The 57,671-nt window shown below is 34.8% G+C and carries 41 protein-coding genes, 5 tRNA genes and 3 rRNA genes (2 of these 49 only partly in view); 27 read left to right on the top strand and 22 right to left on the bottom strand.

Annotated elements, in window-relative coordinates; genetic code table 11:
* From LPC23_RS08835 to LPC23_RS08825, 3 genes are all read left to right on the top strand, one after another.
* Window positions 1–293, top strand: the 3' portion of a protein-coding gene (locus tag LPC23_RS08835) for a Cof-type HAD-IIB family hydrolase (RefSeq protein WP_229329634.1). The gene continues 520 nt to the left of window position 1, outside the view; 293 of the gene's 813 nt are visible here — the last part of the coding sequence; its start codon lies beyond the left edge, outside the window; its stop codon occupies window positions 291–293.
* 19 nt (window positions 294–312) lie between these two features.
* Complete coding sequence (locus LPC23_RS08830) at window positions 313–2,658, top strand: S9 family peptidase (protein ID WP_229329632.1); 2,346 nt, start codon at window positions 313–315, stop codon at window positions 2,656–2,658.
* A 69-nt stretch (window positions 2,659–2,727) separates the two neighbouring features.
* The gene (locus LPC23_RS08825) at window positions 2,728–3,681 is read left to right on the top strand and encodes a phosphoribosylaminoimidazolesuccinocarboxamide synthase (RefSeq protein ID WP_229329630.1); all 954 of its coding nucleotides are present in this window, start codon (window positions 2,728–2,730) and stop codon (window positions 3,679–3,681) included.
* A gap of 67 nt (window positions 3,682–3,748) precedes the next feature.
* Here LPC23_RS08825 and LPC23_RS08820 read toward each other — a convergent pair whose 3' ends face one another.
* The 5 genes from LPC23_RS08820 to LPC23_RS08800 form a co-directional block, all read right to left on the bottom strand.
* Window positions 3,749–4,471, bottom strand: a complete 723-nt coding sequence (locus tag LPC23_RS08820) for a head GIN domain-containing protein (RefSeq protein ID WP_229329628.1) — start codon at window positions 4,469–4,471, stop codon at window positions 3,749–3,751.
* A gap of 49 nt (window positions 4,472–4,520) precedes the next feature.
* Complete coding sequence (locus tag LPC23_RS08815) at window positions 4,521–5,573, bottom strand: hypothetical protein (protein ID WP_229329626.1); 1,053 nt, start codon at window positions 5,571–5,573, stop codon at window positions 4,521–4,523.
* Window positions 5,557–6,087, bottom strand: a complete 531-nt coding sequence (locus LPC23_RS08810; RefSeq protein ID WP_229329624.1) for an anti-sigma factor — start codon at window positions 6,085–6,087, stop codon at window positions 5,557–5,559. The genes LPC23_RS08815 and LPC23_RS08810 overlap by 17 nt, the downstream gene beginning before the upstream one ends.
* Window positions 6,084–6,626: an RNA polymerase sigma factor gene (locus LPC23_RS08805; RefSeq protein WP_229329622.1), complete on the bottom strand. Its 543-nt coding sequence runs from the start codon at window positions 6,624–6,626 to the stop codon at window positions 6,084–6,086. Before LPC23_RS08805 ends, LPC23_RS08810 begins: the two co-directional genes overlap by 4 nt.
* Before the next feature lie 131 nt (window positions 6,627–6,757).
* On the bottom strand, window positions 6,758–7,846 hold the full coding sequence (locus LPC23_RS08800) for a M42 family metallopeptidase (protein WP_229329620.1): 1,089 nt from the start codon (window positions 7,844–7,846) through the stop codon (window positions 6,758–6,760).
* A gap of 81 nt (window positions 7,847–7,927) precedes the next feature.
* Between LPC23_RS08800 and LPC23_RS08795 the strand changes: the two genes are divergently transcribed.
* The 7 genes from LPC23_RS08795 to LPC23_RS08765 all read left to right on the top strand — a co-directional run bounded on the left by LPC23_RS08795 (window position 7,928) and on the right by LPC23_RS08765 (window position 16,153).
* Window positions 7,928–8,593 carry a DUF4294 domain-containing protein gene (locus tag LPC23_RS08795; protein WP_229329618.1) on the top strand — a complete coding sequence of 222 codons (666 nt, stop codon included), beginning with the start codon at window positions 7,928–7,930 and terminating at the stop codon, window positions 8,591–8,593.
* 992 nt (window positions 8,594–9,585) lie between these two features.
* Window positions 9,586–11,101 (top strand): 16S ribosomal RNA (locus LPC23_RS08790).
* Between the two features lie 129 nt (window positions 11,102–11,230).
* Window positions 11,231–11,304, top strand: a tRNA-Ile gene (locus LPC23_RS08785).
* 103 nt (window positions 11,305–11,407) lie between these two features.
* Window positions 11,408–11,481: transfer RNA gene (locus LPC23_RS08780), tRNA-Ala, on the top strand.
* Between the two features lie 187 nt (window positions 11,482–11,668).
* A 23S ribosomal RNA gene (locus LPC23_RS08775) occupies window positions 11,669–14,549 on the top strand.
* Window positions 14,550–14,723: 174 nt separating this feature from the next.
* Window positions 14,724–14,833, top strand: a 5S ribosomal RNA gene (rrf, locus tag LPC23_RS08770).
* Together the 16S, 23S and 5S rRNA genes with 2 tRNA genes alongside form the textbook arrangement of a ribosomal RNA operon.
* Window positions 14,834–15,304: 471 nt before the next feature.
* Window positions 15,305–16,153 carry an NAD(P)H-hydrate dehydratase gene (locus tag LPC23_RS08765; RefSeq protein WP_229329616.1) on the top strand — a complete coding sequence of 283 codons (849 nt, stop codon included), beginning with the start codon at window positions 15,305–15,307 and terminating at the stop codon, window positions 16,151–16,153.
* Here the strand turns inward: LPC23_RS08765 and LPC23_RS08760 are convergent, their stop codons facing one another.
* From LPC23_RS08760 to thrA, 4 genes are all read right to left on the bottom strand, one after another.
* Window positions 16,154–16,663 carry a GNAT family N-acetyltransferase gene (locus tag LPC23_RS08760; RefSeq protein WP_229329614.1) on the bottom strand — a complete coding sequence of 170 codons (510 nt, stop codon included), beginning with the start codon at window positions 16,661–16,663 and terminating at the stop codon, window positions 16,154–16,156. It abuts the gene before it with no gap.
* Window positions 16,664–16,708: 45 nt separating this feature from the next.
* The gene (thrC, locus tag LPC23_RS08755; RefSeq protein WP_229329612.1) at window positions 16,709–17,998 is read right to left on the bottom strand and encodes a threonine synthase; all 1,290 of its coding nucleotides are present in this window, start codon (window positions 17,996–17,998) and stop codon (window positions 16,709–16,711) included.
* A gap of 102 nt (window positions 17,999–18,100) precedes the next feature.
* A complete protein-coding gene (locus LPC23_RS08750; protein ID WP_229329610.1) occupies window positions 18,101–19,021 on the bottom strand; it encodes a homoserine kinase in 921 nt (306 codons plus the stop codon).
* Window positions 19,022–19,099: 78 nt separating this feature from the next.
* The gene (gene thrA / locus LPC23_RS08745) at window positions 19,100–21,547 is read right to left on the bottom strand and encodes a bifunctional aspartate kinase/homoserine dehydrogenase I (protein WP_229329608.1); all 2,448 of its coding nucleotides are present in this window, start codon (window positions 21,545–21,547) and stop codon (window positions 19,100–19,102) included.
* Between the two features lie 541 nt (window positions 21,548–22,088).
* Between thrA and LPC23_RS08740 the strand changes: the two genes are divergently transcribed.
* On the top strand, window positions 22,089–22,733 hold the full coding sequence (locus LPC23_RS08740; RefSeq protein ID WP_229329606.1) for a DUF47 domain-containing protein: 645 nt from the start codon (window positions 22,089–22,091) through the stop codon (window positions 22,731–22,733).
* Window positions 22,734–22,757: 24 nt separating this feature from the next.
* A complete protein-coding gene (locus LPC23_RS08735; protein WP_229329605.1) occupies window positions 22,758–24,074 on the top strand; it encodes an inorganic phosphate transporter in 1,317 nt (438 codons plus the stop codon).
* A 66-nt stretch (window positions 24,075–24,140) separates the two neighbouring features.
* On the opposite strand, the gene LPC23_RS08730 is transcribed toward LPC23_RS08735, so the two are convergent.
* The gene (locus LPC23_RS08730) at window positions 24,141–26,684 is read right to left on the bottom strand and encodes an ATP-dependent Clp protease ATP-binding subunit (protein WP_229329604.1); all 2,544 of its coding nucleotides are present in this window, start codon (window positions 26,682–26,684) and stop codon (window positions 24,141–24,143) included.
* A 256-nt stretch (window positions 26,685–26,940) separates the two neighbouring features.
* Here LPC23_RS08730 and gyrA point away from each other — a divergent pair, with 256 nt between their 5' ends.
* A complete protein-coding gene (gyrA, locus tag LPC23_RS08725) occupies window positions 26,941–29,562 on the top strand; it encodes a DNA gyrase subunit A (protein ID WP_229329603.1) in 2,622 nt (873 codons plus the stop codon).
* A gap of 38 nt (window positions 29,563–29,600) precedes the next feature.
* Window positions 29,601–30,875 (top strand): tetratricopeptide repeat protein, encoded by a 1,275-nt coding sequence (locus tag LPC23_RS08720; protein ID WP_229329602.1) that lies wholly within the window; start codon window positions 29,601–29,603, stop codon window positions 30,873–30,875.
* A 52-nt stretch (window positions 30,876–30,927) separates the two neighbouring features.
* Here LPC23_RS08720 and LPC23_RS08715 read toward each other — a convergent pair whose 3' ends face one another.
* Both LPC23_RS08715 and LPC23_RS08710 read right to left on the bottom strand, forming a co-directional pair.
* Window positions 30,928–31,689, bottom strand: coding sequence for a C40 family peptidase (locus tag LPC23_RS08715; RefSeq protein WP_229329601.1), 762 nt, complete (start codon window positions 31,687–31,689; stop codon window positions 30,928–30,930).
* A gap of 41 nt (window positions 31,690–31,730) precedes the next feature.
* Window positions 31,731–32,909 (bottom strand): acetyl-CoA C-acyltransferase, encoded by a 1,179-nt coding sequence (locus LPC23_RS08710; RefSeq protein WP_229329600.1) that lies wholly within the window; start codon window positions 32,907–32,909, stop codon window positions 31,731–31,733.
* 226 nt (window positions 32,910–33,135) lie between these two features.
* Here LPC23_RS08710 and LPC23_RS08705 point away from each other — a divergent pair.
* From LPC23_RS08705 to LPC23_RS08695, 3 genes are all read left to right on the top strand, one after another.
* Window positions 33,136–33,219: transfer RNA gene (locus tag LPC23_RS08705), tRNA-Ser, on the top strand.
* A gap of 19 nt (window positions 33,220–33,238) precedes the next feature.
* Window positions 33,239–33,313, top strand: a tRNA-Pro gene (locus tag LPC23_RS08700).
* Window positions 33,314–33,326: 13 nt separating this feature from the next.
* Window positions 33,327–33,400: transfer RNA gene (locus tag LPC23_RS08695), tRNA-Arg, on the top strand.
* A 107-nt stretch (window positions 33,401–33,507) separates the two neighbouring features.
* Here LPC23_RS08695 and LPC23_RS08690 read toward each other — a convergent pair.
* On the bottom strand, window positions 33,508–34,959 hold the full coding sequence (locus LPC23_RS08690) for a redoxin domain-containing protein (RefSeq protein ID WP_229329598.1): 1,452 nt from the start codon (window positions 34,957–34,959) through the stop codon (window positions 33,508–33,510).
* A gap of 133 nt (window positions 34,960–35,092) precedes the next feature.
* Here LPC23_RS08690 and ddpX point away from each other — a divergent pair, with 133 nt between their 5' ends.
* Window positions 35,093–35,722 carry a D-alanyl-D-alanine dipeptidase gene (ddpX, locus tag LPC23_RS08685; RefSeq protein ID WP_229329596.1) on the top strand — a complete coding sequence of 210 codons (630 nt, stop codon included), beginning with the start codon at window positions 35,093–35,095 and terminating at the stop codon, window positions 35,720–35,722.
* A gap of 223 nt (window positions 35,723–35,945) precedes the next feature.
* On the opposite strand, the gene LPC23_RS08680 is transcribed toward ddpX, so the two are convergent.
* The 7 genes from LPC23_RS08680 to tsaD form a co-directional block, all read right to left on the bottom strand.
* Window positions 35,946–36,512: a hypothetical protein gene (locus tag LPC23_RS08680; RefSeq protein WP_229329594.1), complete on the bottom strand. Its 567-nt coding sequence runs from the start codon at window positions 36,510–36,512 to the stop codon at window positions 35,946–35,948.
* Window positions 36,513–36,514: 2 nt separating this feature from the next.
* Complete coding sequence (locus tag LPC23_RS08675; protein ID WP_229329592.1) at window positions 36,515–37,696, bottom strand: class I SAM-dependent methyltransferase; 1,182 nt, start codon at window positions 37,694–37,696, stop codon at window positions 36,515–36,517.
* A gap of 2 nt (window positions 37,697–37,698) precedes the next feature.
* On the bottom strand, window positions 37,699–38,790 hold the full coding sequence (locus LPC23_RS08670; RefSeq protein ID WP_229329590.1) for an AI-2E family transporter: 1,092 nt from the start codon (window positions 38,788–38,790) through the stop codon (window positions 37,699–37,701).
* Between the two features lie 72 nt (window positions 38,791–38,862).
* Window positions 38,863–39,372, bottom strand: coding sequence for a TrmH family RNA methyltransferase (locus LPC23_RS08665; protein ID WP_229329588.1), 510 nt, complete (start codon window positions 39,370–39,372; stop codon window positions 38,863–38,865).
* A complete protein-coding gene (locus tag LPC23_RS08660; RefSeq protein WP_229329586.1) occupies window positions 39,372–40,013 on the bottom strand; it encodes a DUF4159 domain-containing protein in 642 nt (213 codons plus the stop codon). Before LPC23_RS08660 ends, LPC23_RS08665 begins: the two co-directional genes overlap by 1 nt.
* A 4-nt stretch (window positions 40,014–40,017) precedes the next feature.
* Window positions 40,018–40,728, bottom strand: coding sequence for a 16S rRNA (uracil(1498)-N(3))-methyltransferase (locus LPC23_RS08655; protein ID WP_229329584.1), 711 nt, complete (start codon window positions 40,726–40,728; stop codon window positions 40,018–40,020).
* 4 nt (window positions 40,729–40,732) lie between these two features.
* A complete protein-coding gene (gene tsaD / locus LPC23_RS08650; protein WP_229329582.1) occupies window positions 40,733–41,755 on the bottom strand; it encodes a tRNA (adenosine(37)-N6)-threonylcarbamoyltransferase complex transferase subunit TsaD in 1,023 nt (340 codons plus the stop codon).
* 189 nt (window positions 41,756–41,944) lie between these two features.
* Here tsaD and LPC23_RS08645 point away from each other — a divergent pair, with 189 nt between their 5' ends.
* The 4 genes from LPC23_RS08645 (at window position 41,945) to LPC23_RS08630 (ending at window position 49,608) form a co-directional block, all read left to right on the top strand.
* On the top strand, window positions 41,945–46,381 hold the full coding sequence (locus tag LPC23_RS08645) for a translocation/assembly module TamB domain-containing protein (RefSeq protein WP_229329581.1): 4,437 nt from the start codon (window positions 41,945–41,947) through the stop codon (window positions 46,379–46,381).
* A gap of 191 nt (window positions 46,382–46,572) precedes the next feature.
* Window positions 46,573–47,559, top strand: coding sequence for a 6-phosphofructokinase (gene pfkA, locus LPC23_RS08640; RefSeq protein WP_229329580.1), 987 nt, complete (start codon window positions 46,573–46,575; stop codon window positions 47,557–47,559).
* A gap of 51 nt (window positions 47,560–47,610) precedes the next feature.
* On the top strand, window positions 47,611–48,615 hold the full coding sequence (gene gap, locus LPC23_RS08635) for a type I glyceraldehyde-3-phosphate dehydrogenase (RefSeq protein WP_229329579.1): 1,005 nt from the start codon (window positions 47,611–47,613) through the stop codon (window positions 48,613–48,615).
* A gap of 141 nt (window positions 48,616–48,756) precedes the next feature.
* Window positions 48,757–49,608, top strand: coding sequence for an N-acetylglucosamine kinase (locus LPC23_RS08630; RefSeq protein ID WP_229329578.1), 852 nt, complete (start codon window positions 48,757–48,759; stop codon window positions 49,606–49,608).
* 51 nt (window positions 49,609–49,659) lie between these two features.
* Here LPC23_RS08630 and LPC23_RS08625 read toward each other — a convergent pair whose 3' ends face one another.
* Together LPC23_RS08625 and LPC23_RS08620 are read right to left on the bottom strand one after the other, a co-directional pair.
* The gene (locus tag LPC23_RS08625) at window positions 49,660–50,040 is read right to left on the bottom strand and encodes a RidA family protein (RefSeq protein ID WP_229329577.1); all 381 of its coding nucleotides are present in this window, start codon (window positions 50,038–50,040) and stop codon (window positions 49,660–49,662) included.
* 4 nt (window positions 50,041–50,044) lie between these two features.
* Window positions 50,045–52,726, bottom strand: a complete 2,682-nt coding sequence (locus tag LPC23_RS08620; protein ID WP_229329576.1) for a putative LPS assembly protein LptD — start codon at window positions 52,724–52,726, stop codon at window positions 50,045–50,047.
* Window positions 52,727–52,860: 134 nt separating this feature from the next.
* On the opposite strand from LPC23_RS08620, the gene LPC23_RS08615 reads away from it, so the two are divergent.
* The 5 genes in view from LPC23_RS08615 to LPC23_RS08595 are tightly spaced (at most 46 nt apart) and all read left to right on the top strand, a layout consistent with a single transcriptional unit that may run on beyond the window.
* The gene (locus LPC23_RS08615) at window positions 52,861–54,030 is read left to right on the top strand and encodes an N-acetylmuramoyl-L-alanine amidase family protein (protein ID WP_229329574.1); all 1,170 of its coding nucleotides are present in this window, start codon (window positions 52,861–52,863) and stop codon (window positions 54,028–54,030) included.
* Window positions 54,031–54,075: 45 nt separating this feature from the next.
* The gene (locus LPC23_RS08610; protein ID WP_229329572.1) at window positions 54,076–55,038 is read left to right on the top strand and encodes an MlaD family protein; all 963 of its coding nucleotides are present in this window, start codon (window positions 54,076–54,078) and stop codon (window positions 55,036–55,038) included.
* 5 nt (window positions 55,039–55,043) lie between these two features.
* Window positions 55,044–56,372, top strand: a complete 1,329-nt coding sequence (locus LPC23_RS08605; protein ID WP_229329570.1) for a 4Fe-4S dicluster domain-containing protein — start codon at window positions 55,044–55,046, stop codon at window positions 56,370–56,372.
* 46 nt (window positions 56,373–56,418) lie between these two features.
* Entirely contained in the window at window positions 56,419–57,210 is a 792-nt protein-coding gene (locus LPC23_RS08600) for a (Fe-S)-binding protein (RefSeq protein WP_229329568.1), read from the top strand.
* Window positions 57,211–57,243: 33 nt separating this feature from the next.
* On the top strand, window positions 57,244–57,671 hold the 5' portion of the coding sequence (locus LPC23_RS08595; protein ID WP_229329566.1) for an ABC transporter ATPase. It continues 55 nt past the right edge of the window; 428 of the gene's 483 nt are visible here — the first part of the coding sequence; it begins with the start codon at window positions 57,244–57,246; its stop codon lies beyond the right edge, outside the window.

The raw sequence follows: 57,671 nt of genomic DNA, 5'->3' as shown, positions 1-57,671 counted from the left end.
CATTTAATCATGCTTTTAGTCTTCCAATTTGTCTTGAATTTATGGATAAAGCAGTAGATAAAAGTCATGCTATTGCTAAAATATTGGAGAAAGAGAATTTAGATTTTAGCCATGCGGTTTCTTTTGGTGACGGATTTAATGACGAACTAATGCTTGTTACCACCGGAAAAGGATTGATTATGGGCAACGCTCCCGAAACTTTAAAAAATAAATTATCTCACTTAGAAGTAATTGCAACCAATCATGAAGATGGAGTGGCAAAATACCTTTCAGAGACAGTATTGAACTATTAATAAACTAAACTAAATTACTATGAAAAATAATATAGTATTACTTATTTGTATTTTGTTTTCTTCTTTTTTTCAAGCACAAACATTGAAAATGGAAGAGATTATGAAGGGGAATGATTTTATTGGAAATCTTCCTGAAAACGAAAGATGGTCTCTAGATGGAACCACAATTTATTTTGATTGGAATCCAAATAAAGAGTGGGGCAATTCGACTTATTTCTGGAAGAAAGGAATGAAGGCTCCTCAAAAAGCTTCCAAAGAAGAAGCTAAATTTTCGAAGTTAAGAATGCTTCAAAAAGAGGGGACAGGAATCTATTATTTTGTAGACAAAGGACAACTTTTTTCCTATTCGATTAAAGACAAAAAAACACAAAAGGTATACCAGCACAGTGTACCGGTTTCTTCTCTTCAAATAGGTAAAGAACTAGGCGTTCTATTTTTCAAACAGAGTGATAACCTATTTAAATTCGACACAAAACTAGGTTCGTTAGTTCAGTTGACTAATTTCAAAAAAGGGAAATCAGATGATAAACCAAAAGAAAAAGAGTCTTTCCTGAAAGAACAACAAAAAGAATTGTTTCAGTTTATTAGAGACCAAGAAGAAAAAGAGAAATGGAATACTGCCAATGAAGATCCAAAATCTGATTTTCCAAAACCGTATTTCGTTGGAAAAAATACAATTGAAGCCACAAAAGTTAGTCCTAAAGGAGATTTTGTTACTTTTCGTTTAAGAGAAGAATCTGAGGTGAGGCAGGAAGAAATGGAAGTGTTTATTACTGCTGACGGTTACAATAAATCGAAAGCTACCAAATCCAAAGTGTCAACAAACAATTTGGTAAACACTAAATTTGGTATTTATAACGTAGCAAAAGATACGGTTTACACCGTTAATTTTTCGACATTAAGTCATATACAAGATGCTCCAGAATATTTTAAATTGTATGAGAAGAATAAAAACGCAGAAAAAAAAGACAAATTAATTGTTGCTCAAGCTCCCATCTATAATGAAGATGGTTCGTATGCTATAGTTGAAATTAGAAGTCAGGATAACAAAGACCGTTGGTTAGTTAATTTGAATTTAGCTACCGGAAGCTTTAAAGAAATAGAACACCAACACGACGAAGCTTGGATAGGCGGACCTGGAATTCCGTCTTACGCTTTTAGTTCTGGAACCTTAGGTTTCCTAGCAGATAATGAAACCATTTATTTTCAATCTGAAAAAACTGGTTACTCGCATTTGTATACCTATAATTTGAGAACCAACAAGAAAGTGCAACTAACTCAAGGCAATTGGGAAGTGCGTGGCGTAGTTGTATCAAAAGATAAAAAAGCGTTTTATTTAACCACCAATCAGACGCATCCTGGGAATCGTGGTTTTTATAAAATGAATGTTTCGGATGCTGTTTTACAACCTATTTTAACGAAGGATGGTGCTCATGAAGTGAGTCTTTCACCAGATGAAAAAAACTTGTTAGTTCGATATTCGTATAAAAATAAACCTTGGGAATTGTATTGGGCTTCCAATAAAAAAGCGAGTAGTTTAGAACAAATTACTGTTTCAACTACCAAGGAATTTGAATCATACAAATGGAGAACACCAGAAGTGATTACTTTCAAAGCGCAAGATGGAACATCGGTTTATGCTCGTTTGTACAAACCATCTACTAGTCATGCCAACAAAGCGGCTGTCATTTTTGTGCATGGTGCTGGGTATTTGCAAAACGCTCATAATCATTGGAGTACTTACCATAGAGAGTATATGTTTCATAATATGTTGACTGATTTAGGGTATACTGTTTTGGACATTGATTACCGTGGAAGCGATGGTTACGGCCGTGATGTGAGAACTGGAATTTATCGTTTTATGGGCGGAAAAGACTTGTCAGATCAAATTGATGGAAAAAAATTCTTAGTTCAAAATTGTGGAGTAGATGAAAACCGAGTTGGAATTTACGGAGGCTCTTACGGTGGATTTATCACTTTAATGGGAATGTTGACTACTCCTAAAGAGTTTGCTTCAGGAGCTGCATTGCGTTCGGTGACGGATTGGGCACATTACAATCATGGTTACACAGGAAACATTCTGAACTTTCCAGAAACCGATCCCGATGCCTATAAAAAAAGTTCGCCAATCTATTTTGCGAATAATTTAGAAGGCAACTTATTGATGCTACACGGTATGGTGGATGACAATGTGGAGTACAAGGATATTGTACGTTTATCACAACGTTTTATTGAATTAGGTAAGAAGAAATGGAGTTTAGCTAGTTTTCCAGTAGAATCACATGGATTTAAAGAAACCTATTCGTGGGTAGATGAGTACAGTAGAATCTTAGATTTATTCAATTCAACATTGTTAAATAAATAGTTTTATTCACTTTCATTCTTTATGAATTAATGCTAAATTTGCAGCCATTACAAACAACACAACTTAATAATGAGTACTACAATTACAACTACTAACTTTAATTTTCCAGGTCAAAAATCAGTCTATCGCGGAAAAGTTCGTGAAGTTTACAATATAAATGATGATCTATTAGTCATGATTGCTACGGATAGATTGTCGGCATTTGATGTGGTTTTGCCAAAAGGTATTCCATACAAAGGACAAATTCTAAATCAAATAGCAACCCAATTCATGAACATGACGCAAGACATCGTTCCTAATTGGTTAATCGCAACACCAGATCCTAATGTTGCTGTAGGACATTTATGCGAACCTTTCAAAGTAGAAATGGTAATTCGTGGTTATGTTTCAGGACATGCAGCTAGAGAATATGCTACAGGAAAGAGAATACTTTGTGGGGTAACTATGCCTGAGGGATTGAAAGAAAACGACAAATTTCCAACACCAATAATTACGCCAACTACCAAAGCTGATAATGGTTCTCACGACGAAGATATTTCAAGAGAGGCTATTTTGTCAAAAGGAATTGTGTCTGAAGAAGATTATTTGGTTTTAGAACAATATACTCGTGCTTTGTTTCAAAGAGGAACTGAAATTGCTGCGAGTCGCGGATTGATTTTAGTAGATACCAAATATGAGTTTGGTAAAACCAAAGACGGTAAAATTGTGTTGATTGACGAAATTCATACTCCTGATTCTTCTCGTTATTTCTACGCAGAAGGATATGCTGAAAGACAAGCAAATGGAGAAGAACAAAAACAATTATCAAAAGAGTTCGTACGTCGTTGGTTAATTGAAAACGGGTTCCAAGGACAAGACGGACAACAAATTCCGGATATGACTGATTCTTATATTGAATCTGTTTCAGAACGATATATTGAGTTGTATGAAAATATCTTAGGCGAAAAATTTGTAAAAGCTGACATTAGTAATATTAATGAGCGAATCGAAAAGAACGTTAATACTTATTTAAAAAGTTTATAAATATACATAATGAAAGAAGTCCCAAAGCATTTAAGTTTTGGGACTTCTTTCATTTATAATTAACCTCTTAATTTCCTGAAATATCACCAGAACCAGCAACCTTTGTATCGATAGTTTTAGGTTTTCCTTTGTATCTAATATTGCCACTTCCAGCTACTCTAGCAATTAGATTATTGGTGCAGTTAACCTCTAAACTTCCCTTACCAGACACGGCTACATCTGCATTTTGTGAAATTAATTTATCACAATTTAAATCGCCAGAGCCTGCTGTTTTAGCTTCTAAATTTTCAACTGTCCCTGAAAGGTTTAAGTTTCCAGAACCAGCAATATTTGCTACAATATTTTTCGCATTAATTTCAAGAGTGCAATCACCAGAACCTGCCATTTTTACTTCAAAATCCGATGCGATTATAGCATTTTTTGTGATCATATTTCCTGATCCAGTAAATGATATTTCGCTAATTTCTTCAAACGGAATAATGATTGTAATTTCTTGTTTGTAATTATAACTTTTATTTTTTTTAAAATACACTTTTAGCTCATTGTCAATTACCTCTGTAACGATATAATTAATGATGTTTTCATCACCTTTTATAGTAATTGCTCCTTCATTACCTGACACCAATTCAATATTAAATGAACCAGTTGTTGCAATTTTGTCATAAGATTCTGTTGCTCTATTGATTGTTGTTTGAACTCCATTTTCTTTTACTTTTTCTTTATCCCAATTTTGAGCACTTGCAATTGAAATGCTAATTAATGCTAGTAATACTGTTAGTTTTTTACTCATGATTTTAAAATTTGTTTTTTTGTATTCGTGAATCTTCGATTTCATAATGTTATTTAGTTAAAAGTTGTACGCTTCCGTAATTAGTATTGATACTTATTTTTGATTTTCCTTGGGAAATATGATACGCTGAGTATGATTTTGAAAAGTTTTTTTCTGACTTTAAGCTATATTTCAATCCTACATTGTCAGTAAAAGAGCCATATTTCAGGTTAACATTGATGTCAAAAGCATAATCTGATGTACAAGTTATTTTAGAATTAGAATAATTTCCATTGATTGTAATAGCATCGGTTTTATTTGAAGTTGAAAATTGAATATCACTGTAATTTGAGTTTGCAATTAGGGAATTTCCAATTTCACCTAACTTCATTGTAAGATAATTTCCATCAATGGCAATTTTCTGTATTGATTTTGAATAAATTTTAGTATAATTTGAAGATAGATTTAGAATTCCAACACTTTGGAAATTAAAAGTGTTATAATTTCCATCTATGTTAATTTGATTTACTTTTTGGAAATCAACTTCAGAATACTGACTTTGTAAATTAATTTTATCTATTGAATTTATACTTGAATTGGGAGAGTAAGCAATTCTTATGTTATTTGTTTTATTATTAAATTGTCCTAAAAAAATACTTCCGTACTTACATTCAATTTCCGAACTTCCATTAAGTTTATCTACCGAAATATTCCCGTATTTGTTATGTAAATCAATACTTCCATTTCGTGGAATTTTTACGACATAATTTATTTCATAACTGATATTGTTACCTTTCCATTCGTTTGTTTTGAATAAAGTTTTTGCTGAAACTTTGCTCAGTGTTGCAGCTAAATCTACATCAATAGAGTTAATTCGTTCGTTAATTTTTTTTTCGTTATTTCCTGAAACTTTGATGTTAACTTGAACTGAAATTTTGTTTTCATCCCACAAGTAAACGTTTATATTCCCATAAGAATTGGTAATATTAATTTGTGCATCATCGTTAACTGAATAGGTTTTTGAAATGTTTTTTTCTTTATTGTACGCGTGATTTTCATTAGATGCATATCCAAAAATTGGAAGCAATACAACGATAAAAAGTAATTTAAATATGTTTTTCATCTTCAATATTATTTATTTTGTTTATGTATTCAACTTGCTTTAGAACTGTATTTATAAAAGAAATTCGAGTTTGCATATTGGTTATCATGGCAAAGACAATTTGTTTGTTTTCACCATTTTTCGCAATTTCATCTTTCAAATTTTGATAATCATTTTCAAAAGATTCCATCTCTTTCATAGCATCTGAAATCAATTTTTTATTCTGAGGAGTTTTTTGTTTATTTAAATTTATCAACTCATTATTAATTTTAGAAGAAAAATAATCATGTGTTTCTTGTACTTGAGGTGAAAAGGCAATTTCTTCATTTTGATTATTGTTATAATTAATAATGAATATTCCAAAACCTAATAAGAGTGAAGCCGCAATAGAAATTGACAACCAATCAATTTTCTTTTTTTTAGGTTGTTGTTTTTTTAACTTATCAAGAAATCGTTTTTCGTGACCAAAATTCGGTTCATCAAAATCCCAATTATTTTGGCTTTCAAAAAGTTGATTTAGTTTATTAATACTCATAATTCATTTAATTTTTTTCTTAAACTTTCTTTTGCTCGGCTCATCATCGTTCTACAGTTTTCATTACTAATATTTAAAATGCTTGTTATCTCATCTAAATCATATCCTTCAATGAAAAATAAGGTTAGAATGATTCTATAATTTGATTTCAAGCTTTGAATAGTTTTTAAAATTCTTTCAACTTTTATTTCAGAATAGTTCTCTGATTCTTCTTCATAATCAGCTAGTGTTATATTTTCAGCAAAACTTTCAAATAAGTACTTGTTAGATTTTTTTAATTCGTTTATACTTGTGTTGATGACTATTTTTTTTAACCAAGAGCCAAAAGTTACATTACCACTAAAAGATTCTAACTTTGTAAATGCTTTCAAAAAACTTTCTTGCATAATGTCTTCAGCTAAATAAGAATCGCCTACAATGCGTAAAGACACATTAAACATGGATTTATAATATTGATTATAAAGCGTCATTTGTGCTTTTTCATTATTCTCTTTACAACGTTCTAGGAGAATAGCAATATCTAGATTTTGGTTTTTCAAATTGGTTGAATTTTTAATCTATGCTAAAGACAAATCAATTTTAGTATTGTTACAGTTTTTAAAATTAATTTTCATAATAATAAAAAATCCGAATCGTTAAATTCGGATTTTCTAAACATATATTAGGAGCATTATTTGAAATACGAAAAAGTTTCCTCGTTTTCTATTTTTAATAAGGTTTCATAAATCAATTTAATGACATTTTCCACGTCTTCGCGATGTACCATTTCTACCGTGGTGTGCATATAACGCAACGGAAGTGAAATTAAAGCCGAAGCCACACCACCATTGCTGTACGCAAAAGCATCCGTATCCGTTCCAGTCACTCGTGAAGAAGCCAGTCGCTGAAAAGGAATGTTTTTCTCGATGGCAGTATTTAAAATCAATTCTCTTAAATTATTCTGTACAGCAGGAGCGTAAGTAACAACAGGTCCTTTGCCAATTTTAGTTTCTCCTTCAATTTTTTTATCAATCATTGGAGTAGTAGAGTCGTGACACACATCGGTTACAATGGCTACGTTAGGTTTGATGGTTTGAGTAATCATTTCGGCACCACGCAATCCCACTTCTTCTTGAACCGAATTAGTAATGTACAATCCAAAAGGTAATTTTTTCCCGTTTTCGTGTAACAATCTTGCTACTTCAGCAATCATAAAACCTCCCATTCGGTTGTCAATGGCACGACAAACAAATTTGTTTTCGTTCAATACCATGAATTCGTCAGGATAGGTAATTACACAACCTACGTGAACGCCTAGTTTTTCAACTTGCTCTTTGTTTTCGCAACCGCAATCAATAAAAATATTGTCAGTTTTGGCTGGTTCTTCTTTTCCTCTGTTGCGCGTATGAATAGCGGGCCAACCGAAAACACCTTTTACAATGCCGTTTTTAGTATGGATATTTACTCGTTTAGAAGGTGCAATTTGATGATCCGAACCACCATTTCTAATTACGTAAATCAATCCGTCATCCGTAATGTAGTTAACATACCAAGCAATTTCATCAGCGTGACCTTCAATTACTACTTTATAAGGAGCATCTGGATTGATGATTCCAACAGCGGTTCCGTAGGTATCAGTGATAAAAGTGTCCACATACGGTTTTACATATTCCATCCAAATTTTCTGACCTTCGGCCTCAAATCCAGTCGGAGATGCATTATTAAGGTAGCTTTCTAAAAAGCTAATCGATTTTGCGTTTAATATAGATGTAGTGCTCATAAATTATTTTTTTGCTAAATTATAAATTTGGCATTAGACTTGTGTATAGAATGTATAATTTTGTAATTAAACTTTTCAACGATGAAACGCACACTATTTTTAATTTGCTTCCTACTACTTACTTCAGCTATTCAAGCCCAAGTGATTCAAAAAGAGTCGGACATTATTATAGAGAACGACACGATTTTAAATGATACTATTGAACTTCCGGAGTTAATTGTTCGAAAAGAAAAATTAGATATCGAAGCGAGAAAACAATTTGCCTTGCTTCAAAACCGAGTTTTAAAAGTATATCCTTATGCTAAAATTACTGCAGAGAGATTGACGGCTTTAAACAGAGGTATGGCAAACCTAAAAACAGAACGCGAAAAAAAGAAATACTTCAAGATTGTCGAAAATTATTTAACCAACGAGTTTGAGGCAAAACTTAAAAAGTTATCCCGTAAACAAGGTCAGATATTAGTTAAATTAATTCACAGGCAAACAGGTACATCAACCTATGATTTAATTGCTGATCTCAAGAGTGGATGGAAAGCCTTTTGGTCCAATACCACAGCAAGAGTTTTTGACATTAATTTAAAAACCAAATACGATCCGTACAACAATAATGAAGACTACTTGATAGAATCCATTTTGGTCTACGCCTTCGAAACAGGTCGTTTACAAAACCAATCTCCTGCAATTAAAGTTGATTTTGATAATCTAAGTGCGACTTGGGAAGCCAAAGTTAGTGCTGCCAATAAATAATTGTAAACACTGAGCTTGTCGAAGTGGGGCGTTCCCTTTCAGGTCGTGCTATCCGCTCTATCTTTTTAAAAGTGGACTTCGAGTTCCTCAGTCCCCTTTTAAAAAGGATGCCGCTGCTATCCCTAACGCGGGTTGAACTTTATTAACAATTTCAATTTCAACATTCAACATTCGTTGTTCAATATTCGTTGTTCAACATTCACCCTTCTTCATGTTCCTTAATTTCTTAATGGTTCAAAAATCTTATACTTTCTTATATGTCTTTATATGGTTAAATGTAATTTCAATTTCAACAAACCTTCAATGACTTATATGGTTAAAAATCAATTTCAAATTTCACAAACCTTATATTTCTTACATGGTTAAATGTAATTTCAATTTTAAAAAATCTTCAATTACTTAAATGTTTAAAAAATCTGCGAATCTGCGCTAAATATCAATAAATACTCTTTACAACTATTGAATTCAAAAAAACTTTCATTTATAGAAAACGGGTTATCAGCGAGTTAAGAAAAAGAACAAAAATAAAGTGTAGAAAAGCTTGCCAAAGCGGATTTAGGTTGTACTTTTGCACCCGCAATAAAGCAGACGTTCTTACTTCAATATTGAAAAGCAAACCTAAATAAGATAAAAGAAATTTTACTTTAAAAAATTTGCTATAGATAAAAAAGTAATTATCTTTGCCCCCCGATTAATTCGGGGCCGAAAAGGGGACAAGTTCTTGAATATATTGAGTAAGTAAAACGAAAGTAATTTTTCTTAAAAAAACTTTTAATAATACTTGCGAGATAAAAAAGAAGTTGTACTTTTGCACCCGCTTTGAGAGATAAGCGACAAATAAAAAAGACACGTTCCTAGACATATTGAATTGACAGCCGTTTTGAGAGAGATCTCAAAACAAATTAAAGAGTAATAGAATCGTAAGATTCGAAAAAGACCATTAGATCATTGTCATAATACATAGAAGTAAATTTATTTGCTTCGCATAATATACGATGAAGAGTTTGATCCTGGCTCAGGATGAACGCTAGCGGCAGGCTTAACACATGCAAGTCGAGGGGTAGAAGCAGCTTGCTGCTTTGAGACCGGCGCACGGGTGCGTAACGCGTATGCAATCTACCTTTTACAGAGGGATAGCCCAGAGAAATTTGGATTAATACCTCATAGTATGTGAGAATCGCATGGTTTTCACATTAAAGTTCCAACGGTAAAAGATGAGCATGCGTCCCATTAGCTAGATGGTAAGGTAACGGCTTACCATGGCGACGATGGGTAGGGGTCCTGAGAGGGAGATCCCCCACACTGGTACTGAGACACGGACCAGACTCCTACGGGAGGCAGCAGTGAGGAATATTGGACAATGGGCGCAAGCCTGATCCAGCCATGCCGCGTGCAGGATGACGGTCCTATGGATTGTAAACTGCTTTTGTACAGGAAGAAACACTCCCTCGTGAGGGAGCTTGACGGTACTGTAAGAATAAGGATCGGCTAACTCCGTGCCAGCAGCCGCGGTAATACGGAGGATCCAAGCGTTATCCGGAATCATTGGGTTTAAAGGGTCCGTAGGCGGTTTAATAAGTCAGTGGTGAAAGCCCATCGCTCAACGGTGGAACGGCCATTGATACTGTTAAACTTGAATTATTAGGAAGTAACTAGAATATGTAGTGTAGCGGTGAAATGCTTAGAGATTACATGGAATACCAATTGCGAAGGCAGGTTACTACTAATGGATTGACGCTGATGGACGAAAGCGTGGGTAGCGAACAGGATTAGATACCCTGGTAGTCCACGCCGTAAACGATGGATACTAGCTGTTGGGAGCAATCTCAGTGGCTAAGCGAAAGTGATAAGTATCCCACCTGGGGAGTACGTTCGCAAGAATGAAACTCAAAGGAATTGACGGGGGCCCGCACAAGCGGTGGAGCATGTGGTTTAATTCGATGATACGCGAGGAACCTTACCAAGGCTTAAATGTAGTTTGACCGTTTTGGAAACAGAACTTTCGCAAGACAAATTACAAGGTGCTGCATGGTTGTCGTCAGCTCGTGCCGTGAGGTGTCAGGTTAAGTCCTATAACGAGCGCAACCCCTGTTGTTAGTTGCCAGCGAGTCATGTCGGGAACTCTAACAAGACTGCCAGTGTAAACTGTGAGGAAGGTGGGGATGACGTCAAATCATCACGGCCCTTACGCCTTGGGCTACACACGTGCTACAATGGCCGGTACAGAGAGCAGCCACTGGGCGACCAGGAGCGAATCTACAAAACCGGTCACAGTTCGGATCGGAGTCTGCAACTCGACTCCGTGAAGCTGGAATCGCTAGTAATCGGATATCAGCCATGATCCGGTGAATACGTTCCCGGGCCTTGTACACACCGCCCGTCAAGCCATGGAAGCTGGGGGTGCCTGAAGTCGGTGACCGCAAGGAGCTGCCTAGGGTAAAACTGGTAACTAGGGCTAAGTCGTAACAAGGTAGCCGTACCGGAAGGTGCGGCTGGAACACCTCCTTTCTAGAGCTTGAATGTTAGTTACTTTGGTAACACTTTCAAGAAAGAAGACGATAGATCGACATGGGATTGAATTTCATGATAATATTACTCTTGCTGTTAGTTCAAATAATACAAATAAGTAAAAAACAGAGTCTCGTAGCTCAGCTGGTTAGAGTACTACACTGATAATGTAGGGGTCCCCAGTTCGAGTCTGGGCGGGACTACTATTTTTTAACTTATGGAAATTTTAGAAGTTGAGTCATCCGATGGATGTTGTCTTTATCATTATACTGTCAACAGACGACTGATAACTGACAACTAAAACACGGGGGATTAGCTCAGCTGGCTAGAGCGCCTGCCTTGCACGCAGGAGGTCAACGGTTCGACTCCGTTATTCTCCACAAAAACAGTGGACAGTCCACAGGACTTAGTGATCAGTAGTAACTGAATACTAAAATCTGAATACTGCACACTAGTTTAACGTTCATTGACATATTGAGATAAGAAAATAATAAAGTAGAAAACATTTTTACTTGTTTATCATTAGACAAGTAAAAGAAACGGCTTATTTTAAGTAATAAGTTGGTACAATAAGCAAAATAAGGGCGTATGGGGGATGCCTAGGCTCTCAGAGGCGATGAAAGGCGTGATAAGCTGCGAAAAGTTACGGGGATTGGCACACACGATACGATCCGTAAATACCTGAATGGGGCAACCCACTATGTTGAAGACATAGTACACCGATAGGTGGGCAAACCCGCTGAACTGAAACATCTAAGTAGGCGGAGGAGAAGAAAACAAAAGTGATTCCGTAAGTAGTGGCGAGCGAACGCGGATTAGCCCAAACCAATGTTGTTACGGCAATGTTGGGGTTGTAGGACCACGAGATTTCTTGCACAAAGAACTAGAATCTACTGGAAAGTAGGACCAAAGAGGGTGATAGTCCCGTATAGGTAATGAGTGTAAAGGATAGTGGTATCCTGAGTAGGGCGGGGCACGTGAAACCCTGTCTGAATTTGGCGGGACCATCCGCTAAGGCTAAATACTCCTGAGAGACCGATAGTGAACCAGTACCGTGAGGGAAAGGTGAAAAGAACCGTGAATAACGGAGTGAAATAGATCCTGAAACCATACGCTTACAAGCGGTCGGAGCCCTTTAGTGGGGTGACGGCGTGCCTTTTGCATAATGAGCCTACGAGTTAACGTTGCTGGCAAGGATAAGTGGTTAAGTCACGGATCCGTAGCGAAAGCGAGTCTGAATAGGGCGCTTTAGTCAGTAGTGTTAGACGCGAAACCGTGTGATCTACCCATGGGCAGGATGAAGCTGTGGTAACACATAGTGGAGGTCCGAACCGGTTGACGTTGAAAAGTCTTCGGATGACCTGTGGGTAGGGGTGAAAGGCCAATCAAACTCGGAAATAGCTCGTACTCCCCGAAATGCATTTAGGTGCAGCGCTGGATTTAAGTTATATAGAGGTAGAGCTACTGATTGGATGCGGGGGCTTCACCGCCTACCAATTCCTGACAAACTCCGAATGCTATATAATGTTTACCAGCAGTGAGGGCTTGGGTGCTAAGGTCCAAGTCCGAGAGGGAAAGAACCCAGACCATCAGCTAAGGTCCCCAAATCTATACTAAGTTGAAAGAACGAGGTTTGTCTGCCCAGACAGCTAGGATGTTGGCTTGGAAGCAGCCATTCATTTAAAGAGTGCGTAACAGCTCACTAGTCGAGCGGACGAGCATGGATAATAATCGGGCATAAGTATAGTACCGAAGCTATGGATTTGTATTATATACAAGTGGTAGGGGAGCATTCTAACAGGGTTGAAGGTGTATCGTAAGGTATGCTGGACTGGTTAGAAAAGAAAATGTAGGCATAAGTAACGATAATGCGGGCGAGAAACCCGCACACCGAAAGACTAAGGTTTCCACAGCTATGCTAATCAGCTGTGGGTTAGTCGGGACCTAAGGCGAACCCGAAAGGGACAGTCGATGGACAACGGGTTAATATTCCCGTACTACTTATTACTGTGATGGGGTGACGGAGTGATGAAAGCGCCGCGAACTGACGGAATAGTTCGTTGAAGTACCTACCTATAAGATCTGCAGGCAAATCCACAGATCTTGGGGAAATACGATAGTACTCGGAGACTTCGGTCAAAGAGATAGTGCGCCTAAGGGCTTCCAAGAAAAACCTCTAAACTTCAGGTAATAAGTACCCGTACCGCAAACCGACACAGGTAGTCGAGGAGAGAATCCTAAGGTGCTCGAGAGATTCATGGCTAAGGAATTAGGCAAAATAGACCTGTAACTTCGGGAGAAAGGTCGCCAGCGCAAGCTGGCCGCAGTGAAGAGGTCCAGGCGACTGTTTATCAAAAACACAGGGCTCTGCAAAATCGTAAGATGAAGTATAGGGCCTGACACCTGCCCGGTGCTGGAAGGTTAAGAGGAGATGTTATCTTCGGAGAAGCATTGAATTGAAGCCCCAGTAAACGGCGGCCGTAACTATAACGGTCCTAAGGTAGCGAAATTCCTTGTCGGGTAAGTTCCGACCTGCACGAATGGTGTAACGATCTGGACACTGTCTCAGCCATGAGCTCGGTGAAATTGTAGTAACGGTGAAGATGCCGTTTACCCGCAGTGGGACGAAAAGACCCTGTGCACCTTTACTATAGCTTAGTATTGACCTTGGATAAATGATGTGTAGGATAGGTTGGAGACTATGAAGTGGCGTCGCCAGGCGTTGTGGAGTCATTGTTGAAATACAACCCTTTGTTTATCTGAGGCCTAACCCCGCTTAAGCGGGGGACATTGCTTGGTGGGTAGTTTGACTGGGGTGGTCGCCTCCAAAAGAGTAACGGAGGCTTCTAAAGGTTCCCTCAGTACGCTTGGTAACCGTGCGTAGAGTGCAATGGCATAAGGGAGCTTGACTGAGAGACATACAGGTCGATCAGGTACGAAAGTAGAGCATAGTGATCCGGTGGTTCCGCATGGAAGGGCCATCGCTCAAAGGATAAAAGGTACGCCGGGGATAACAGGCTGATCTCCCCCAAGAGCTCATATCGACGGGGGGGTTTGGCACCTCGATGTCGGCTCGTCACATCCTGGGGCTGGAGAAGGTCCCAAGGGTTGGGCTGTTCGCCCATTAAAGTGGCACGCGAGCTGGGTTCAGAACGTCGTGAGACAGTTCGGTCTCTATCTACTGTGGGCGCAAGAAATTTGAGTGGATCTGATTCTAGTACGAGAGGACCGAATTGGACAAACCTCTAGTGTATCTGTTGTCCCGCCAGGGGCACCGCAGAGTAGCTACGTTTGGAAGGGATAAGCGCTGAAAGCATATAAGCGCGAAACCCACCACAAGATGAGATTTCTTTTAAGGGTCGTGGGAGATGACCACGTTGATAGGCTATAGATGTAAAGGCAGTAATGTCATAGTCGAGTAGTACTAATAACCCGTAAGCTTATGTACGTTTTCCCTCCTCCCTTCGAGTCACCTCAGGGGAAGGAGGGGAGAAATTTTCTAATTACTTTTCTTTATCTCAGTATGTTAAGATATTTGCAGCGAAGCTGCAGTTGATAGTTGATGGTTGGTAGTTGATGGAAACACCAACAACCAAAAACCAACAACCGCCAACAATAATCTTAAGGTGGTTATTGCGGCGGGGCTCACCTCTTCCCATCCCGAACAGAGTAGTTAAGCCCGCCTGCGCAGATGGTACTGCAGTTATGTGGGAGAGTATGTCGTCGCCTTTCTTTTGAAAACCCTGTTTCTAACGAAACGGGGTTTTTTGTTTTATACCTGAAGCCCACCGGGCTTCCTCCTCTTAATCTCAAATGTCGCCTTTGCTTCGCCAATTCGGCTAAAGCCTCGGGTCTTTTAAAAACCCTGTTTCTAACGAAACGGGGTTTTTTGTTTTTATACCTGAAACCCACCGGGCTTCCTACTCTTAATCTCAAATGTCGCCTTTGCTTCGCCTATTCGGCTAAAGCCTCGGGTCTTTTAAAAACCCTGTTTCTAACGAAACGGTTTTTTTGTTTTATAATGATTGTGTTTTGTAAAGGAATACAAACGTCTTTAGTAGCCCCGATAGAAGCTAGCTACATTGTAGCGCGGATAGTGGGACAGCTCGTGTTCATGAAGTACAACCACTGCTAATAAAAAGTAACAGAATAGACTAGCTATAGTGGAGAATCTTTTGTAACTTTAGTACTTTACTCTATGCTATGATGTCTACCACTATTGTTGATCAACACCAAATGCTACAACGCTACCAACCGATGGTTGCGACTACTCATAAAGGGAGGCAAGGGCATGTGTTGTTAGTAGGAGGGAGTTATGGTAAGATGGGTTCGGTTTGTTTGTCGGCTAAAGCGGCGATGAAGTCGGGCTGCGGATTGGTCACTGCTTTTTTTCCCCAATGTGGTTATGAGATTGTACAAATAGCGGTACCTGAAGTCATGGTGTTGACTGATGTTCAAGACCTTTGTATATCGGCAATTCATTTTGAAATTGTGCCTAATGCTATTGGTATTGGTTCTGGTTTGGGTCAAGATGCCGCTACGCAACAGGGATTGTATGAATTTTTGAAAACGAATACCATTCCTCTGGTTCTAGATGCGGATGCGTTGAATATTTTGGCATTGCATCCGGATTGGTTGTCTTTTTTGGCTCCTAAAACAATTATCACGCCACATCTAAAAGAATTGGAACGTTTGATTGGGAAATGGAATAATGAAGCCGAACTGTTTGAAAAAACAATTACCTTTTCTAAAAAACACCAATTGATTGTTGTGATGAAAGGGGCTCCCACGCATTGTATTGATGGCGATTTGGTTTATAAAAATACAACAGGAAATGCGGCTTTGGCTACGGCGGGTAGTGGTGATGTGTTGACGGGAATGATTACCAGTTTATTGGCTCAGTCGTATGAACCTATTGACTCGGCACTTTTAGGGGTGTATCTTCACGGATTGACAGCAGATATTGCCTTACCTGAAACGGGTTATCAATCGTTTATCGCTTCGGATATCATTTCGTATTTAGGGAAAGCGTATTTGAGTTTGGGTCTTTAATTATGCAATTACTTTTTCTAAGACCATAAATTCCAAATGTTCTTGTGTTGTTGGATTGAAAACGTCACTCACAGGGAAAGGTTCTCTGGCTCCTGTATCTCTATACCCATTTCGGTTGTACCAAGCAATCAATTCTTCACGTACTGTAATTACAGTCATGATTATTTTTGGGAGCTGCATTGCAGCGGCGAAAACTTCAGCTTGATGCAATAATTTTTTTCCGATACCACTATTTTGCAATTCAGGAGAAACAGTTAGCATTCCTAAATACAGTTCGTTTGCTTTGACTTTTAAAAGCACACAACCAATTATTTTGCCCTTGTCCGAATATTTTAGAATGGTGTTGGAAGCGTCTTGAATGATGTCAAGTAGTTCAGCTTCAGTGGTCCGACCGCCTTCCAAAAGATGGGCTTCGGTAGTCCAGCCTTTTTTGGAAAACTCGCCACGATAAGCCGAATTGATTAGTGAATTTAAAGAGGCAATGTCTTCTGCTACTGCTTTTGCAATCATACTATATTTTTTACTTAGAATCTATCGAGTGTAAATTTCGTAATTTTATCCCAAATAGGCTTTCAACTCTTCGTAGGTTTTTATTTTTGTACTTACTTTTTCTTTTCCTAATACACTTTCAATTTGTGGTGGAATAGGCAATTTTACATTCAGCGCCAGTTCTACCACATCTAAAAATTTTATGGGATGTGCGGTTTCTAAGAATATTCCAATCGCATTAGGATAATTTTCTAATTCTTTTTTCAATCCTAAGTAACCTACAGCACCATGCGGTTCAGCTATATATCCATTGGTAGTGTAAATGGTTTTCATCGCTTCAAAAGTGGCTTCGTCTGAAAAGGTATAGGAAGAGAAATCGGTTTTGAATTGCTCCAAATCGTTTTGATACATTTCTTGGATTCGGATGAAATTACTTGGGTTACCCACATCCATTGCGTTAGAAATAGTTGCGATAGAAGGTTTTGGATCGTAAATACCGTTTGTTAAAAATCGAGGAACGGTATCGTTTACATTCGTAGATGCTACAAAATGTTGTACTGGTAATCCCATTTTCTTAGCAATGATACCGGCACAAATATTTCCGAAATTACCACTTGGGCAAGAAAAAACTAAGGGTTTGTTTTGGCTTTTCAATGCTTTGTACGCAAAGAAGAAATAAAACATTTGGGGTAACCATCGGGCAATATTGATGGAATTGGCCGAAGTTAAATTGTGATGTTTCAGACTTTCGTCCAAAAACGCTTTTTTGACCATGTCTTGGCAATCATCGAAAACGCCATCAATTTCAAGCGCTTTGATATTTTGTCCTAAAGTAGTTAATTGTCTTTCTTGAATGTCGCTTACTTTTTCTGAAGGATAAAGTATAATTACATCTACACCTTCCACACCAAGAAAACCACTTGCTACGGCTCCTCCTGTATCTCCAGAAGTAGCGACTAAAACGGTATTTTTTGCGGTCTTGTCATTGCGATTGAAATAACCCAAACAACGTGACATGAAACGAGCTCCCACATCTTTGAATGCCATTGTAGGACCGTGAAATAATTCTAAGGAATAAATTCCTTTTTCTACTTCGACAACAGGAAAGTCAAAACATAAAGTGTCTTTAATAATAGCTTGAAGTTCAGATTCAGGAATTTCATCTCCTACAAATTGTTGAATGGTTTGAAAAGCAATTTCTTCGTTGCTTTGATTTTCGATGGTATCAAAAAATGCTGTAGGTAAAGGGGTAATGTTTTCTGGAAAATACAATCCTCTATCGGTTGCTAATCCTTGTATAACAGCTTCTTCAAAAGAAACTTTAGGTGCGTTATGGTTTAAACTGTAATATTTCATTTGATTTTAGATTGAAGATTGTGGATTAACGATTTTTGATATTTTAGCAACTTGGGTTACATCTGCAATCAAAAATCGTTAATCAGAAATCTTAAATAATTTTTATAGTATTTTAACTCCTTCTGAATTCACTTTAGATACATGAATTTCATAAGGTAGATTGATGGCCTCGTATACGGCACTCATGGCTTTGGCAATTTTTTCGGCGGTTGCCGCTCCTTTGCTTAACGCAAAAATAGAAGGACCCGAACCTGATATTCCGGAACCTAGCGCTCCATTTTCTAAAGCAGCTTGTTTGATTAAATCAAATCCTGGAATTAAGACACTTCGTAACGGTTCTACAATTTCATCGTGTAAGGAACGCCCAATTAAATCATAATCTTGTGTGTATAATCCCGCGATTAATCCGCCCACATTTCCCCATTGCATGATGGCACTTTTTAAAGAAACGGTTTGTTTCAATACCGAACGCGCATCCGAAGTTTTCAATTCAATTTGCGGATGTACTACTGTCGCGTACAATTCGGATGGACTTTCTATTTTGATAATATCCAAAGGGCTGTAGCTTCTTACCAAGGTAAATCCACCCATAAGGGCAGGAGCTACGTTATCAGCGTGTGCATTGCCACAAGCGAGTTTTTCGCCTTGCATGGCAAACTGAACCAAATCTTTTGTTGAATAAGGATAGCCTAACAAGGCATTGATTCCAAAAACTGCTCCAGCTGAACTTGCCGCACTACTTCCAATTCCGCTACCTGCTTTGATGTTTTTATAAATCTCAATCTCAAAACCAAAGTCAGGGTTTACCGTTTCTAATAATGCCAATCCGGCCACTCCTGAAACATTGTTTTCTGTTTCTAAAGGCAAGTCGGCACCAATGATTTTAGTAATTCGAATCCCTTTTTGAGCCGATTTTCTAATCACCATTTCGTCACCTACATTGTCAAGACAAAGTCCTAAAACGTCGAATCCACAAGACAGGTTAGCAATGGTTGCTGGGCAAAATAGTTTTATTTCATTCATAATTCATTGCGAGGCACGAAGCAATCTCATTTTATGTTTTACATTTTTTTTGCCACGAAGGCACAAAGTCACTCAATTTTATACGTTTCCAATTCGGATAACATCAGCAAATATTCCTGAAGCCGTTACCGCAGCACCTGCACCAGCACCTTTGATTAATAAAGGTTGGTCCACATAACGATCGGTGTAAAACAATACGATATTGTCTTTTCCTTCTAAATTATAAAAAGGATGGTCTTTCGGTATGAATTGCAAACCAACGCTTGCTTTCCCATTTTCAAATTGCGCCACATATTTCAAACGCGACTCTTTGCTTTGGGCTTCCTTGTAAAATGCATCAAAATGTGCTGCATGTTTTTGCAATGACGCAAAGAAGACTTCATTTGATGTTGTTTCCAAACATTCCGCTGGCATAAACGATTCGTTAGCAATAGATTCAATATCCATTTGGTAACCGCTTTCGCGAATTAAAATCAAGATTTTTCGAGCTACGTCTATTCCGCTCAAATCAATTTTTGGATCAGGTTCAGTAAAGCCTTGCAATCCAGCTTCTTTTACCACATCGTGAAAGGAATTATGTTCGTCAAAATTATTGAAGATAAAATTCAAACTTCCTGATAAAACAGCTTGAATCTTATTCACTTTATCGCCTGAAGCAATTAGGTTTTTTACAGTATCAATAATAGGTAATCCTGCTCCAACATTTGTTTCAAATAAGAAAGGGGCGTTGTATTGGCGGGATAGATTTTTTAATTTTTTGTAATTGTCGTAAGCCGATGAACAAGCAATTTTGTTACAAGTTACGACACCAACGCTTTGTTTTAAGTACTGCTCGTAGGTTTTAGAAACGCTTTCATTAGCTGTGATGTCAACAAAAATGCTGTTTCGTAGATTCAATTCTTTTACTTTAGCGATGAATAGGTCTTGGTTCGCCGTTTCTCCATTGTTTAAAACAGTTTGCCACTCTTTTAAAGAAATTCCGTCTTCGTCAAAGTGCATTTTTCTAGAATTAGATAAAGCAACAACTCTTACATTGATTTTTAGATTTTCTTTTAAGAATTTTTTCTGTTGGTGAATTTGCTCGATGAATTTCTCTCCAACATTTCCAACGCCGATTACAAATAGATTCAACTGTTTGGTATTTTCTTCAAAGAAGTTTTCGTGCAATGTATTCAATGCTTTTTTGACATCACGCTCATTGATTACCGCAGAAATATTTCTTTCGGAAGCACCTTGTGCAATAGCGCGAATGTTCACGTTATTTTTTCCTAAAGTACTGAACATTCTACCGCTCAACCCTTGGTGGTTTTTCATGTTTTCGCCTACCAATGCAATGATGCATAAGTTGTTCTCTACAATACAAGGATCGATTTTATTTTGGGCAATTTCGACTTCGAAAGCTTTGTTGATGGCTATTTCGGCTGTTTCTGCATCTGAATTTAATATTCCGATACAAATAGAATGCTCCGAAGAAGCTTGTGTAATAAAAATCACGTTGATGTTTTCATGTGATAAGACTTCAAATAATCGTTTTGACGAACCTGAAACTCCCACCATTCCCGGACCTTCTAATGTTAGTAAGGCAATATTATCAATATGACTAATTCCTTTTACAGGATTGGTTTGCGAAATCACATCATTTGAAATATAAGTACCAATAGCTTCTGGCTCAAACGTATTTTTGATTAGAATTGGAATATTCTTTCTCAATACCGGTTGAATGGTTGGTGGGTACAATACTTTGGCACCAAAATGCGATAATTCCATCGCTTCTTGATACGAAATGGTAGCAATTGGTTGGGCTTGTTTTACAATTTTTGGATTGGCAGTAAACATTCCGTTGACGTCAGTCCAAATTTCTAAATCCGTTGCATTCAAAGCGGCCGCAATGATGGCAGCAGTATAATCCGATCCACCACGTCCTAAAGTAGTTGGTATTTTGTTAGCAGTCGAAGCAATAAACCCAGGCAGGACAACAATTTGATTAGCATTAACAGCGAAGAAATCCGAAACCAATCTATTTGTAGTTTCAAAATCAACTATTGCTTTTCCAAAAGTAGCATTGGTTTTGATTAGTTCACGACTGTCGGCATACCCGCTATTTTTTTCTTTTTGTTTTAGTGCTTCCGCAATAATATAAGAAGATAGTAATTCACCGAAACCAAGAATTGTATCGGCTGTTCTAGGAGAAAGTTCGCCCAAAAGGAAACAACCGTCTAATAAGGTTTCTAGATGATTGACAATTCTTTTTACATGGCTTAGTAAGCTACTTTGTTCGCTCACCGGAATTAATTCCTTTAAGGTATCTAAATGTTTTTTCTCGATTTCAGTTACAATTTCTTTATAACTTTCGTCATTCGAAGCCGCTTTTTGCGAAGCTAATTGTAATAAGTCGGTTACCTTGCTTAAAGCCGAAACGACTACCACTAGTTTCTCGTGTTTTGCTTTTTCAGTAACTATTGTAAGAACTAGTTTTATATTTTGAGCATTGGCAACTGAAGTTCCGCCAAATTTTAATACTTTCATTGTGTGTGTTTTATTTTAAAATGCAACTATTTTCTATACATCCATGAACTTTTTCCCTTTTAGAAAAAGTATTATATAGCAAGATTATATGTAAAATGTATACCCCTAAGGGGTAGTAGTTGTTGTAGTAGTAAATGTAACAGAAAACGCAACTTCAGTTGAAGTTGTTATTGTAGATGGATATGTATTTCTGTTGCTTTTCATTTGTTCCAAAGGTACTACATAATATTAGCTAGAAAAGGGAGAGCTTGATTTTTACGAATAGTTGAATTTAACACTATTTATAATGGGTGATTTAATCAATCTCAAAAAAAATAGCTGTATTTATTGAATGCTAAGCTTATTTACTACTATTATTATCTTTTAAAATAATATACTTTAGATCAAGAAAATGGGTGAATTTAATTGTATTTGAATGTTTTTTTAAGTTAATTTTAATTTCAGTATCAATTTTAATGTGAAATCTTGTTGCAAATCTTAACACAGACTTAACGTTATCTAGAATTAAAAATTTAATTTTGTTGCTTAAATTTTATATAAAATGTCTATAAATAATATTTTCCAATTTTTAGTTCCAAAAGACAAGAAATTCTTTCCATTATTTGAACAAGCTACTACTAATTTAGTTCAATTAGCTACTCACCTTCATGAGGCGGTAAATTTACCTTTAAAAGAAAGAGAAGCTCTTTTTCAAAAAATTGATCAATTGGAACAAATAGGGGAAGAAATTACTCGCCAGACAAATCTTGAGTTGAGTAGAAATTTCATTACTCCATTTGATAGGGAGGATATTTATTCTTTGATAACCTCTATTGACAATGTAGCGGATAATTTACAAGGTGCAGCGAGTAGAATGCGTTTGTATCACGTTGATAAAATTACAAAGTCAATTCGAAAGATGACAGAAATTAACTTAGAGGCTTGTTTAAAAATCGAATTAGCGGTTAAAGAGTTAAATGATTTAAAGAATGTTAAAAATATTACTAGCGCCTGTTCTAAAATTAATAAATTAGAAAATAATTCTGATGTAGTTTATAATAAGGCTGTTTTTGAAATTTTTGAAAATGAAACGGATGCTATTAATATTATTAAGTACAAAGAAGTATTGTCTGTTTTAGAGTCGGCTACTGATAAATGTAAGAATGTTGCTAGTGTATTAGAATCTATTGCTGTAAAACATTCTTAATTTATTTAAATTGCTTCTCATAGTATGGATTTTACTTTATTAATATTAATTATTTTTTTAGCTTTAGTTTTTGACTACATTAATGGTTTTCATGATGCAGCAAATTCAATAGCAACGATTGTTGCTACTAAAGTTCTTACTCCTTTTCAAGCAGTTGTTTGGGCCGCTTTTTTTAATTTTTTAGCCTATTGGGTTTTTGGTTTTGGTGTTGCAGATACTGTTGCTAAAACTGCTCATACAAGTAGTATTGATTTGACCGTTATTTTATCTGGAGTTTTAGCGGCCATTATTTGGAATCTATTTACTTGGTGGAAAGGAATTCCGTCTTCATCATCTCATACCTTAATTGGAGGTTTTGCGGGAGCGGCAATAGCGCATGGTTTTTCTGGTGCAGTTCAAGATCCGTCATACTATGGATTGAAAATTGTAAGTTGGTTTAAAGCAGCAAAAGAAGGTGAATTGTTGCCTTCAGGGGTTTTGATTGTAATTCTTTTTATAGTTTTTGCACCTCTTTTAGGAATGATTATTTCGTATTTCATTTCGTTATGGTTAATGTATTCCTCTAAGAAAAATATCTATCCCAAAATACTTACTATCACATTAATGCTTTTAGCTATTTGGTTTTTATCATCTGTGATAATTCCTTTTAATGAAATTGAAAAACCAAGGTTTGAGAGTGCTTTTTGGAGTGTATTGTCCGAGCCTCACAATATTAAATGGTTTTTAGTATCCATCATCTTTTTTAGTTTAGCAATTTTCAACTTGTTTTTTAGCTCTTTCTCTGCTGCAAAAGCAGAAGCTATATTAAAGAAAATGCAATTATTGTCCTCTGCCGCCTTTAGTTTAGGCCATGGAGGAAATGATTCTCAAAAAGTAATGGGGATTATAGCTGCAGCCGTAGCTGTATATATAAAAACAGCAGGCGATATAGATTTACCATTCTGGTTAGATGTAGAATTACCAAAAGAAGATGGGTCATTTAAAATGCCATCATGGATTCCAATTACATGCTATTCAGTTATTGCAATGGGAACTCTTAGTGGTGGTTGGAAGATTGTTAAAACAATGGGTTCTAAAATTACAAAAGTAAATGCTTTTGAAGGGGTTGTTGCCGAATCGGCTGGAGCCTTAACACTATTTTTAACCGAACATTTTAAAATACCGGTGTCTACTACTCACACTATTACCGGTTCTATCATTGGAGTTGGTGTAACTAAACGTGTTTCTGCAGTGCGCTGGGGTGTAACTGTTAGTTTACTTTGGGCATGGATATTAACCATTCCTGTTTCTGCGGTAATTGCAGCGATTACGTATTTTGTTTTGAATTTATTTCTGAATTAAATAGAACTTTATAATAAAAAAAAGCTGACTAATTAGTCAGCTTTTTTTTATTTAAAGAAGTAGCAACTATTTAGTTGGTTCTTCTGTTTTGTGTACTCTTACGGTTAATTCTTCTGCACCCTCTTCAATATCCATAAAGATTTCATCACCCAATCCTATTTTTGAAGTAATAATCTCTTCGGCTAAGGAATCTTCTACATATTTTTGAATCGCGCGTTTTAATGGTCTTGCGCCAAATTGTTTGTCAAAACCTTTATCGGCAATGAACTCTTTGGCTTTATCGGATAAAGTTAGGGTATATCCTAAGTCGGCAATACGAGCACATAATTTTTTCAATTCAATTTCAATAATCAAATTGATATCGTGTTTCTCTAATGCATTGAAAACAATAACATCGTCAATACGATTTAAAAATTCTGGTGCGAATGTTTTCTTTAAAGCATTTTCAATAATACTTTTCGAATTATCATCAACTTGAGCAGTTCTAGCCGCCGTTCCAAAACCAACACCTTGACCAAAATCTTTCAATTGTCTTGCACCTACATTGGATGTCATGATGATGATAGTGTTTTTAAAGTCAATTTTACGGCCTAAACTATCGGTTAAGAATCCGTCATCCAATACTTGAAGTAACATGTTGAATACATCTGGATGCGCTTTCTCGATTTCATCTAATAATACAACGCAATACGGTTTTCTTCTCACTTTTTCAGTTAATTGTCCACCTTCCTCGTAACCCACGTATCCTGGAGGTGCTCCAATTAATCTGGAAATCGCAAATTTCTCCATGTACTCGCTCATATCGATACGAACTAAAGCGTCTTCTGAATCGAATAATTCTTTTGCAATTACTTTGGCTAATTGTGTTTTACCAACACCCGTTTGTCCCAAGAAGATAAAAGAACCAATTGGTCGATTAGGATCTTTTAACCCAGCACGATTTCTTTGAATAGAACGAGCAATTTTCAACACTGCTTCTTTTTGCCCAATTACCTTTCCTTCAATGAGTTCAGGAAGCTGAGCTAATTTATTACTTTCAGTTTGTGCAATTCGGTTTACTGGAATTCCTGTCATCATCGAAACCACGTCAGCCACATTGTCTTCCGTAACTTGAATACGGTTATTTTTCGATTCTTCTTCCCATTGTTCTTGGGCTATAGCCAAATCTTTTTCAATACGCTTTTCGTCATCACGAAGCTTGGCAGCTTCCTCGTATTTTTGTTTTTTAACGACTTCATTCTTTAATACACGCACATCTTCCAACTGACGTTCCAAATCCAAAATTTGCTTAGGAACTTCAATATTAGTAATGTGTACTCTTGAACCTGCTTCGTCCAGAGCATCAATCGCTTTGTCTGGTAAAAAACGTTCCGACATGTATCGATCAGTTAATTTGACACAAGCTTCAATCGCCTCAGCTGTATAGGTTACATTATGATGGTCTTCGTATTTATTTTTGATATTATTCAAAATGGTAATTGTTTCCGGAACCGAAGTAGGTTCCACAATTATCTTTTGAAAACGTCTCTCTAAGGCTCCGTCTTTTTCAATGTATTGGCGGTATTCGTCTAGAGTTGTAGCTCCGATACATTGGATTTCGCCACGTGCCAAAGCAGGTTTGAACATATTGGAAGCATCCAAAGAACCCGTAGCTCCACCAGCACCTACAATAGTATGAATTTCGTCGATAAAAAGAATGATATCGTCATTTTTCTCTAGCTCATTCATTACCGCTTTCATACGTTCTTCAAACTGACCGCGGTATTTTGTTCCAGCAACTAAGCTGGCTAAATCCAAAGTAACCACACGTTTGTTAAACAGAATCCGTGACACCTTTTTTTGGATAATTCGCAAAGCCAATCCTTCGGCAATAGCAGATTTACCCACACCAGGCTCTCCAATTAATAATGGATTGTTCTTCTTTCTACGGCTTAGAATTTGCGATACACGCTCAATTTCTTTTTCGCGACCTACAACTGGATCAAGCTTTCCTTCCTCAGCCATTTCGGTTAAATCTCTACCAAAGTTATCTAGAACAGGTGTTTTCGACTTCTTATTGGATTTATTAGAAGGCGTATTGAAACTGCTTTCTTTCAGGCTGTCATCTTGTCCTGATTCGTCATTATACGACTCGTTTTTTGGCAAGTTTTCCATAAAATCATCTTCTGCTGGAGTCATATTTACGTATTGTTCTTTAACTACATCATAGTCGATTTTCATCTTATTGAGTAGTTTGGTTGTTGGATCATTTTCATTTCGCAGGATACACAAAAGCAAGTGTGCGGTACTGATAGACGGGCTTTGAAATACTTTAGCTTCTAAAAATGTAGTTTTTAAAGCTCTTTCCGCTTGGCGTGTCAGGTGCAGGTTTTTCTTGTCGAGATTAAGATCACTAGTTGGATTTGCAGGGCTTAAAATTTCTACTTTTCTGCGTAAGTGATTTAAATCGACAGCCAAATTATTTAAAATTTGAATTGCTTTGCCATTTCCATCGCGAAGTATTCCTAACATAAGATGCTCTGTGCCAATAAAATCATGGCTTAAGCGTAAGGCTTCTTCTTTGCTGTACGTAATAACATCTTTTACTCTCGGTGAAAAATTATCATCCATATGTATCTATTTGATAGTGTAAATTTAAGTAATTGAGGTTTCAAAAACAAATATCATTCCGTAACCAACGGCTGTCAGCTAATTGACAAAAAAAATACCAAAAAAACTCAAAAGAGCATCCTATTTTATTAACTAAATTACCTTAAAAACTTGTTAATAAATCATTGAAATAAGTAGTGTAAATTAGTTCTAAAAATTTCAAATATCCGTATATTGGCACGTTTGAAACTAATATAATTTTTTAATATAATAACTTATGTCTGAAGGAGAAAAGTTAATTCCTATTAACATAGAAGATGAAATGAAATCAGCTTACATCGATTATTCGATGTCGGTAATTGTATCAAGAGCACTTCCAGATGTTAGAGACGGTTTAAAACCGGTGCATCGAAGAGTACTTTATGGAATGTATGATTTAGGAGTTTTTTCAAATAAAGCCCACAAAAAATCCGCAAGAATTGTTGGAGAAGTTTTAGGTAAGTACCACCCTCATGGTGACACCTCTGTTTATGACGCTATGGTGCGTATGGCTCAAGAATGGAGTATGCGTTATTTATTAGTTGATGGACAAGGTAACTTTGGTTCTGTCGATGGTGATAGTCCAGCAGCAATGCGTTATACTGAGGCTAGAATGCGTAAGATTTCGGAAGAAATTATGGCTGATATCGAAAAAGAGACAGTGGACTTTCAACTGAACTTTGACGATACCTTGTATGAGCCGAAAGTAATGCCAACACGAGTTCCTACCTTATTAATTAATGGAGCTACAGGTATTGCTGTAGGTATGGCAACCAATATGCCGCCGCACAATTTAACTGAAGTAATTAATGGAACCATTGCTTATATTGAGAATAACGATATTGAAATAGACGAATTAATCACTCATATTAAAGCGCCTGATTTCCCAACTGGTGGGATTATTTACGGATATGAAGGTGTTCGTGAAGCATTCAAAACAGGTCGTGGACGTGTCGTTATTCGTGCTAAAGTAGGTTTTGAAGAAGTTGATGGTAGAGAATCTATCATTGTGACTGAAATTCCGTACCAAGTGAATAAAGCAGATATGATCAAACGTACTGCTGATTTGGTAAACGAAAAGAAAATTGAAGGTATTGCCAATATTCGTGATGAATCGGATAGAAATGGTATGCGTATCGTATATATCTTGAAACGTGATGCTACACCAAATGTAGTATTGAATACCTTATATAAGTATACCCAATTACAATCATCATTTAGTGTTAATAATATTGCCTTAGTAAAAGGGCGTCCAGAAACGTTGAATCTGAAAGATATGATTCATCATTTCGTAGAACACCGTCATGATGTGGTAATTCGTAGAACACAATTTGAATTACGAAAAGCAGAGGAAAGAGCCCATATTTTAGAAGGATTAATTATTGCTTCGGATAATATTGACGAAGTAATTGCTTTAATTAAAGCGTCTAAAAATACGGATGAAGCCAAAGAAAAATTAATCGAGAGATTCAAATTATCAGATATCCAAGCACGTGCTATTGTTGAAATGCGTTTACGTCAATTGACAGGACTAGAGCAAGATAAATTGCGTGCTGAGTACGAAGAAATCATGAAGTTAATTGAGCATTTAAGAGCTTTATTAGCCGATGTGAATTTGAGAATTGCATTAATTAAAGAAGAGTTAATTGAAATCAGAGATAAATATGGTGATGAGCGTCGTTCTCAAATCGAATATTCTGGTGGAGATGTAAGTATCGAAGACTTAATTGCTGATGAAAATGTAGTGATTACTATTTCGCACGCAGGGTATATTAAGCGTACCAACTTATCTGAGTACAAAACTCAAAATAGAGGAGGAGTAGGACAAAAAAGTGCTGGAACCCGTGACCAAGATTTCTTAGAACACATGTTTGTGGCTACGAATCACCAGTACATGATGTTCTTTACGCAAAAAGGAAAATGTTTCTGGATGCGTGTGTACGAAATTCCAGAAGGAAGTAAAACCGCTAAAGGTAGAGCGCTACAGAACTTAATCAACATTGAGTCAGATGATAAAGTAAAAGCATTTATCTGTACACAAGACTTGAAAGATAAAGAGTATGTAAGCAGTCATAATTTAGTAATGGTAACTAAACAAGGACAGGTAAAGAAAACGTCTTTAGAGAAATATTCTAAACCTCGAGTGAATGGTGTTGCTGCCATTACGATTAAAGAAGGCGACGAATTATTAGCGGCTCAATTAACCAACGGTGAGAGTCAAATTATTTTGGCTGTTAAATCTGGTAAATTAGTTCGTTTTGAAGAAACTAAAACCCGTCCAATGGGAAGAACAGCTTCTGGAGTTCGTGGTATTACTTTAAAAGATGACAAAGACGAAGTAATCGGAATGGTAACGGTAAACGATATGAGCAGCGAAATTTTAGTTGTTGCTGAAAATGGTTACGGTAAACGTTCTAGCCTAGATGAGTACAGAATCACGAATCGTGGAGGAAAAGGGGTGAAAACCTTGAATATTACTGAGAAAACAGGTCAGTTGATCTCCATTAATTCGGTAACTGACGCTGACGACTTGATGATTATCAACAAATCAGGATTGACTATCAGAATGGCAGTGGAAGATCTTCGTGTAATGGGACGTGCTACTCAAGGTGTTAAATTAATCAACATCAAAGGAAACGATTCTATTGCAGCGGTAACTAAAGTAATGAAAGACGATCCAGCTGAAATTGAATTAGACGAAGATGGCAATCCAATTGAAGTCGAAGTTATTGAAAGAGTGAAGCCTGTTCTAGAAGTACTAGAAGATGATGGCGCTGCAGATGACGACGATGAAGAAGACGAGGAAATCGAAGACGAAGAAGATATCGATGATACTGATGAAGACGATTCAGACGAATAATTAAAAACAAATTCAACCAAAAATTAAAATAGAATATTATGAAAAGTAAATATGTACTACTAGCATCAGCATTATTGATATCAGTTGCCACTTTTGCTCAAAAAGATCAAATTAAAGCAGCTGAAAAGGCTTTAAAAGCAGGAAATGCTCAAGAAGCAATTACTATTTTGCAAGGAGCAGAAGCTGCGTCAGCTGCAGCACCAGATGCTGAAAAAGCCCAGTTTCATTTTGTAAAGGCTAATGCTCATTTGGCTTTAGCTACTAAAAATGAGGATGTAGATACCAACCTTTCGGCTGCTGCCAAAGGATACCAAGAAGTAGTTTCAATTGAAAAAGCTTCTGGAAAAGACAAGTTCGCTGCTCAAGCTACTAAATCAATTATTGATGTTAAATACAAATTAATCAATGGCGCTATTGCAGATTCTAAAGCAGAAAAACATGCTTCAGGAGCAAAAAAACTATACGATGCATATCTGTTAGATAAAAGAGACACCATCAATTTGTATTATGCGGCATCGACTTTTGTAAATGCTAAAGAGTATGAGACTGCTTACAACGCTTACGATGAGCTTAAGAGATTAAACTATTCTGGAAAGGGAACCAATTATTATGCTGTTAACAAAGTTAATGGTGAAGAACAATTTTTCTCTACAGCCAAAGAGAGAGACCAAATGGTAAAACTTGGTACTCATGAAAAACCAAGAACAGAAGCAATTCCTTCAAAAAGAGGTGAAATCTATAAAAATATGGCTTTGATTTTAGTTCAAAATGGAAAAATTGCTGAAGCTAAAAAAGCAGTTGCCGAAGCTAGAGTTACTAATCCAGATGATAAATCATTGATTTTGACTGAAGCTAATTTGTATTTAGATACTAAAGATTATGATACTTACAAAAAATTAATCACTGAGGTTTTGGCTCAAAGCCCAAATGATGCCGATTTAGTTTTTAACTTAGGAGTAATTAGTTACAATGCTAAGAATTTTGCTGAAGCTGAAACGTATTACAAAAGAGCTGTCGAAATTAAGCCAGATTATGTAAATGCGTATTTGAATTTAGCAATTTTGAAATTAGATGCTGATAAAAAATTATTTGATGAAATTCAAAAGTTAGGTAATTCGGAAAAAGATAATAAACGTTACGAAGTGCTAAAAAAACAAAGAGAGGCAGTATTTACTTCTGCTTTGCCTTATCTTGAAAAAGCCGCTGAGTTAGACGATACTAATGAAGAGGTTAAGTCAACCTTATTAAGTGTTTACAGAGCATTAGAAATGACAGAAAAAGCTAAAGCGTTGAAAGCTAGAATGAAAAAATAGGCTTTAGATTTAAACCAAAAAAAAACCGAATTGAAAAATTCGGTTTTTTTATTTAAATTATTTTTTTGATTACTCTTAGTTTGTGTGTATGTTTTTGTGTTTCGGGATTGAATATTCCCAAGTGATCAAGGCGATCTACTCGAACTTTTCCGCTAGCGTGAATAATGTAATTGTTTTCCATTATAATTCCCACATGAATGATAGCACCTTCTTCGTTATCAAAGAAAGCCAAATCACCAGGTTCGCTTTCTTCAATAAAGCTTAAAGCATCGCCTTGAGTTGCTTGCTGCGAAGCATCTCTTGATAACCTGTAACCATTTAATTTATATACCATTTGCGTAAAACCAGAACAATCGATTCCAAAAGGTGTTTTTCCTCCCCATAAATAAGGTGCATTCAAATACATAAATGCGGTAGTGATTAGTTGGCTTTTATCCTGTATTCCGCTTATTTTGCTGCCATCAAAAACAAACTGCGAGGAGTTAATTTCGGAATGATCTAAAAATGAAAGCGATGCTCCTAAAGGAATAGGAAGCAAGGTATTATTTGGTGCTGAAATGTAATCAATCAAATCTGCATTTAATGTAATAGGTTCTTTTGAAAGTATTTTGTAATCAGTTTCGCTAATAATTTGAAATTGTTTGAAGTCTACCCAACCTTCATAGTTGTCAAATTGCAGTCGGATTTTGCGCCATTGCTTTAGTTCTTCTACCACTTCAAAATGTTCACCAAACAAGACTTGAGAAACGATTTCGCTTCTGTCATTTGGTTCCGCTCGAAGTGGGATTATGGCTAGGTTACAAATTCCAAACATGGACAACTCTTTCTATTTTTGAGGTTACTTTTAGAGGCAATTTATGCTCTCTCAATTACTATGGCAGAAGCACCACCACCACCATTACAGATAGCAGCTGCTCCAATTTTACCATTATTTTGTTGTAATACATTCAATAAAGTCACAATGATTCTGGCTCCTGAACAACCCAACGGATGTCCTAATGAAACAGCACCACCATTAACATTCATTTTATTCAAATCAATATTTAATAATTTGGCATTAGCCAAACCTACAACAGAAAAAGCTTCGTTAAATTCAAAATAATCTACATCTTCAATTGAAAGATTAGCCTTCTTAAGTGCTTTTGGTAATGCTAAAGCTGGACTCGTTGTAAACCATTTAGGTTCCTGAGCAGCATCGGCATAGGAAAGAATATACGCTAGAGGTTGAAAACCCAAAGCAATTGCTTTTTCCTCACTCATGATTACCAATGCAGCTGCTCCATCATTAATTGTTGAGGCATTTGCAGCAGTAACAGTTCCTTCTTTGGTAAAAGCAGGGTTTAAGCTACTAACTCTATCTAACTTCACATTGGTGTACTCTTCGTCTTTTGATACAATTACAGGCTCTCCTTTTCGTTGAGGCACAGCAACCGGAACTATTTCATTATCAAATTTCCCTGCTTCCCAAGCTTTAGCACTTCGCTCATAGGATTGAATTGCAAATTGGTCTTGTTCTTCTCTAGAAATTTTATGTTCTGAGGCACAAAGATCGGCACTCACACCCATAGCGTTGTTATCATAAGCATCAGTAAGTCCATCCTTTTGCATTCCATCAATTAAAGCATTTGGACCAAATTTAGTACCCGCTCTTAAATAAGTATAATGTGGGATAAGGCTCATGTTTTCCATTCCGCCTGCAACAATAATTTCAGCATCACCCGATTGAATGGATTGTGCAGCAAACATAACTGCTTTCATTCCTGAAGCACAAACTTTATTTACAGTAGTACAAGGAACAGAATTGGGTAAACCAGCAAAAAGTGCTGCTTGTCTAGCTGGAGCTTGACCAACACCAGATTGAACTACATTTCCCATAAATACCTCGTCTACTAAATCAGGACTAAGGTTGATCTTCTCCAAAGCACCTTTGATTGCTACTGCACCTAGTTGAGATGCGCTTACGGTGGACAAACTTCCCATAAAACTTCCCATAGGGGTACGAGTGGCAGCAACAATTACGACTCTTTTATTCATGATATTTAGAATTTAGATGATAAGCAAATTTAATCTTTTTTATGCAATTTCAAATGGTGATTATAGTATTCTGATTTAAATGATTTTGATTGTAGCTAGTATGTTGATTGTGAACTCATTTAACGACAATTAAAAAATAAAAAGAAAAAAAACTTTAAAATAGTTGTGATTAATACAATGATGTGCTACATTTGCCACCGCAAAATAGGACAGGTTTCTTGAGCTTGGAGAGGTGCCAGAGTGGTAATGGAGCAGATTGCTAATCTGTCGACGAGCAATCGTCGCCAGGGTTCGAGTCCCTGTCTCTCCGCTTTTTAATTTTGCTATTTCGGGGTGTAGCGTAGCCCGGTTATCGCGCCTGCTTTGGGAGCAGGAGGCCGCAGGTTCGAATCCTGCCACCCCGACTACAACAAGACTGGTCGCATAGCTCAGCTGGATAGAGCACCTGCCTTCTAAGCAGGCGGTCGAAGGTTCGAATCCTTCTGCGATCACAAAAAACCCACTATTTACAGTGGGTTTTTTTGTTTTTGGTAGTTATTTTGTTATTAATTGTATTTTGGTTTCTTAAATTATATGATCCAATATATAGTTTGCACACTTATTTTTTCTTTTCCAATTGCTCTATAATCTTGGTGTAATTTTCAGGACCTACTTTTTTAGCAATAATTTTTTTGTCCTGATCCAAAAGATACATAACTGGAGTTTGTCTCACATTATACAAAGTTTGGAAATCAACATCTTCCTTGGTGTAATTCCCTGTAACTACGGGAGCAGGGTACACATTGATCCAACTGGAGAGCTTTTCTTTTTCAATAAACTCTTTCCATTTTACCATTTCATTTGTATTGTTGTTTATGGCAAAAACGACTACGCCTTTTTGTTTCCATTCCGTTTCATACAATTGAAGCATTTTTGGAATTTCGGTTGCACAATGTCCGCAAGTAGGATCCCAGAAGGCAACAACCGTATATTTAGCCTTAACATCATATAAATCAATTCGTTTTTGATCTTGAGTTAGCATGAATAGGTTTTTTCCTTTGTCGCCAATTAAATTATCCTTGATACTCGAAACTTTAAATTTGAAAAACTCTTTTTGTTTGAGTTGTAACCAAGGATATTCTTTGTTCTTAAAAAAGCTATTATAAATATTGATAAATACTCGATCCATTCCCATGATTTTTGCTTCAGCATACAAATCAATAAAATGTAAACTGAGGTATTTAAAGACTTCTCCATTGGGTTGGTCCGTTTGGTTTAAAATTTGTGTAATTTCCTGAGTTACTGCTTCAGGAGTAACAGGGACAAAGGTGTTGAAGTAGGTAGTGATTCGGTTTTCTAAAAAGGGATTGCGCAATAGTCGTGCGTCTTTAAAATTAATTCCATCAAAAAAATGCTTTTTTAAGTAAGCGATCGAGTCGGTTTTAGTAGCCAGTTTTTCTTCTTCCGCTTTGTTTAAAAAGTTGTCAATTGGTTGGCTCATACTGAACAAAAGCGCCATCGTATTTCCTGAATTAGTTTTGATATACTCATTTTTGAACAAGTTAATCTCTGCTTGAATTTTTTTTAAATCAGTAATTACGAATGCACTGTCTTGTTTGGTCTTTTTATCGGCTAAGCTTTTTTCTAAGTTTTTGATAACTTCCAATTTAGTTCTAAAAAAGGAATTGAAATTAGCAAAATCTTGGTTCAGATTGGAATTACGTATTTCCAACGTTTTTTCGGTTGGATTGGTAACTTTGATGGCAAATTTTTGTTCATTGTCCATCAAAAACTCTAGATCTATCTTCTTGTCGGGGGTTACTAACATATAGATACCTTCAATGTATTTTTGGTCTTTTTTGAAGATTAATTTTCCGTCAGCTGTTCCTTTTACAGAATCTAACAAGGTCTGGTATTTACCATAATGACTGGCTATATAATACATCTTATTAGCGTATTCTGGAGATTGAAATTCAATTTGGCTTGCAGGAATCGTCTTTTTGACTTGAGCAAAAAAAGAATTACTAAAGAGTAAAAAAAGTAAAGAGAATACGAGCGATTGGGTTTTCATAATAATCTAATTTTAACCAAAAATAAGTTTTTCTTATGGGTTTTACTTTATTGGAATCAAATTTAGTTCATACACGCTTAAAGAGTCAAAAATAATAAATACTTTTAACAGATAATTATTATTAAATTTTGCCATGCGAACTCTTTGGTCTCTATTTTTTTTGTTTTTTTTCTCAACAATAAACACCATTCATGCCCAGACTGATGAAACAATTGCAGATTCTTCTTTTGTGAATCTGAAAGACTATAGTACTGATTTTGTTTACGATATGAAGTATGCAACAGCGGATAATTTTTTGAAAGCAAAAGTCTATGATTGTCCAGAATGTCTTTTACGTTTTAAAACAGTAAAAGCTTTAGTAAAAGCCAACGAGAAATTCATGAAAAAAGGATATCGTATAAAGATTTATGACTGTTACCGTCCATTAGATATTCAAAAAAAAATGTGGCAAATTATACCCAATCCAGAATATGTCGCTAATCCTGCAAAAGGTTCGATTCACAATAGAGGAGGAGCAGTTGATATTACTTTAGTCGATAGTACTGGAGCAGAATTAGACATGGGAACATCATTTGATTTTTTTGGTCCAGAAGCGAGTCATTTCTATGAGAATCTTCCAGATGAAGTAAAACAGAATAGATTGCTCCTGAAAAAAATAATGAGAAAAAGTAATTTTATTTCTTTTGATTCTGAGTGGTGGCATTATAATGTAAAAAATGCTTCCAAAGAGAAGGTTTCAAATACAAAATGGAAATGTGATTAATATAGGTTAATTTTTAATCACAAAGGTTTTTTAAGAAGGCACTAAGTTGCACAAAATTATCAGTTTAGTTTTGTCAAAACAGAACGATTTTCATAAGGATGTGATAGCATTTATAGTATTTCTTGATACTTTATAAGGTGAAAAAATTTGCGAATTTGCGGTAATTATTTAATCACTGAGAATCCAAATAAGTCAAGCAGATGCTATTTTGAATAAGGGTTATTTATTCAGCACAGTGGATATTTTGCATAAAATAAGTTTCAGGCTCATATACCTCATTATTCATTTCTGATGTAAACTGTTTTTTGAGTATGTAATCTTCAACATCTGTCAGGAATTTAATTCGCATAAGTGAAACAGGTGATTTTTTCAATTCCTCAAAACTATCTTTCATAAACATAAAAGTACCCGGAGTTATTCTGTTGTCAAAACCCTTATCGTCTCGCAATACTGTTCCGCAATTTTCTTGATCAATGTGTAATAAGGTTATTACTTTACCATTGTTTAATTGTAAGAAAATCTTAGAATCTTTATCAAAACAATTGGCTTTAATAAAGTCTTTACTCTTTTGAATAAGTTGCACATTTAATAAAGGCATTCCGTCAGATACAGCCAATGAAAAGAAAATATAATTAGATGTTCCTGCAAAATTTTTCTCTGCAATAATATATTCTTTGGTCGTTTTATATGTTCCAATAGAATCGGTTACATTAGTAGTGTATTCGCATGGTTTTTGAGCAAAAATTACTGAACTGATTAGGGAAAGGGCAAGTAATAATAGGTTTTTCATGGTTATTGTAATTTGTTGCAAAGTAAAACTATTTTATCATTATTCATATCGGTTGTGAAAAAACAATAGGAATCTCCACCGTCTTTAATTTTCCATTTTTTCCGAATGTTTTCTACAGTTTCAGGAAAGTTGCGAGTTGTGAGGTTGTGTTTTGAATTTTCGAGATGAATTTTTATTTCTTTTTTTGTGTAGGGAATAACATGCTGTATTTCAAAAATACGTCCAGGAAAATTGAATACTTCATTTGAGGTATACAAATGCGAATGTTTGTGTAATTTATCAAGTTGGTACTGCGAACTGATTTCATTGAAACCGCCTGATTTCATAATAGCACTATTGGGCTCGAATAAGTAGCGTTTTGGTAATGAATATTTAGCATCGGCACTATCCTGGTCAAGAATAAATTCAAAAGTGTTTGCTCCTTCTTTTGTAAGATTTACTGTTTTGATGCTAATAGCACCAGAGTAATTTTTATGTAGTTCCCAAAGCAACTCTTTAACTTCATTTTCAAGAGCTACAATATGAATTGTTTTTACATTTTGTAGTTCTGATAAACCTGCTGCTAGATCCAATAATGGAGCGGTTTTGATTAAAATAGCGTCTGATTTTTCAAAATACAAATCTAAATTTTCAGGAACATTTGGCAAACAGTCTTTTAACATAAAAACTTTTCCCTTGGCGTCATTTCTGCGCGAAGGATCGATGTAGATCCAATCCCATTTTTCAGTAGTCGATTGTAAAGTAGTTAAGCTATCACCCGCTATGCAGTCAATATTAGTAACTCCTAATTGTTTAAAATTGTGTTTGACAATCTCTGATAAATCCGAATTGATTTCGCAGTGAGTCACACTTTTCATCGTATTGGCAAAGTAATAATCATCTACTCCAAAACCACCCGTAAGGTCAATTAAACTTGAGCCATTTAGTAAACTCGACTTGTATTCGGCTGTTCTTTCTGAGGAAGTTTGTTCAACTGATATTTTAGATGGGTACAGGATGTTGGCTGTGTTAAACCAAGTGGGTAGCTTTGTTCTTGCTTTTGCTTTTGCTTCAATTTGGTTTACAATAGTAATCCATTCTATATCTGGAAATGGATTTTTTTGAAGGGCTAATTGAGGAATTGAAACTCCTAATTGGCTATCAATGAATTGCTGTATTTCAGGGGTTAAAATTTTGTAATCCAAGATTATATGTTTTTGGTAATAAGTTGAATAACAACATTATTAGGAAAAAATTCTTTACCAATAACCTTTAAAATCGTGTACAAAGGAACTGCGATTACCATACCCAAAATACCAGATATAAAACCAGCAATTAAAATAACTAAGAAAATTTCTAAGGGATGCGAGCTGACACTTTTAGAAAAAATTATGGGTTGGGATAAATTATTGTCAATTAATTGCACTATCCAAAAGCCAATCAAAATGTAGATAGTTGTGGGTAATGTTTCTGTTTGAAAATCATTTCCTAAATGACTAATCATAGTTAAAATCGCAGCGATTATTGACGCAATTAATGGACCTATGTAAGGAATGATATTGAGTACCGCACACAAAAATGCAATTATAAAGGCATTCGAAATCCCAAAGATGGACAACACAATTAAATACAAAATAAATACGATTCCTAGTTGTAATAACAAGCCAATAAAGTAGCGAGACAACAAATGATTGATTTTATCTAAGGAATTTAGAATAGGTTCTTCGTGGGTATCTGGTATTAATTTTTTTAGGTTTTCAATAAAGTGAACTTTGTCTTTCAAAAAGAAGAAAGTGATAAAAAATACCGAAGCCAATCCAACTCCAAAACTTCCAATTGTATTGAGAATAGTATTTAATAATTCGGGTACGAAATTGAAGTCTATTTTTGAACTAATATCGGTTTCACTTAAAAATCGAGCCGAATCAATGTTATGATTGTCTAAAAACACGACTATTTGATGCAGAAGCTGGTCAATGTTTTGCTCTATTTTTGCAGTATTGAGTAAAGATAAACTTTCACTTTGTGATAAAATCAAAGGAATAAATAAAGAAATAAATCCTACGAATAAAAGAAAAAAGAAAACTAATGTTGTGACTGATGCTACTACATTCGGAAATTTCAAACGTGTTTGTAGAAAACTCATGATTGGTTTTCCAATCAATGTTAAAATTAGCGAAACAATCAAATAAATAAGTACCGCTTGAATTTGGTATAAAAAATATAGTGAGATAGCAATCAATACTAAAAAACCTATAGATCTTAAAATTCCGTTTGCAATTGTTTTAGATGTAATCATTGGGCAGTAGTAGGTTTGAAAAGCTATTAAAATATAAAGATAGGAAAACTTTCAAAAGAAGCAATTGACTTTTTAGATTTCATTCAGTCGATTGCTAATTTCATACAATGCAATACTAGTAGCTTGAACCACATTCATACTACTATTATTTCCGTACATTGTTATATGAGTAGTTTGGTTAGCAATTGCTAATAATGCCTCACTTACGCCATCAATTTCATTACCTATAAGCAAAGCAATTTTTTGGTCTTTAGGAGTAGTAATTTTTTGAATTGGAACGCTTGTACTTGTGATTTCTAGAGCTATAATTTCATATTGGTCTTTCAACAATAAAGCAATAGCGTCATTTGTTTCTTCGATAATAAAATGTGGAATCTGTAAATGAGTGCTTCGAGATGTTTTGTTTATTTTTCTGGGAGTGAGCGGAATTTCTTTGCCGATGAAAATTATTTTTTCAATGCCAAAGGCTTCGCCAATTCGGAATAAAGAACCAATGTTTTGCTGAAAATAGATACGATCGCAAACAATTGTGATAGGAAATTTTCTTTTTTCAAAGCGAGTATTTTCGTGGGTAAGTTGCATTAATTATTGAAAATGTAATACATAATATTAGCTCCCATTTTGAGTGCTTTCTGGCGCACTTCTAAAGGGTCGTTGTTAACTTCGGCATCTTCCCATCCATCACCTAAATCGCATTCATAAGTATACAACAAAACCAATCTGTTTTTTACAAAAATTCCCAAAGCCTGAGGTCGCTTATTATCGTGTTCGTGAATTTTAGGCAATCCATTTGGAAAAGAAAAAGGTTTTTGAAAAATAGGATGAGTTGAAGGGATTTCAATTAAATCTTCAGCTGGAAACAATTTTTTGATAGCTTTTCGGATGTATTCGTTCATACCGTAATTATCATCTATGTGAAGAAACCCACCTGAATTTAAATAGTTCCTTAGATTTATTTCTTCATCGGTATTGAAAACTACATTTCCGTGACCAGTAAGGTGAAGGTAAGGATAGCTGAATATATTAGGGCTATTGGGTTCAACAATAGCTGGCTTGCCCTTGATTGTAGTTTGGATAGTTGAATTACAAAAACGAATTAGATTGGGTAAAGAAGTTGGATTAGCATACCAATCACCTCCACCACGGTATTTAACCAAAGCAATTTCTTGCGAAAAACAATTCATCGCAAGTACTACAAAGAGCAAGACTAGTTTTTGCTTCATCAATTTAGGAGTTTTCGTTTAGAAAAACAACACTGTGACAGGCTACTATAGCTGCGGTTTCAGTTCGCAGTCGTGTATTTCCTAAAGTAACCGGAAGGTAATTGTGCTCTATAGCTAATGTTATTTCCTTATCAGAAAAATCACCCTCAGGACCAATCAAAATGGTGGCATTTTCATTGGCACGAATTACCGATTTTAGGGACTTTTTATCCGTTTCTTCGCAATGTGCGATAAGTTGTATACCTTCCTTTTTTTGCTTTACAAAATCTTTAAACGAAATCGCAGGATTTAGTTTTGGCAAAAATAAAGCGTTAGACTGTTTCATGGCAGAAAGAATGATTTTTTCAAAACGGTCTGTGTTGATTACTTTTCTTTCGGAACGATCACAAATAATTGGGGTGATTTCTTGAATGCCAATTTCGGTTGCTTTTTCTAAAAACCATTCGTAACGGTCATTCATTTTAGTAGGTGCTACGGCTAAATGTAACTGTATTTTGGGTTCTGGCGCTTTTTCAAAAGAAACAATTTGAACCGTACATTTAGCATCGGATGCTAAAATAATTTTCGTTTTAAATAAATACCCTAAACCATTTGTTACAAATAATATATCCCCGTCTTTTTTACGTAATACTTTAATAATATGCTTGCTTTCTTCTTTGTCAAAAATTAAGCTTTCAGTTGACTCGTTTATGGTGGTATTGTAAAATAACTGCATAGTTTTAGAATTGGATTCGTGCTTTTGAAACTACTGAAGAGTCTTCAAATTGTTGGTGTAAATATTTTTGATATCCTACGATTCCTATCATAGCTGCATTATCTGTAGTGTACTCAAATTTAGGAATAAATGTTGTCCAACCGTATTTTTTCTCGGCTTCTTTTAGTGTATTTCGAATTCCGGAATTAGCTGAGACACCACCGCCAATAGCTATTTGAGTAATACCTGTCTCTTTTACTGCCAATTTCAATTTGTCCATTAAAATTTCAATGATTGTATGTTGAATGGAAGCGCAAATATCGTCTCTATTTTCTTCGATAAAATTCGGATTCTCTAGTTTGTTTTTTTTGATAAAATATAAAATAGCAGTTTTCAATCCTGAAAAACTAAAATCCAATCCGGGTACTTTAGGTTTCGTAAATGCAAAAGCTTTTGGGTTTCCTAATTGTGCATATTTGTCTACCAAAGGTCCGCCAGGATAAGGAAGTCCGAGTATTTTGGCACTTTTGTCAAATGCTTCACCAACAGCATCGTCTGTAGTTTCTCCAATAATAGTCATGTTGAAGAAACCATCAACTCGAACAATCTGGGTATGACCGCCGCTAATAGTTAATGCTAAAAATGGAAATTCAGGTTTATCAAAACCTTCTTCGTCAATAAAATGAGCTAGTATATGCGCATGCATATGATTTACTGCAATCAAAGGAATTTGTAATGCTAAAGCCAATGATTTAGCAAAAGAACTACCAACAAGTAAAGAGCCCATTAAGCCAGGACCTTGGGTAAATGCAATTGCAGAGAGCTGTTCTTTTTGTATATTTGCTTTTCGCAGTGCAGCATCAATTACCGGAACTATATTTTGTTGGTGCGCTCTCGAGGCTAATTCTGGAACAACGCCACCGTATTGATTGTGAATCAATTGATTAGCAACAATGTTAGACACTACTTTATTGTTGTGTAAAACCGCTGCAGCTGTGTCGTCGCAGGAACTTTCGATAGCAAGAATAAAAACCTCGGAATTTTGCATAAAAAAGCGCGAATTTTAAATTATATTTGGCGTGCTGTATCTATTTTCAGCGTTGCCAAAATTAAAGAATTTTTATTTAAAGCCTATTCTTTAGAAAAGTAAAATAGAATTAAAAACAACTTAATCGACATTAGTATCAAAAACGTCAAAAAAATAGTATCACTTACGCTAATTGGGTTGGTTCTCTTTTTGCTTTTACTTGGTATTACATTAAGTTTACCAGTGGTGCAAACTCGAATTGCACAGTACGTCACTACAACACTTAATAACGATTTTGGGACTAATATATCTGTTGAACAAGTAGCCATATCTCCTTTTGGCAGTGTTAAATTTAAAAAAGTACTAATTCGGGATCACCATCAAGATACTTTGATTTTTAGCAATCGAATCAAAACTACCATTTCGGATGGTAAAAAACTTCTCGATGGGGATTTGATTTTTAGTGATTTGCATTTGGACGGCTTAGTTTTCCATCTTAAAACTTACAAAAAAGAAAAGCTTACTAATTTAGATGTTTTTGTTAATGCCTTTGGAGAAGACACTACTTCGACAGGGAAACATTTTTTATTGACTGCTAAACAAGCTACCATTACCAAGGGACATTTTACTGTGTTTGATGAAAATCGTGTAATTCCTAAAGATGTTGATTTTACCAAGTTAAATATTCAATTATCTGATTTTAAATTGTACGGACCTGATGTGAATACCAACATTCTCAAAATGTCATTTTTAGACCATAGAGGCGTTTATGTTAAAAAGTTAAGTGGAGTTTTAAGTTATACCAAAAAGCAAATAAAGCTTACCAAGTTACTAGCGGAGACAAAGGAAAATTCTGAAATCAAAGCTAATGTAGTGTTGAATTATAAAATTTCCGATTTTTCGGATTTTAATAATAAAGTCCAGTTTGATGTTCAGTTAGCTTCCTCCACATTGGCTAGTAATGATATTCGTTGCTTTTATAATGAATTAGGTAAAAACCAATTTTTCTACATCAAAACTAATCTTTCTGGAACTCTAAATGATTTGAAATTAAATCAACTGAATTTAGTTGATTCTCAAAAAAGTAAAATGATTGGTGCCATTCGATTTAAGAATTTATTTCCTTCTAAAGGTCAAGAGTTTTACATGAAAGGGAAGTTTAAGACGCTTTCGTCAAGCTATGATAATCTAGCGGTTTTATTACCCAATGTTTTGGGTAAGAAATTACCAGTCGAAATGAAACGTTTGGGGCAATTTAACATAGTGGGCACAACAGAACTTACTACTAAATCAATCAATGCTGCTTTTAAAATGAACTCTGATTTGGGGCTTGTTTCAACTGATTTTGTGATAAGCAACATTGATTTTATAGACAAAGCAGCTTATGTTGGTGATGTAGTTTTGGAACAGTTTGATTTAGGTACTTTAGTAGCAGAAGACGATTTAGGGAAAATTAGTGCCAACCTTTCAATAGACGGAATTGGTTTTACCGACAAATATTTAAATACAAAAATTGAAGGCGCTATTTCACAATTGGATTACAATAAGTATTCGTATTCTAATTTAGAGGTTAATGGTACCTTTAAAATGCCAATTTATCAAGGGAATTTGACTATTAATGATCCTAATTTAAATTTAAGTTTTGATGGTTTAATTGATTGGTCAAAAAAAGACAGTCGTTTTGATTTTCATCTAGCGATTGATAATGCAAATTTGTATAATCTTAAATTCACAAACGATTCAACATCGGTCTTAAAAGGAGATATTGTAACTCAAGTGGAAGGGAATTCAATAGATAATATTAGAGGAAACGTTTTTGTAAATAAAACTACTTATACCAATTCTAAATCGGTTTATTATTTTGATGATTTTTCTATAAACTCGAGCTTTGATAGTGCCAACAATAGAACAATAACGGTTAATTCTCCTGATATTGTTGAAGGTAAAATTGAAGGAAAATATAAATTCAACCAACTTCAAGATTTGATCGAAAACTCATTAGGTAGTTTGTATGCTAATTACAAGCCCAATAAAGTAGACAAAGGTCAGTTTTTGAATTTTGATTTGTCTATCAATAATAAAATTGTTGAAGTATTTTTTCCTCAAGTTTCAATTGGTGAAAATACAAAGATGAGTGGCGCTATAAATTCAGATAAAAATGAATTTCAATTTAAATTTAATTCTCCACAGATTGTTGCATCAGAAAATACATTAGACAATATTAGAGTTACTGTTGATAATCAAAATCCGCTATACAATGCCTATGTGGAAATGGATTCAATCAAATCTAAGTTCTATAAAATTAGAGATTTTAGTTTAATTAATGTAACAATGAAAGACTCATTGTTCTTTAGAACTGAATTCAAAGGAGGGAATAAAGGTGAAGATTATTTCAATTTAAACTTATATCATACGATTAACAAGGATAATAAAAATGTTGTCGGGATAAGTAAATCGGAAGTTAAGTTTAAAGATTATTTATGGTTTTTAAATGAAAATGACACGCAAAATAATCGTATCGTTTTTGACAAAAATTTAAATGAGTTTACTATTGAGGATATTATCTTATCTCACGAAGATCAACGTATAGAGTTGTTAGGTAAATTAAAAGGTTCCAATTATAAAGACTTAAAATTAAGTTTTAAAGATGTGAATTTCAATAAAATTACCCCAGATAATGAACTATTTGTTTTCGATGGTAGTATCAACGGAGAAATTAACTTCAATCAAGAGAATAAAATTTTCAGACCTACAGCTAATTTGAATATATCAGAGTTTATTTTGAATAAAAATAACCTTGGCGCCCTTTCATTAAATATTACTGGAGACGAAAACCTTTCTAATTTTGCTATAGCATCCTCTATTAAAAATGACAATTTTGAATCATTTAATACTAGCGGAAACCTTTCAATTATCAATGATGAAACTGTATTTGATTTACGAGTAATGCTTGATAAATTTAATTTGGCAACTTTAGGCCCCGTAGGAGGAGAGGTTTTATCTAACATACGTGGATTTGTTTCTGGGAATGCTACTATACAAGGAAATATAAATAAGCCTGAAATCAATGGAAGGTTGTTTATTGACAAGGCTGGTATGGGAATTTCTTATCTTGGAACAGATTATAATCTAGTTGATAAAACAATAGTTGACTTAACAGATGAAAGATTTTTGTTTAGAAACAATCTTTTGATTGACTCCAAATTTGGAACAAAAGGAATTTTAAATGGAGTAATTGAGCACAAGAATTTTTCGGATTGGAAGTTGGATCTTAGCTTAAACTCAAAACGATTACTAGCTTTAGATACAAAAGATAGTGAAGATGCTGCATATTTTGGAACGGCATTCATTAACGGAACGGCAAAAATTACAGGTCCAACAACTAGTTTATTCATTTCGGTTGATGCTAAGTCTGAAAAAGGGACTTCGGTAAAAATTCCAATTAATAATGCAGAGGAGGTTGGAGACAATTCTTTTTTACATTTTATAACGCCTAAAGAAAAGTACAACTTACAAAAAGGAATTGTAACTACTCAAAGAGATTATAAAGGATTAGAATTAGAGTTTGATTTTAACATAACCCCTGATGCAGAAGTTGAGGTAATACTTGATAGAAGTTCAGGACATGGTATGAAAGGTAAGGGGAATGGTTCACTTTTATTTAAAATAAACACACTCGGTAAGTTTAATATGTGGGGCGATTTCCAAGCTTATGAAGGAACTTATAACTTTAGAACCACTGGAATAAACAAACGTTTTTCAGTGAAGAAAGGGGGTTCTATTTCATGGGACGGAAACCCACTTAAGGCATTATTAAACTTAGAGGCAGTTTACAAAACTACAGCGAACCCATCTTTGTTAATTGATAATACATCCTTTAATAGAAAAGTCCCGGTAGAGGTGGTCATTGGTATAAAGGGAGATTTAATGAGTCCGGAACCTGATTTTAATATTGAGTTCCCAACAGTTAGTAATGTACTTAAATCAGAAATCCAAACCAAGCTATACGATAAAGAAGTTCGACAAACTCAAGCGCTTTACTTACTTTCAACTGGGAGTTTCCTTAGTGCAGAGGGAATCAATCAAAATGATATTTCTGGAAGTTTATTTGAAACAGCAGCTGGACTTTTGGGAGATTTGATTCAATCAGACAATGATAAATTCGAAGTTGGAATTAATGTAGTAGGAGCAGACAGGAGATTGGGTAGAGAGACAGATGGTCGATTTGAAGCTTCAGTGTCTTCAAAAATTAATGAAAGAATAACTTTTAATGGGAAGCTAGGAGTTCCTTTTGGAGGAATTAACCAAACCGCTTTTGTTGGAAATGTAGAATTACTTTGGAGATTGGATCAAGAAGGGGATTTAAATGCCAGAATTTTTAATAAAGAGAATGACATCAACTTTATTGGTCAAGGTATTGGATATACCCAAGGAATTGGTTTATCCTATCAGGTTGATTTTGATACATTCAGAGAGTTGATACAAAAAATGTTTAAGAAAAACCGAGTAATTCAAACGATACCTTCCGAATATTTAAATCCAGATTCAGAGTTGTCTCCTGATTTTATAAATTTTTCAAACTCCAAAAAACCTACCAAAGAATTACCTAAACAAAATAGGGAAGGACTGGCTCCTGAGGAAGACTAATCTTAGAAAATAGATTTATCGTTAGAATATCACGAAATAATTACATTTTCGTAATTAAATACCATTTATAAATTAATATTTTAAAACTTATTAACGAAAACGTTTGAATTCTTTACAGTTCAATAATTAATTAATTACATCGCTTTGAAACTAATTCATGTTTCTTAATTTAGCGCCAAATACTATCAATAATGTCAAACAAAATTAGAAAAATAGGAGTTTTAACTTCCGGTGGTGATTCCCCTGGAATGAATGCTGCAATTCGCTCAGTTGTTAGAACTTGTGCTTTCCATAACATTGGATGTGTAGGAATCTATAGAGGTTATCAAGGTATGATTGAAGGAGACTTCAAAGAAATGGGCCCTCGAACAGTGAACAACATTATTAATAAAGGAGGAACAATTTTAAAGTCGGCTCGTTCTATGGAATTCAAAACTCCAGAAGGAAGAAAAAAGGCCTACGATAATTTAGTAAAAGCAGAAATTGATGCATTTGTTGTTATTGGTGGAGATGGAAGTTTTACCGGTGCTTTGTTGTTTAATTCAGAGTATAATTTTCCTGTAATTGGAATTCCAGGGACTATTGACAATGATATTTTTGGGACCAGCTTCACTTTAGGATATGACACGGCTTTGAATACAGTAGTTGAGGTTATTGATAAAATTCGAGATACAGCTAGTTCGCACAATCGTTTGTTTCTTGTAGAAGTAATGGGAAGAGATGCTGGACATATTGCTTTGAATGCAGGTATTGGTGCTGGTGCTGAAGAAATTTTAATTCCAGAGGAAGATATGGGACTTGAGCGATTATTAGATTCACTTAAGAAAAGTAAGGCAACTGGAAAATCCTCTAGTATAGTAGTAATTGCAGAAGGAGACAAGATTGGTAAAAGCGTTTTTGAATTGAAAGATTATGTAGAATCAAATTTACCAGAATATGATGTAAGAGTTTCGGTTCTAGGTCATATGCAACGTGGTGGATCACCATCTTGTTTTGATAGGGTTTTAGCGAGTAGGTTAGGAGTTAAAGCTGTCGAATCGCTATTGGAAGGAAAATCAAATTATATGGCGGGAATTTACCAAGATAAAATAACATTAACTCCTTTAGAACAAGCAATCAAAGGTCACTCTGAAATTGATAAAGAGTTGTTAAGAGTATCCGATATAGTTTCTATATAATAATACTCAACTAAAAAATTAAATATTTACACAAACTAAAATAAATTAAAAATGTCAAAAGTAAAATTAGGAATAAACGGTTTTGGAAGAATTGGAAGAATAGTTTTCAGAGAATCGTTTAACAGAGATAATGTTGAGGTAGTAGCTATCAATGACTTATTAGACGTTGATCACTTAGCTTACTTATTAAAATACGATTCTGTTCACGGTCGTTTTAATGGAACTGTTGAAGTAAAAGAAGGTAAATTATATGTAAATGGAAGACACATTCGAATTACTGCTGAAAGAAACCCTGCAGATTTGAAATGGAATGAAGTTGATGTAGATGTAGTTGCTGAATGTACAGGTTTTTTTACCACTGTTGAAACTGCAAGCGAGCACATCAAAGGTGGTGCTAAGAAAGTAATTATTTCTGCTCCTTCTGCTGATGCGCCAATGTTTGTAATGGGAGTGAATCACGAAACTGCAAAAGCTACAGATTTAGTTGTTTCTAATGCTTCTTGTACTACAAACTGTTTGGCTCCAATGGCTAAAGTAATTCACGATAACTTCGAAATTGTTGAAGGTTTAATGACAACAGTTCACGCTACCACTTCAACTCAAATGACTAATGATGGTCCTTCTAGAAAAGATTTCAGAGGTGGTCGTTCCGCATTAGTGAATATGATTCCTTCTTCTACAGGAGCTGCTAAAGCAGTAGGAGTTGTGATTCCTTCATTAAACGGAAAATTAACTGGTATGTCAATGCGTGTTCCTACTGTTGACGTTTCTGCAGTGGATTTAACTGTGAAATTGGCTAAAGAGACTTCGTATGCTGAAATTATGGCTGTATTGAAAAAAGCATCTGAAACTACAATGAAAGGAATCTTAGGATTTACTGAAGATGATGTAGTATCTAATGATTTTGTTTCTGATGCAAGAACTTCAATTATTGATGCTAAAGCTGGAATTGGTTTGAATTCTACTTTCTTCAAAATTATTTCTTGGTATGATAATGAGTATGGATATTCAAGTAAATTAATTGATTTATCTGTTCATATTTCAGGTTTAAAATAATCAAAACCTTTTCAATAAAATCCCGTTATTATTATTGTAACGGGATTTTATTTTTTACTGTTTCCCTATTTCTATACTGTTATAAAAAGTTTAATTTTATAACTTTAAATTTCAAAAAATAAAACCTAAAAAAACCAAAAGATGAAATTAATTGTTGATAGTGGCTCAACCAAAGCTGATTGGATTGCAATAGATGAAAGTGGTAAAATTTTATTTACTACTCAAACCTTAGGGTTAAATCCAGAAATTTTAGATGAAGAAGAAGTTGTTGAGCGTTTAAATGACCGTTTTGATATACTACAAAATAAAAATGAGGCGACTCATCTATTCTTTTACGGAGCAGGTTGTGGTACGGAACGAATGAAAATATTTCTTTCTCAGGTTTTTCAAGCCTATTTTCCTAATGCAATTGTTTCTGTTGAAGAGGATACTTATGCGGCTGTTTTTGCAACTACTCCTAAAGGGGAAAAAGCTATCGTAAGTATTTTAGGAACGGGTTCTAATTGTAGTTTCTTTGACGGAAAAGATTTGCATCAAAAGGTACAATCGTTAGGATATATTATCATGGATGATTGTAGTGGAAATGTTTTTGGAAAAGAACTAATTAGAAAATATTATTTCAACAAAATGCCACAACATTTAGCAGTTGAATTTGAGAAGGAGTACGATATGTCTCCTGATTATATTAAAAGTAAGTTATATAAAGAATCTAATCCAAATGCTTATTTAGCTACTTTTGCTAAATTTTTAATTCAACATAAAGAAGATCCATTTTGTAAAAAAATTATCTATAAAGGGATGAAGTCTTTTGTGAAAAATTATATCAAGCAATTTGATAATTATCAAGAAGTGCCAGTACATTTTGTAGGATCTATTGCTTTCTACTTGAAAGACGAATTAGAAGTAACCTTTGAAAAATACCAAATTAAATTAGGAAACGTATTGCGAAGACCAATTGATGGTTTGATAGCCTACCATGTTGCTAATCAATAATTATAACATAGAATAGCAAAATGCCTTAGTGAATTCACTAAGGCATTTTTTTTATTGTACTGCAATCATTGAAATTTCAACGTTCACATTTTTGGGTAAACCTGCTACTTGAACAGTTTCCCTGGCTGGTGCTGACTTTTCGTTAAAATAAGCCCCATAAATAGAATTGATGGCAGTGAAATCATTCATGTCAGAAATGAAAATAGTAGATTTTATTACATTTTCAAATGTCATGTTTGCAGCCTCTAAAACAGCTTTTAAATTTTCCATTACTTGTTTCGTCTCTGTTTCGATAGAGTCAGTTACCAATTCTCCTGTAGATGGATTGATTGCAATTTGCCCAGAAGTGTAAAGTGTGTTTCCTGTTAATACAGCCTGATTGTAAGGTCCGATAGGCGCTGGGGCTTTTTCAGTAAAAATAATTGTTTTCATATGTTTATCGTATTATTGTGCTTCTCTTATCCCATTTAATATCGCTAAGAACTCCCGATTTGATTCCAATAAAGAAACCCCAATTTGCGTTGTTTCCAAATGGAGTCCAATTAAAATCCATTCTCCAGCTTAATAAGTCTCTCTCAAATCTAAGTTGTGTAAAAGTAACTCCTTTTTGTACAAAATCATAACCCGTTGAAATTCCAGTTTTCCATTTTGGTGTTAAATCAGCGTTGATTGAAATCATGATTGAGTTTCCAATTATTTTATTTTCTCTATTGTTATTGCCATAAGTTAGTGCATAAGCAAAGGTCATATCCCAAGGTAAAGTATAATTAAAAAAATCAGATTCTGACTCTTTTTTATCGTCAGTTTCTTCATCGTCAAACATGCTTCTTTGAATATTTCCCGTAATTGGTTTTCCAAACAAATCGTCCTCACGCCCTCCATTTCTTATTGTTTCGGAATTGTTAGATCTATTTGTTTTTTTATTTGGACTGCTCGCTAAAGAATAATTGATAGTCATATTAGCACTACTCATTCGAAATAGGCTTCCACCATTATCAATATTGAACTTGTTGATTCTTTGTCCAGAGTTATTAACTGCATAGGGATCCAATGTTGCTCCAAAATTCAAGTTCATTTTATTATCAAAAAACTGTGTTCCACCGCTTACACGAACTGGAGTCCAAGCAAGTGTTCTTTTTCCATCAGCATTAAAATCATAACTAGTAGACAGGTTTAAATTATTCAAAAGCATGATTTTTTTAGCCTCTGTTTTAGTGCTATCCTTGTCAGTGACTTTTGCTTCAAATGTATTACTTAGATCAAATCCTACCGAGTTTGAATTGACATTTCCTGGAGCTCCATAAATACCACCTTCAAATCTTGAATATTCTTTAACCATAGTACCGCTTCCATCTGCTGCATAAGTGTCATAATATTTTTCAAAACTTGGGGTATAACCATAGGATACCGAAGGTCGCATAACATGTCGTATGGCTTGAATTCTTTTATTTTTTTTAAAGTTAAACGTACCATAAACAGTTGTACCGATACTCGAACTAAAAGAGTAGGTTCTAAAAGCATCAAAACCATTAACTTGTGTATCAACAACTTTATTCTGATTGGTGTCAAACTGGCGATTAATGGTTTTTAAATACCAAACTTCTCTATAATTTACAGCTGATGTAGCACTAAAATATTTGAATAGCTTAAAGTTGGTATTCAAAGGAATTGAGTGTTGGAAACCTACTCTTGCATTTTCAAACATTTGAGGTCTAAAAAATAGAGAGTCAGTTGTCGTAAAACTATTACTTGCGCTCAAATCATATTGTAAATTAATGTTCTTAAAAAAACCTTTTCTAACGCCATCTTTTTTAACAAATGGATACACCCTGTCAACACTATATTGTAGTGTAGGTAAAGTCATATCTATTTGTTGAGTTTGTGTATTTTGCGAATGCGTTGCGGTTATAGCAAGTCTTGATTGTGGTCCAGATCCTGTAAAAATTCTACTATACGATACAGACGAATTCAGGGTGTTGTTTAAATTTGATCCAATATTATTTTGATTAATCGATTGTCTAAAGAAAGTACTACTTCCAAGGTTTACTGAGGCAGAAAAGCTAGAGTTTGGGTTGGCTTTAGCATCCCTAGAATGAGACCATTGAATATTATAAATATTTTGTTTTGAATAATCTGGAAATCCTCTTTCACTAGTAATTAAATTTTCAAATCGGATATTGACATTTCCTCTATAATTATAACGTTTAGCGTAATTAGATTCGAAACGCATTCCATAACTTCCATTGGTATAGTAATCTCCCAACACGGTTAAATCATATTGATCACTTAAAGCAAAATAGTACCCACCATTTTGTAAGGAAAAACCTCTTGTATTGGAGTCATTATAACTTGGTAGTAATATACCAGAAATACTAGTTTCTTTTGTCATTGGGAAGAAGGCAAAAGGAAGAGCAATTGGTGTTGGGACATTAGCAATCACCATATTGGTTAAACCCGTCACTACTTTCTTTCCAGGAACAAACTTTACTTTATTTGTCTGAAAATAGTATTCTGGATTATCTACATCTTTAGAAGTTGTAAATCTTGCCCCTTTTAAAAAGTAAACAGAATCATTTTCTTTTTTTGTTAATGCCGCTTTGATTTTAAATTCCCCTTGATCGGATCTAGAATTCCAAATAATCGCTTTTTTAGTTTTAAAGTTAAATCGAATGGAATCGGGTTCAACTACATTGGCGCCTTGTTTAAAGTTAGGAAATTGAGTATATTTTCCTGTGGAGTCTTTGATTCTTCCAGCATACACTTCATCTTTTTCATAATCCAAAAGAATAATTCCTGATTTCAACTCTACATCTTGATAATATAATTCGGCAGTATCATAGAGTAAAATATTTTTTTTCTTTTGATCAATTTTTGTAAACTCTTTAGCCTTATATTTCACCTTTCCATCTAAAAAAGCTTTTTTTGTTTTTGCACTGTCTTTTTTAATAGAATCGGTTACTATTGGATTGGGTTTATTTTTTTCGACAGCAGTAGTGGTGGGTTTGGTTACAGGTTTAATTATCGTTTTTTTTAGTGGACTATCTTGACAATAGACATTGGTAGATCCAATTGTTAGGAAAATGGATAATAAAACGATATTAAATAAGTTTGTACGCAAAGGTTTAAATGCTATTTTTGTAAATTATCACCAATTGAGATGTCTAATCTTAACTTGGTTTATTCACCGGCAAAAATAGTCAAATATATTTTTAATAGCTATTGAGGTTTAATTTATATTAACAATACATATTTATGAATTTTAGTTATAGAGTAAAAGCAGTATTTTTATTAGTTTTTCTGACAGTTACTCAATTAATTTACAGTCAAAATTCTAAGTTTACTGTAACATTAGATGCGGGACACGGAGCACATGATTATGGAGCTGTATATAGTGGTAGGATTGAAAAAAACATTGCTTTAGCTGTTGTGCTTAAAGTAGGTGCTATTTTAGAAAAAACAAGAAAAATAGATGTAATTTATACACGTAAGACCGATGTTTTTATCGATTTAATAGAACGTGCCAATATCGCGAATCGAGCCAAGTCTGATATTTTTGTTTCTATACATTGTAATGCTAACAAGAATACCGCCGCAGACGGAACAGAAACTTACGTAATGGGTTTGAGTAAATTAGCTTCCAATTTAGAGGTGGCCAAAAAGGAAAACTCTGTAATCACCAAAGAAAAGGATTACAAACAAAAATACGATGGGTTTGATCCAAATTCTCCTGAATCACTATTAGGATTTACATTAATGCAAGAAGAATATTTAGATAATAGTATAAATCTTGCCAGTAAAATTGAAGAACAGTTTGGGAAGTTAGGCAAGAAGTTGCGTCAAGGTGGCGTAAAACAAGAACGATTTATGGTATTGCACAAAGCTTATATGCCAAGAGTATTAGTTGAAATGGGTTTTATATCCAATCCAGTCGAAGGAGAGATTTTAAATTCTGAAGAAGGTCAAGACGAACTAGCTGATGCCATTGCTAATGCAATAATCAGTTACAGAAATGAAAATTTTGGTGATGGAAGTCTACCAATTAAAGAGTTGAAACCTTCAAAAAGAGTGGTGGTGAAGCAGGTAAAAGATACTATAATCAAACCATCGACTGTTGAAAAAACAACAGAAGCCAAACAAGATGAATTAAAAAAAGAAGATAAATCGAATGGTATTATTTATAAAGTTCAGATTGGAACAAGCCCTAAAAAAGTAGCTTTAGAATCAAAAAATTTTAAAGGTTTAGAGCCCATTTCAATGAATGAATTAAATAAATCATTTGTGTATTTGTATGGCGAAACTACTGACATGCAAGAAGCTAAACGATTTTTGGCTACTGCCAAATCAAAAGGATATACGACTGCCTTTATTGTTCCATTTAAAAATGGTCAAAAAATTAGCCTTCAGGAAGCGTTAAAATTGTAGTCTAAGTCATTATTTTTATATTAATTTGTAAACTAAAAATATATTTTGAAGATATCAAGAGAAATAAAAGCCGCTGTACTAGTTATAGCTTCAATTTTGTTATTTATATGGGGATATAGTTTCTTGAAAGGGAAAGCTATTTTCTCAAATTATCAAACTTATTATGTCAATTTTGATAATGTCGAAGGTCTAGCTAAATCAGCTCCAGTTACTTTAAACGGTCTTGCAATTGGAAAAGTAAATACTATCTCGATAAATCCTAAGAACGGAAAATTAGAAGTAGAGTTACAAATTACTACTGACTTCCCAATTTCTGCAACTAGTAAAGCAGTTCTATACGAGCCAGGATTAATTGGTGGAAAACAAATTTTGATTGAACCTGATTTTACGAATCCTACATTAGCTAAGAATGGACAACTATTAGTTGGAGATGTAAAATTGAGTTTGAGTGCGTCAATCCAAGAAAAGCTAGTACCTCTTCAAGAAAAATTCGAGAAGGTGATAGTAGAAGTAGACCATTTATTATCGGGTGTAAATAATGTGCTGGACGAAACCACTCAAAAAGAATTAAAAATCACCTTGTCAGAGTTAAGTAAGACAATGAAACAAGTTAATGCAGCTACTTCAACTGCATCTAACATGTTAAACGAAAACAAGTCTGATCTTAGAACTGTTGTTGCTAATTTCAAAAAAGTGTCTTCTGATTTTACTAAAATTTCAGATTCGTTAAACAAAGCAGATTTGGGTAAAACCGTTACTCGCTTTAATTCTACCTTAACTAAGGTGGATGCAATTCTAGCAGATTTACATTCTGGTAAAGGATCTGCAGGAAAATTGCTAAAAGATGATAATTTATATAATAATCTAAAAGCTACTACCAAAGAAATGGAATTATTGTTAAAAGACGTTCGTTTGTATCCAACTCGATACATTAATGTATCTGTTTTTGGTAAAAAAAATAAGCCATACGTTGGTAAAGTAAATGACTCTATTTCCAAAGAAAAATAATAATTATGAATTATTTAGATACTATTTTATTTGCAGTTATTCTGTCGTTAGGTTTCGGATTTTTTTATCTGAACATCAAAAAAATGATAAGAAATATTAATTTAGGTAGAGATGTCAACCGTTTTGATAATCCCAAAATTAGATGGAATAATATGGCGATGATTGCTTTAGGTCAGTCAAAAATGGTGAAGCGTCCTATTTCTGGAATATTTCATATCATAGTTTATGTTGGTTTTGTAATTATCAATATTGAATTATTAGAGATTATCATAGACGGTTTATTTGGAACACATAGAATATTTGCCTTCTTGGGTGGAATTTATGATGTTTTGATAGCTAGTTTTGAAATATTAGCAGTGTTAGTTTTGTTTGCTGTAGCTGTTTTTTGGATACGTAGAAATGTAATTCAATTGAAGCGTTTTACTAGCCCAGAATTGAATGGAGCTCCTAAAAAAGATGCAAACTACATATTGTATTTTGAAGTTGTTTTGATGACTTTATTTTTACTAATGAATGCTTCAGATTTACACTTGCAAAATGTACCGGGAGGATATTCTCACTTTATTAAGGCGGGGTCTTTTCCTATAAGTCAATTTATAGAGCCTATTTTCAATGGTATGTCTAATGAATTGGTCATGCTTTTATCGGAATTATTTTGGTGGATGCACATCATTGGAATTTTAATTTTCATGAATTATTTGTACTACTCAAAACACTTGCACATTTTGTTGGCATTTCCTAATACTTACTTTGCCAATTTAAATGCTGATGGTCAATTTGATAATTTAGAGTCTGTTACAAAAGAGGTCAAATTAATGATGGATCCAAATGCTGATCCATTCGCTGCAGCAGCTGAACCTGATGAAGCTCCAGCTAAATTTGGAGCGAGTGATGTTCAAGACTTGAATTGGGTACAATTACTAAATGCTTACACTTGTACTGAATGTGGTCGTTGTACTTCTTCTTGTCCAGCCAATCAAACTGGAAAGAAATTATCTCCTCGAAAAATTATGATGGATACCCGAGACCGTTTGGAGGAAGTGGGTAGAAATATAGATGCTAATAAAGGTGTATTTATTCCTGATAATAAATCATTATTAAATGATTATATAACAGCAGAAGAACTTTGGGCATGTACCTCTTGTAATGCTTGTGTGGAGGAATGTCCGGTAAGTATTAGTCCTTTATCAATTATAATGGATATGAGACGCTATTTAGTAATGGAACAAAGTGCAGCGCCAATGTCTTTAAATGCCATGATGTCAAATATTGAGAATAATGGTGCACCTTGGCAATACAATCAACAAGATCGATTGAACTGGAAGAACGAATAAATAATGATTTCTATAGTATAGAATCTCTTAATTATAAAGAATTATTATGTCAGAAAATTTAGTAGTACCCACAATGGCTGAAATGCTTGCTCAAGGAAAACAACCTGAAGTTTTATTTTGGGTGGGTTGTTCAGGAAGTTTTGACGATAGAGCAAAAAAAATTACAAAAGCATTTGTACGAATTTTAAATCGTGCAGAAGTATCATTTGCAGTTTTAGGCGCAGAAGAAAGTTGTACCGGAGATCCTGCTAAAAGAGCAGGTAATGAATTTTTATTTCAGATGCAGGCCATGATGAATATCGAGGTGCTAAATGCCTATGAAGCAAAAAAAATTGTTACCGCTTGCCCTCATTGTTTTAATACTTTAAAAAATGAATATCCCGAGTTAGGTGGTAACTACGAAGTGGTTCATCATACGGAATTTCTTAAATCTTTGTTAGATGAAGGTCGATTAACTATTGAAGGGGGACAATATAAAGGAAAGAAAATTACCTTTCATGACCCTTGTTATTTAGGACGTGCAAACAAAATTTATGAGGCACCACGAGATTTAATTCAAAAATTAGATGTAGAATTGGTTGAAATGAAGCGTTCTAAAGCAAATGGATTATGTTGTGGAGCGGGTGGAGCACAAATGTTTAAGGATGCAGAACCTGGCTCAAAAGAAATCAACATCGAGAGAACCGAAGATGCTTTAGAAACACAACCTGATATTATTGCTGCTGGTTGTCCTTTTTGTAACACTATGTTGACGGACGGGATTAAAAATAAAGAAAAAGAAAGTGAAGTAAAAGTTTTGGATATAGCTGAACTTATAGCAAATGCTCAAGATTTATAGTCTTTTTTTAAATAAATTAATACAACAACAAAGATGTACGTTCCGTTTGAAAGTTTACCTACTGATTCTAGAATTTGGATTTATCAATCCAATAGAAAATTCTCTGATGATGAAATGAATGAAATCGAAACAGCTTTACAAGCTTTTTTGGTAAATTGGAGTGCACATGGAACAAGTTTAGAATCTTCCTATCAGTTACGATACAACCGATTTATTATTTTAGCTGTTAATCAAGAAGTACAAAACGCAACAGGATGTTCAATTGACGCCTCTGTCGAGTTTATTCAAAGTTTAGAGGCTAAATACAATGTGGATCTTTTAGATAAAATGAACGTTACTTTCAAGTTAGGCGAACATATTGCTCACAAGCCATTAATTGATTTTAAGAAAATGGTAAAAGATAAAGCTGTTACTGAAAATACCATTGTATTTAATAATTTGATTAACAATATCGAAGAGTT

Origin of the sequence: Flavobacterium ammonificans, from assembly GCF_020885975.1 — a bacterium.
GTDB lineage: Bacteria > Bacteroidota > Bacteroidia > Flavobacteriales > Flavobacteriaceae > Flavobacterium > Flavobacterium ammonificans.
The sequence above is the reverse complement of the archived record's forward strand: the minus strand, read 5'-3'. Positions and strand labels throughout refer to the sequence as shown.

Bases quoted from the DNA above. Each gene is read 5' to 3' on its own strand.
- LPC23_RS08830 (WP_229329632.1), top strand. From the start codon at position 313: ATGAAAAATAATATAGTATTACTTATTTGTATTTTGTTTTCTTCTTTT.
- LPC23_RS08825 (WP_229329630.1), top strand. From the start codon at position 2,728: ATGAGTACTACAATTACAACTACTAACTTTAATTTTCCAGGTCAAAAA.
- LPC23_RS08820 (WP_229329628.1), bottom strand. From the start codon at position 4,471: ATGAGTAAAAAACTAACAGTATTACTAGCATTAATTAGCATTTCAATT.
- LPC23_RS08815 (WP_229329626.1), bottom strand. From the start codon at position 5,573: ATGAAAAACATATTTAAATTACTTTTTATCGTTGTATTGCTTCCAATT.
- LPC23_RS08810 (WP_229329624.1), bottom strand. From the start codon at position 6,087: ATGAGTATTAATAAACTAAATCAACTTTTTGAAAGCCAAAATAATTGG.
- LPC23_RS08800 (WP_229329620.1), bottom strand. From the start codon at position 7,846: ATGAGCACTACATCTATATTAAACGCAAAATCGATTAGCTTTTTAGAA.
- LPC23_RS08795 (WP_229329618.1), top strand. From the start codon at position 7,928: ATGAAACGCACACTATTTTTAATTTGCTTCCTACTACTTACTTCAGCT.
- LPC23_RS08765 (WP_229329616.1), top strand. From the start codon at position 15,305: ATGATGTCTACCACTATTGTTGATCAACACCAAATGCTACAACGCTAC.
- LPC23_RS08760 (WP_229329614.1), bottom strand. From the start codon at position 16,663: ATGATTGCAAAAGCAGTAGCAGAAGACATTGCCTCTTTAAATTCACTA.
- thrC (WP_229329612.1), bottom strand. From the start codon at position 17,998: ATGAAATATTACAGTTTAAACCATAACGCACCTAAAGTTTCTTTTGAA.
- LPC23_RS08750 (WP_229329610.1), bottom strand. From the start codon at position 19,021: ATGAATGAAATAAAACTATTTTGCCCAGCAACCATTGCTAACCTGTCT.
- thrA (WP_229329608.1), bottom strand. From the start codon at position 21,547: ATGAAAGTATTAAAATTTGGCGGAACTTCAGTTGCCAATGCTCAAAAT.
- LPC23_RS08740 (WP_229329606.1), top strand. From the start codon at position 22,089: ATGTCTATAAATAATATTTTCCAATTTTTAGTTCCAAAAGACAAGAAA.
- LPC23_RS08735 (WP_229329605.1), top strand. From the start codon at position 22,758: ATGGATTTTACTTTATTAATATTAATTATTTTTTTAGCTTTAGTTTTT.
- LPC23_RS08730 (WP_229329604.1), bottom strand. From the start codon at position 26,684: ATGGATGATAATTTTTCACCGAGAGTAAAAGATGTTATTACGTACAGC.
- gyrA (WP_229329603.1), top strand. From the start codon at position 26,941: ATGTCTGAAGGAGAAAAGTTAATTCCTATTAACATAGAAGATGAAATG.
- LPC23_RS08720 (WP_229329602.1), top strand. From the start codon at position 29,601: ATGAAAAGTAAATATGTACTACTAGCATCAGCATTATTGATATCAGTT.
- LPC23_RS08715 (WP_229329601.1), bottom strand. From the start codon at position 31,689: ATGTTTGGAATTTGTAACCTAGCCATAATCCCACTTCGAGCGGAACCA.
- LPC23_RS08710 (WP_229329600.1), bottom strand. From the start codon at position 32,909: ATGAATAAAAGAGTCGTAATTGTTGCTGCCACTCGTACCCCTATGGGA.
- LPC23_RS08690 (WP_229329598.1), bottom strand. From the start codon at position 34,959: ATGAAAACCCAATCGCTCGTATTCTCTTTACTTTTTTTACTCTTTAGT.
- ddpX (WP_229329596.1), top strand. From the start codon at position 35,093: ATGCGAACTCTTTGGTCTCTATTTTTTTTGTTTTTTTTCTCAACAATA.
- LPC23_RS08680 (WP_229329594.1), bottom strand. From the start codon at position 36,512: ATGAAAAACCTATTATTACTTGCCCTTTCCCTAATCAGTTCAGTAATT.
- LPC23_RS08670 (WP_229329590.1), bottom strand. From the start codon at position 38,790: ATGATTACATCTAAAACAATTGCAAACGGAATTTTAAGATCTATAGGT.
- LPC23_RS08665 (WP_229329588.1), bottom strand. From the start codon at position 39,372: ATGCAACTTACCCACGAAAATACTCGCTTTGAAAAAAGAAAATTTCCT.
- LPC23_RS08660 (WP_229329586.1), bottom strand. From the start codon at position 40,013: ATGAAGCAAAAACTAGTCTTGCTCTTTGTAGTACTTGCGATGAATTGT.
- LPC23_RS08655 (WP_229329584.1), bottom strand. From the start codon at position 40,728: ATGCAGTTATTTTACAATACCACCATAAACGAGTCAACTGAAAGCTTA.
- tsaD (WP_229329582.1), bottom strand. From the start codon at position 41,755: ATGCAAAATTCCGAGGTTTTTATTCTTGCTATCGAAAGTTCCTGCGAC.
- pfkA (WP_229329580.1), top strand. From the start codon at position 46,573: ATGTCAAACAAAATTAGAAAAATAGGAGTTTTAACTTCCGGTGGTGAT.
- gap (WP_229329579.1), top strand. From the start codon at position 47,611: ATGTCAAAAGTAAAATTAGGAATAAACGGTTTTGGAAGAATTGGAAGA.
- LPC23_RS08630 (WP_229329578.1), top strand. From the start codon at position 48,757: ATGAAATTAATTGTTGATAGTGGCTCAACCAAAGCTGATTGGATTGCA.
- LPC23_RS08625 (WP_229329577.1), bottom strand. From the start codon at position 50,040: ATGAAAACAATTATTTTTACTGAAAAAGCCCCAGCGCCTATCGGACCT.
- LPC23_RS08615 (WP_229329574.1), top strand. From the start codon at position 52,861: ATGAATTTTAGTTATAGAGTAAAAGCAGTATTTTTATTAGTTTTTCTG.
- LPC23_RS08605 (WP_229329570.1), top strand. From the start codon at position 55,044: ATGAATTATTTAGATACTATTTTATTTGCAGTTATTCTGTCGTTAGGT.
- LPC23_RS08600 (WP_229329568.1), top strand. From the start codon at position 56,419: ATGTCAGAAAATTTAGTAGTACCCACAATGGCTGAAATGCTTGCTCAA.